The sequence below is a fragment of the Vaginisenegalia massiliensis genome (genome assembly GCF_900604935.1).
In the GTDB taxonomy this organism is placed as follows: domain Bacteria; phylum Bacillota; class Bacilli; order Lactobacillales; family Aerococcaceae; genus Vaginisenegalia; species Vaginisenegalia massiliensis.
The window spans coordinates 1-57,671 of record NZ_UWPC01000009.1 but is presented as its reverse complement, the minus strand read 5'-3'; the positions used below and the strand labels follow the sequence as shown (position 1 = coordinate 57,671).

Annotated in this window: 57 protein-coding genes (1 of these 57 running past the window's edge); 43 read left to right on the top strand and 14 right to left on the bottom strand. The window is 40.2% G+C overall.

All coding sequences use genetic code 11. The features are described from left to right. The 13 genes from EIH20_RS06875 to EIH20_RS06815 form a co-directional block, all read left to right on the top strand. Positions 1-332: the final stretch of a dihydroxyacetone kinase subunit DhaK gene (locus EIH20_RS06875; protein ID WP_124059068.1), read on the top strand. The gene continues 658 nt to the left of window position 1, outside the view; the window shows 332 of its 990 coding nt (coding positions 659-990); its start codon lies off the left edge, out of view; the stop codon is at positions 330-332. A gap of 15 nt (positions 333-347) precedes the next feature. Continuing rightward, positions 348-998, top strand: coding sequence for a dihydroxyacetone kinase subunit DhaL (gene dhaL / locus EIH20_RS06870; RefSeq protein ID WP_124059066.1), 651 nt, complete (start codon positions 348-350; stop codon positions 996-998). Between the two features lie 96 nt (positions 999-1,094). Further along, positions 1,095-2,216 (top strand): M20/M25/M40 family metallo-hydrolase, encoded by a 1,122-nt coding sequence (locus tag EIH20_RS06865; protein WP_124059064.1) that lies wholly within the window; start codon positions 1,095-1,097, stop codon positions 2,214-2,216. 171 nt (positions 2,217-2,387) lie between these two features. Next, the gene (locus EIH20_RS06860; RefSeq protein ID WP_124059062.1) at positions 2,388-3,692 is read left to right on the top strand and encodes a YjiH family protein; all 1,305 of its coding nucleotides are present in this window, start codon (positions 2,388-2,390) and stop codon (positions 3,690-3,692) included. Positions 3,693-3,906: 214 nt separating this feature from the next. Further along, positions 3,907-4,875 (top strand): S41 family peptidase, encoded by a 969-nt coding sequence (locus tag EIH20_RS06855; RefSeq protein ID WP_164470899.1) that lies wholly within the window; start codon positions 3,907-3,909, stop codon positions 4,873-4,875. 134 nt (positions 4,876-5,009) lie between these two features. Further along, on the top strand, positions 5,010-5,543 hold the full coding sequence (locus tag EIH20_RS06850; protein WP_164470898.1) for a folate family ECF transporter S component: 534 nt from the start codon (positions 5,010-5,012) through the stop codon (positions 5,541-5,543). Between the two features lie 261 nt (positions 5,544-5,804). Next, positions 5,805-6,647 carry a mechanosensitive ion channel family protein gene (locus EIH20_RS06845; protein WP_124059056.1) on the top strand — a complete coding sequence of 281 codons (843 nt, stop codon included), beginning with the start codon at positions 5,805-5,807 and terminating at the stop codon, positions 6,645-6,647. Positions 6,648-6,713: 66 nt separating this feature from the next. Then, a complete protein-coding gene (locus tag EIH20_RS06840; protein WP_124059101.1) occupies positions 6,714-7,325 on the top strand; it encodes an NADPH-dependent FMN reductase in 612 nt (203 codons plus the stop codon). A 13-nt stretch (positions 7,326-7,338) separates the two neighbouring features. Beyond that, a complete protein-coding gene (locus EIH20_RS06835) occupies positions 7,339-7,905 on the top strand; it encodes an NADPH-dependent FMN reductase (RefSeq protein ID WP_124059054.1) in 567 nt (188 codons plus the stop codon). A gap of 30 nt (positions 7,906-7,935) precedes the next feature. Further along, entirely contained in the window at positions 7,936-8,703 is a 768-nt protein-coding gene (locus EIH20_RS06830) for a copper homeostasis protein CutC (protein ID WP_124059052.1), read from the top strand. 148 nt (positions 8,704-8,851) lie between these two features. Further along, positions 8,852-9,133, top strand: coding sequence for an autorepressor SdpR family transcription factor (locus tag EIH20_RS06825; RefSeq protein WP_124059050.1), 282 nt, complete (start codon positions 8,852-8,854; stop codon positions 9,131-9,133). Then, positions 9,133-9,783 (top strand): SdpI family protein, encoded by a 651-nt coding sequence (locus EIH20_RS06820; protein ID WP_124059047.1) that lies wholly within the window; start codon positions 9,133-9,135, stop codon positions 9,781-9,783. Before EIH20_RS06825 ends, EIH20_RS06820 begins: the two co-directional genes overlap by 1 nt. 186 nt (positions 9,784-9,969) lie before the next feature. After that, entirely contained in the window at positions 9,970-12,864 is a 2,895-nt protein-coding gene (locus tag EIH20_RS06815; protein ID WP_124059045.1) for an insulinase family protein, read from the top strand. A gap of 92 nt (positions 12,865-12,956) precedes the next feature. Here the strand turns inward: EIH20_RS06815 and EIH20_RS06810 are convergent, their stop codons facing one another. Continuing rightward, positions 12,957-14,150, bottom strand: coding sequence for an LPXTG cell wall anchor domain-containing protein (locus EIH20_RS06810; RefSeq protein WP_124059043.1), 1,194 nt, complete (start codon positions 14,148-14,150; stop codon positions 12,957-12,959). Positions 14,151-14,783: 633 nt separating this feature from the next. On the opposite strand from EIH20_RS06810, the gene EIH20_RS06805 reads away from it, so the two are divergent. From EIH20_RS06805 to EIH20_RS06795, 3 genes are all read left to right on the top strand, one after another. Further along, positions 14,784-15,737: a polysaccharide deacetylase family protein gene (locus tag EIH20_RS06805; RefSeq protein WP_124059041.1), complete on the top strand. Its 954-nt coding sequence runs from the start codon at positions 14,784-14,786 to the stop codon at positions 15,735-15,737. A gap of 114 nt (positions 15,738-15,851) precedes the next feature. Then, positions 15,852-17,009 carry a M20 metallopeptidase family protein gene (locus tag EIH20_RS06800; RefSeq protein WP_124059039.1) on the top strand — a complete coding sequence of 386 codons (1,158 nt, stop codon included), beginning with the start codon at positions 15,852-15,854 and terminating at the stop codon, positions 17,007-17,009. A gap of 79 nt (positions 17,010-17,088) precedes the next feature. Next, a complete protein-coding gene (locus tag EIH20_RS06795; protein ID WP_124059037.1) occupies positions 17,089-17,391 on the top strand; it encodes a rhodanese-like domain-containing protein in 303 nt (100 codons plus the stop codon). Positions 17,392-17,457: 66 nt separating this feature from the next. Here EIH20_RS06795 and EIH20_RS06790 read toward each other — a convergent pair whose 3' ends face one another. Beyond that, complete coding sequence (locus EIH20_RS06790; RefSeq protein ID WP_124059099.1) at positions 17,458-18,624, bottom strand: NAD(P)-dependent malic enzyme; 1,167 nt, start codon at positions 18,622-18,624, stop codon at positions 17,458-17,460. 118 nt (positions 18,625-18,742) lie between these two features. Between EIH20_RS06790 and EIH20_RS06785 the strand changes: the two genes are divergently transcribed. Beyond that, positions 18,743-19,468, top strand: a complete 726-nt coding sequence (locus tag EIH20_RS06785) for a purine nucleoside phosphorylase YfiH/LACC1 family protein (protein ID WP_124059034.1) — start codon at positions 18,743-18,745, stop codon at positions 19,466-19,468. Between the two features lie 136 nt (positions 19,469-19,604). Here the strand turns inward: EIH20_RS06785 and EIH20_RS06780 are convergent, their stop codons facing one another. After that, positions 19,605-20,153 carry a cysteine hydrolase family protein gene (locus tag EIH20_RS06780; RefSeq protein WP_124059032.1) on the bottom strand — a complete coding sequence of 183 codons (549 nt, stop codon included), beginning with the start codon at positions 20,151-20,153 and terminating at the stop codon, positions 19,605-19,607. Between the two features lie 157 nt (positions 20,154-20,310). Here EIH20_RS06780 and efp point away from each other — a divergent pair, with 157 nt between their 5' ends. The 11 genes from efp (at position 20,311) to EIH20_RS06730 (ending at position 31,850) form a co-directional block, all read left to right on the top strand. Next, a complete protein-coding gene (gene efp, locus EIH20_RS06775) occupies positions 20,311-20,874 on the top strand; it encodes an elongation factor P (RefSeq protein WP_124059029.1) in 564 nt (187 codons plus the stop codon). A gap of 138 nt (positions 20,875-21,012) precedes the next feature. Beyond that, positions 21,013-21,789: a hypothetical protein gene (locus tag EIH20_RS06770; protein ID WP_124059027.1), complete on the top strand. Its 777-nt coding sequence runs from the start codon at positions 21,013-21,015 to the stop codon at positions 21,787-21,789. A gap of 285 nt (positions 21,790-22,074) precedes the next feature. Beyond that, positions 22,075-22,431, top strand: coding sequence for an HTH domain-containing protein (locus EIH20_RS06765; RefSeq protein ID WP_124059025.1), 357 nt, complete (start codon positions 22,075-22,077; stop codon positions 22,429-22,431). 63 nt (positions 22,432-22,494) lie between these two features. Continuing rightward, a complete protein-coding gene (locus tag EIH20_RS06760; protein ID WP_164470896.1) occupies positions 22,495-24,006 on the top strand; it encodes a BglG family transcription antiterminator in 1,512 nt (503 codons plus the stop codon). A gap of 2 nt (positions 24,007-24,008) precedes the next feature. Continuing rightward, on the top strand, positions 24,009-24,518 hold the full coding sequence (locus EIH20_RS08650) for a PTS fructose transporter subunit IIB (RefSeq protein ID WP_277423389.1): 510 nt from the start codon (positions 24,009-24,011) through the stop codon (positions 24,516-24,518). Between the two features lie 17 nt (positions 24,519-24,535). Then, positions 24,536-25,915: a PTS fructose transporter subunit IIABC family protein gene (locus EIH20_RS06755; protein ID WP_277423388.1), complete on the top strand. Its 1,380-nt coding sequence runs from the start codon at positions 24,536-24,538 to the stop codon at positions 25,913-25,915. A 159-nt stretch (positions 25,916-26,074) separates the two neighbouring features. Then, a complete protein-coding gene (locus tag EIH20_RS06750; protein WP_164470895.1) occupies positions 26,075-27,238 on the top strand; it encodes an MFS transporter in 1,164 nt (387 codons plus the stop codon). Positions 27,239-27,339: 101 nt separating this feature from the next. After that, positions 27,340-28,437 carry an LPXTG cell wall anchor domain-containing protein gene (locus tag EIH20_RS06745; protein ID WP_124059019.1) on the top strand — a complete coding sequence of 366 codons (1,098 nt, stop codon included), beginning with the start codon at positions 27,340-27,342 and terminating at the stop codon, positions 28,435-28,437. A gap of 222 nt (positions 28,438-28,659) precedes the next feature. Then, positions 28,660-29,346, top strand: a complete 687-nt coding sequence (locus EIH20_RS06740) for a phosphoribosylaminoimidazolesuccinocarboxamide synthase (protein ID WP_124059017.1) — start codon at positions 28,660-28,662, stop codon at positions 29,344-29,346. 109 nt (positions 29,347-29,455) lie between these two features. Next, positions 29,456-30,316 (top strand): CPBP family intramembrane glutamic endopeptidase, encoded by an 861-nt coding sequence (locus EIH20_RS06735; RefSeq protein ID WP_124059015.1) that lies wholly within the window; start codon positions 29,456-29,458, stop codon positions 30,314-30,316. Positions 30,317-30,557: 241 nt separating this feature from the next. Beyond that, positions 30,558-31,850, top strand: a complete 1,293-nt coding sequence (locus EIH20_RS06730; RefSeq protein WP_124059097.1) for a nucleobase:cation symporter-2 family protein — start codon at positions 30,558-30,560, stop codon at positions 31,848-31,850. A gap of 103 nt (positions 31,851-31,953) precedes the next feature. On the opposite strand, the gene brnQ is transcribed toward EIH20_RS06730, so the two are convergent. Then, positions 31,954-33,270: a branched-chain amino acid transport system II carrier protein gene (gene brnQ / locus EIH20_RS06725; protein WP_124059013.1), complete on the bottom strand. Its 1,317-nt coding sequence runs from the start codon at positions 33,268-33,270 to the stop codon at positions 31,954-31,956. A 236-nt stretch (positions 33,271-33,506) separates the two neighbouring features. On the opposite strand from brnQ, the gene rlmN reads away from it, so the two are divergent. The 3 genes from rlmN to EIH20_RS06710 all read left to right on the top strand — a co-directional run bounded on the left by rlmN (position 33,507) and on the right by EIH20_RS06710 (position 36,287). After that, entirely contained in the window at positions 33,507-34,592 is a 1,086-nt protein-coding gene (gene rlmN, locus EIH20_RS06720) for a dual-specificity RNA methyltransferase RlmN (protein ID WP_124059011.1), read from the top strand. Between the two features lie 156 nt (positions 34,593-34,748). Then, positions 34,749-35,945, top strand: coding sequence for a M20 metallopeptidase family protein (locus EIH20_RS06715; protein ID WP_124059009.1), 1,197 nt, complete (start codon positions 34,749-34,751; stop codon positions 35,943-35,945). Between the two features lie 30 nt (positions 35,946-35,975). Next, positions 35,976-36,287 carry a thioredoxin family protein gene (locus tag EIH20_RS06710; protein WP_124059007.1) on the top strand — a complete coding sequence of 104 codons (312 nt, stop codon included), beginning with the start codon at positions 35,976-35,978 and terminating at the stop codon, positions 36,285-36,287. Positions 36,288-36,366: 79 nt separating this feature from the next. On the opposite strand, the gene EIH20_RS06705 is transcribed toward EIH20_RS06710, so the two are convergent. The 4 genes from EIH20_RS06705 to EIH20_RS06690 are packed head-to-tail and all read right to left on the bottom strand — an operon-like array spanning position 36,367 to position 39,243. Beyond that, positions 36,367-37,020, bottom strand: a complete 654-nt coding sequence (locus tag EIH20_RS06705) for an amino acid ABC transporter permease (RefSeq protein ID WP_124059005.1) — start codon at positions 37,018-37,020, stop codon at positions 36,367-36,369. Between the two features lie 15 nt (positions 37,021-37,035). Next, on the bottom strand, positions 37,036-37,680 hold the full coding sequence (locus EIH20_RS06700) for an amino acid ABC transporter permease (RefSeq protein WP_124059003.1): 645 nt from the start codon (positions 37,678-37,680) through the stop codon (positions 37,036-37,038). Between the two features lies 1 nt (position 37,681). Next, positions 37,682-38,494 carry a transporter substrate-binding domain-containing protein gene (locus EIH20_RS06695; RefSeq protein WP_124059001.1) on the bottom strand — a complete coding sequence of 271 codons (813 nt, stop codon included), beginning with the start codon at positions 38,492-38,494 and terminating at the stop codon, positions 37,682-37,684. Positions 38,495-38,505: 11 nt separating this feature from the next. Beyond that, positions 38,506-39,243 (bottom strand): amino acid ABC transporter ATP-binding protein, encoded by a 738-nt coding sequence (locus EIH20_RS06690; protein ID WP_164470894.1) that lies wholly within the window; start codon positions 39,241-39,243, stop codon positions 38,506-38,508. A 412-nt stretch (positions 39,244-39,655) separates the two neighbouring features. Here EIH20_RS06690 and EIH20_RS06685 point away from each other — a divergent pair, with 412 nt between their 5' ends. Then, the gene (locus EIH20_RS06685; protein ID WP_124058997.1) at positions 39,656-40,264 is read left to right on the top strand and encodes a HutD/Ves family protein; all 609 of its coding nucleotides are present in this window, start codon (positions 39,656-39,658) and stop codon (positions 40,262-40,264) included. 48 nt (positions 40,265-40,312) lie between these two features. On the opposite strand, the gene EIH20_RS06680 is transcribed toward EIH20_RS06685, so the two are convergent. The 4 genes from EIH20_RS06680 to EIH20_RS06665 form a co-directional block, all read right to left on the bottom strand. Further along, complete coding sequence (locus EIH20_RS06680) at positions 40,313-41,251, bottom strand: exonuclease domain-containing protein (protein WP_164470893.1); 939 nt, start codon at positions 41,249-41,251, stop codon at positions 40,313-40,315. 75 nt (positions 41,252-41,326) lie between these two features. Then, positions 41,327-42,325 (bottom strand): 2-hydroxyacid dehydrogenase, encoded by a 999-nt coding sequence (locus EIH20_RS06675; RefSeq protein ID WP_124058993.1) that lies wholly within the window; start codon positions 42,323-42,325, stop codon positions 41,327-41,329. A gap of 18 nt (positions 42,326-42,343) precedes the next feature. Beyond that, on the bottom strand, positions 42,344-43,384 hold the full coding sequence (locus EIH20_RS06670; protein ID WP_124058991.1) for an AEC family transporter: 1,041 nt from the start codon (positions 43,382-43,384) through the stop codon (positions 42,344-42,346). Positions 43,385-43,639: 255 nt separating this feature from the next. Then, positions 43,640-44,062, bottom strand: a complete 423-nt coding sequence (locus tag EIH20_RS06665; RefSeq protein ID WP_124058990.1) for a cupin domain-containing protein — start codon at positions 44,060-44,062, stop codon at positions 43,640-43,642. A gap of 160 nt (positions 44,063-44,222) precedes the next feature. Between EIH20_RS06665 and proB the strand changes: the two genes are divergently transcribed. The 8 genes from proB (at position 44,223) to EIH20_RS06625 (ending at position 51,722) form a co-directional block, all read left to right on the top strand. Continuing rightward, complete coding sequence (gene proB / locus EIH20_RS06660) at positions 44,223-45,026, top strand: glutamate 5-kinase (protein ID WP_124058988.1); 804 nt, start codon at positions 44,223-44,225, stop codon at positions 45,024-45,026. Positions 45,027-45,035: 9 nt separating this feature from the next. Continuing rightward, entirely contained in the window at positions 45,036-46,289 is a 1,254-nt protein-coding gene (locus tag EIH20_RS06655) for a glutamate-5-semialdehyde dehydrogenase (protein WP_124058986.1), read from the top strand. Between the two features lie 63 nt (positions 46,290-46,352). Beyond that, entirely contained in the window at positions 46,353-46,817 is a 465-nt protein-coding gene (locus EIH20_RS06650) for a low molecular weight protein-tyrosine-phosphatase (RefSeq protein WP_124058984.1), read from the top strand. A 13-nt stretch (positions 46,818-46,830) separates the two neighbouring features. Further along, positions 46,831-48,222: an amino acid permease gene (locus EIH20_RS06645; RefSeq protein WP_206424115.1), complete on the top strand. Its 1,392-nt coding sequence runs from the start codon at positions 46,831-46,833 to the stop codon at positions 48,220-48,222. A gap of 56 nt (positions 48,223-48,278) precedes the next feature. Continuing rightward, positions 48,279-48,857 (top strand): chromate transporter, encoded by a 579-nt coding sequence (locus tag EIH20_RS06640; RefSeq protein WP_124058980.1) that lies wholly within the window; start codon positions 48,279-48,281, stop codon positions 48,855-48,857. Beyond that, positions 48,854-49,414 (top strand): chromate transporter, encoded by a 561-nt coding sequence (locus tag EIH20_RS06635; RefSeq protein WP_124058978.1) that lies wholly within the window; start codon positions 48,854-48,856, stop codon positions 49,412-49,414. Before EIH20_RS06640 ends, EIH20_RS06635 begins: the two co-directional genes overlap by 4 nt. Before the next feature lie 300 nt (positions 49,415-49,714). Next, complete coding sequence (locus tag EIH20_RS06630) at positions 49,715-50,776, top strand: PTS sugar transporter subunit IIC (RefSeq protein ID WP_124058976.1); 1,062 nt, start codon at positions 49,715-49,717, stop codon at positions 50,774-50,776. A gap of 22 nt (positions 50,777-50,798) precedes the next feature. Continuing rightward, the gene (locus EIH20_RS06625) at positions 50,799-51,722 is read left to right on the top strand and encodes a 2-dehydropantoate 2-reductase (protein WP_124058974.1); all 924 of its coding nucleotides are present in this window, start codon (positions 50,799-50,801) and stop codon (positions 51,720-51,722) included. Between the two features lie 53 nt (positions 51,723-51,775). On the opposite strand, the gene EIH20_RS06620 is transcribed toward EIH20_RS06625, so the two are convergent. Continuing rightward, positions 51,776-54,466, bottom strand: a complete 2,691-nt coding sequence (locus EIH20_RS06620; RefSeq protein ID WP_124058972.1) for a cation-translocating P-type ATPase — start codon at positions 54,464-54,466, stop codon at positions 51,776-51,778. 346 nt (positions 54,467-54,812) lie between these two features. Here EIH20_RS06620 and EIH20_RS06615 point away from each other — a divergent pair, with 346 nt between their 5' ends. The 3 genes from EIH20_RS06615 (at position 54,813) to EIH20_RS06605 (ending at position 57,524) form a co-directional block, all read left to right on the top strand. After that, complete coding sequence (locus tag EIH20_RS06615; RefSeq protein WP_241152404.1) at positions 54,813-55,541, top strand: class A sortase; 729 nt, start codon at positions 54,813-54,815, stop codon at positions 55,539-55,541. Between the two features lie 158 nt (positions 55,542-55,699). Next, positions 55,700-56,461: a 5'/3'-nucleotidase SurE gene (gene surE / locus EIH20_RS06610; RefSeq protein WP_164470892.1), complete on the top strand. Its 762-nt coding sequence runs from the start codon at positions 55,700-55,702 to the stop codon at positions 56,459-56,461. 100 nt (positions 56,462-56,561) lie between these two features. Continuing rightward, complete coding sequence (locus EIH20_RS06605) at positions 56,562-57,524, top strand: asparaginase (RefSeq protein WP_124058965.1); 963 nt, start codon at positions 56,562-56,564, stop codon at positions 57,522-57,524. Positions 57,525-57,574: 50 nt separating this feature from the next. On the opposite strand, the gene EIH20_RS08740 is transcribed toward EIH20_RS06605, so the two are convergent. Continuing rightward, positions 57,575-57,667 (bottom strand): IS3 family transposase, encoded by a 93-nt coding sequence (locus tag EIH20_RS08740; protein ID WP_420894250.1) that lies wholly within the window; start codon positions 57,665-57,667, stop codon positions 57,575-57,577. Positions 57,668-57,671 lie beyond the last annotated feature (4 nt).

The following is a 57,671-nucleotide window of genomic DNA, read 5'->3' as shown; positions in this document are numbered from 1 at the left end:
CAGGTATAGAAAGGAAACCGGTTGGAAAAGCGGATGAAGTCATTGATGAAATCATGCAATATATTTTATCTGATGCTCAGGCAAAAGCTGGCGAAGAATTTCATGTAATGGTAAATGGTTTAGGTGCTCTTCCGGTAATGGATTTATATGTTTGCTATCGTCGTGTTCATCAAATATTGGAAGAAAAAGGCATTAAGATCCACTGCCCATTAGTTGGAAATTATGCCACTTCTATGGATATGGTTGGAATGTCTGTGACTTTGATGCGATTAGATGATCAACGGAAAGAATTATTAGATTTTCCGGCAGATACTCCCTATTACAAAAAGTAAAAAGGAGGGATTACAGTGTCGGAACTAATATTAGATAAGGATTTTTTTGTAAAGAGTCTAAAAGATATGGGTGAATTAGCAGAAAAGAATCGTGATAATTGGACAAAATTAGATTCTGATATTGGAGACGGAGACCACGGAATAAATTTATCCATAGGTTTTCGAGAAGTTATCGCTCATATTGAAGAACTTGAAAAAGATAATGTTGATATTTCTGCTTTATTTAAAAAAGTTGGGATGATGCTTTTAAGTAAGGTTGGAGGTGCATCTGGTCCTTTATATGGAAGTTTCTTTATGAAGCTTGGAAAAGATGTTGTTGGTAAGAATGAAGTAACATTTGATGAATTCGTTAATATGCTAGAAAATGGCGTTGAAGCAATTCAGTTGCGCGGAAAAGCAGAACTTAAGGATAAAACTATGTTAGATGCTTTTCTGCCGGGTATTAATTATTTAAAGGAAAACTTGGAGTTGAACGATCCGGAATTATTGATGCAAAATTTCATTACAGAAATGAAAAAAGGATCTGATTCAACAATCCCATTAATAGCTAAAAAGGGGAGAGCCATGCGACTGGGTGAACGGGCTATTGGGCATCGGGACCCAGGTTCTGAATCTGCTTGGATGTTAATGGAAGTTTTTTATAAAAATATGTTGCAGATTATGTAGATGGAGATCCATTCTAAAAAGTCAGGAATAGCACAAGAAGAACGAATGTGTTTCTTCTTGTGCTATTATTAGTTTAAAAAATAGAGGAGGCATCGCATGAAGGAAGAACGTCTACTAACCATTTTGGAAGAACTATTGTTAATTCACTCGCCCAGTGGTCGCGAGCTAGCCGTAATTCAATATATTGAACGATTTTTAACAGGGTTAGGAGCTCAGATATATTTAGATCACAATGAAGATCAATATGGAGGTAATGCACCTGTCCTATTTGCTAAAATTAGAGGTAATCGCCCTGGTCAGCCTGTAACCTTGAATGCCCATCCCGATGTGATTGAACCAAATCAAGGGTTGAAGATAGTTAAAGAAGGTTCCATTTGGAAATCAGATGGGACTACGACTCTAGGTGGGGATGATAAAGCGGGGATTGCAGCCATTCTGGCTACGGTGGAATATCTGCTTCAATCGGACACAGCTACTTATCCCGATATCTATATTATAATTACTCCGGGAGAAGAAAATAATATGGACGGTGTTCAACATATTAACTGGGAGCAAGTCTATCAAGTGATGGATCCAGCTAAAGATATGATTGTGGTAGATAATGCGGGCAAAGCAGATAAGGTGGCTTATCAAGCGCCCACCGCTTATTCTTGGGAAATAACTATTCATGGTAAGAAAGCCCATGCGGGGATAGAACCTGAAAAAGGCATCAACGCTATCCAGGTAGCTAGCAAAATCATTAGTCAACTACCTATGTTACGTGTGGATCAGTCTACCACGGTGAATGTAGCTCGAATGATTGCTGAATCACCTAATAACGTAGTTCCTGACTTGTGTCGCTTTGCTGGCGAAATTCGGGGAAGAAATGATCATGCAGTCAAACAAATGTTAGCTACCTTCCAGGAAGTGATAAGGGATAATGTAACGAGTGAAGACGGTTATGATTTCTATTTTGAATGTGATTATCCGGCCTTAGAAAATAAAGATGACTTGGCTTTGGCTAAGCAAATGATAGCGATTTATCAGCAGTTGGGAGTCCAAGCTCAAGCACAAATCATTGGAGGTGGATCTGATGCCAATTATTTTGCTGAGGAGGGCTTTAACGCCATTATTGTTGGTGTTGGCATGCATGAAGTACACACCTGTCAAGAGTATTTGGAGATAGATCAACTTATTTTGACTACCCAGGCACTCATCCAATTCATTCAAGTACGTTAAGTTCAGCCCCTAGAGGTGTAAAACCTGCTAGGGGCTGAATTTTTTTGTGGAATGAATGAGAAAATGTTAAGAATAATAAGAAAAAATATCATTTTCAAGTGTTTTGATTAGCGAGTCACATAATAGCAATGTTATAATAATATTTGAAATAAATATAAAGGAGGTTTTTCAATGCAAGAAAGAAAAATAAGTCAGTCTAACGCCATATTCCGATTTATTTGTTATAGCTTAATTGGGATATTTATGTTTTTTATTCCAATCAAAATCGGAGAGCTTGATTCTATTCCCTTAGATCACCTAGTAGGGTGGGTTTTGAAAATTCCATCTTTTGATCGTATTTATGGAGCCATCTTGGTTGTGGCAGGCGCCATGTTACCCTTTGTAACACGGTCATGGAAGAAAAGTTCAGTATCGGCTTTTTTTGCGATTATTCAATTGTTAGCGATACCATTTTTAATCATGTATCTTTTTCAGATTGGACCAAAGCAATTACTAACTGAAGATATGATTCCCTTCATATTTAATAAAATTGTGACACCGGTCACGACGATTGTACCGATTGGGTCAGTATTTTTGGCTTTTATTGTGTCATACGGCTTAATGGAATTTATCGGGGTCTTTATGCGACCGGTAATGGTTCCTATTTTCAAAACTCCAGGTCGCTCAGCCGTCGATGCGGTAGCTTCCTTCGTGGGATCCTATTCATTAGCTCTTCTTTTAACTAACCGTGTTTATAAAGAAGGACGATATACACACAAAGAAGCCGCTATCATTGCTACTGGCTTTTCAACAGTATCGGCTACTTTTATGGTCATCGTAGCAAAAACGGTCGGACTAATGGATCGTTGGTTACTTTATTTTAATACCACCATTTTTGTTACCTTCTTGGTGACAGCCCTTGTAGCTCGTTTATATCCTTTACGATCAAAAAAAGAAAGCTACTATCAAGACCAAGAAGGGGATGTCGAGCAGGATACCAAAGGCTCCTATTTTGCTAAAGCTTGGCAAGAAGCCTTAAGTGTAGCCAGTCAGGCCCCAGGCCTTTTAAAAAATGTGGTTCTCAATTTAAAAGATGGTTTACTTATGGCGACCCGAATTGCGCCGTCTTTAATGTCAATTGGTGTATTGGCGCTGATTTTAGCTAAGTATACGCCAATATTTGACTGGCTAGGTTTGCTTTTCTATCCTGTGACCTTATTGATGCAACTCCCTGAACCATTATTAACGGCTAAGGCAGCAGGTTTGAGTATTGCTGAGATGTTCTTGCCAGCTTTAATGGTAGCTAAAGGCCCAGAAGCTAGTCGTTATGTTATTGCCATCGTTTCGATTTCGGAGATTCTCTTCTTCTCTGCTTCGATTCCTTGCATGATGGCCACCGATATTCCATTAAAATTTAAAGATTATCTTATTATTTGGTTTGAACGGGTGGTCTTATCCATTATTATCGCGACGCCTCTAGTTTACTGGTTGTTCTAAACGTGTGAATGAGGCGAAAAGCATTGGCTTATTAATAAGAATTAAGGGCGGGTTACTCTATATAGAGTAACCTGTTTTTTGCTTTGGTCAGATAATAGTTTGGAGCTTACAAATATGTAAGATAGTCACTCGAATTGTTAGGAAAAATAAAGGTTACTTCAAATGGGTTCGATTAAACTAAATAGCAGAAAGGGTGATGAAAATGAAAAAAATAATGAAAATTAGTTTAATTGCACTGGCTTGTCTCTGTTTACTTGGTTTAGGTTTGGTATGGCACTATGGTCCGGTGGTAGGCGCAATGGTGGGCCATCCCATTTATTTAGTAAAACCTTCTGCTGAAAAGTATGGGAAGGATGCTTTAGATATCATTGATGCTATGGCGCTCAACCCGTCTGGTCGTGACCTAAAGGGGGATCGTCAAAAGGCAGAGCAAGCCTTGAAGAAGTCCAAAACTTACCAAGACACTTATCCCATCATTGAAAGTTATTTAAAATTAGCCGGATCTAAAAAGCATTCGTTTCTGTTATCTCCAAAAGAAGTTAAAAATTGGCAGGATCCTCAGCAAGTGATCTATCCACAAGTAGAAATGAAGCAAGGGATTGCTTATATTAAGCTTCCAGCTTTTAGTGGCCTGCCCAAGGAAGGCCAACGCTATGCAGACACCTGTTTTAATTTTCTAAAAAATCACCAGAAAGACATTAAAGGTGTGATTCTTGACTTACAAGGCAATACCGGCGGCGATATGGGTCCGATGGTGGCTGGGCTGGCTCCACTTTTACCTGATGGAAGCTTAATGAGTTTTAAGAGCAAGTCAGGCCAATTTGAGGTTACACTCAAAGATGGCCAGCTTTCAGGCGGAGGGACACCGACCAAAATCGCTGATGGTAAACTTAAGCTTTCGGTTCCCATTGCTGTCTTAACAGATAAACAGACGGCTAGCTCAGGTGAAGCCGTTCTCATCATCTTTGCGACTCGTGATAATGTTCAAACCTTTGGTCAAGCTACTGCAGGTTATGCAAGTGGGAATTCGGTTGTGTCGATGTACGATGGAGCGCAAATGGTGATTACGATGTCGCAAAACCAAGATTCGCAAGGTCGTCTATATGGTGAGGAACCGATTAAGCCTGATGTGATAACGGAACAGGCTAAAGAAGAGGCCTTAAAGTGGCTCAAAGAACAATGATGAGTTTTTGATGATAAAACAATGATAATTGAGTTTATTTTTCATAAAAGTATCATTTTAAAGCCAAAAACACAGAAGAAAATACAGCGCTTTCATGATAAACTATAGCTAGTTTAAGAATGAGGAGTGTTCGTATGAATCAAACAGGTTTACAACAATTGAAGAATAGTCGTGTCTTAGCGACAGTCGCTTTATTAATTGCCATGGATTTGGTTTTAAATGCTTTCCGTTTAAGAATTAGTCCGACAGTTGAAATTAACTTTGCTTTTCTAGCTGTCTTGATTAATGCCTATCTATTTGGTCCAGCGGTGGCAGGTCTCTCTGCTGTATTAGGTGATATTATTGGTTTTATTATTACTCCATCAGGCATGTTCTTCCCTGGGTTTACTTTAAACGCCTTAGTGATTGCCTTAATCTTTTCTTATGGTTTATATCAGCAAAAATCTATTAGCTGGAGTCGTTTAATCAGTGTTTTCTTAGCTAAATCAGTGGTGATTTCTTTAATCTTAACGCCGCTTTGGTTAAAAATCTTGTATGGAACGGAGTTATTTGCTGTCCCTCGAATCATTCGGACCCTTATTCTCTTCCCAATCGAAGTTGGTTTAGCCATGCTTGTCCTAAAAGTCGTGGATCGTGTGATGGCTAATAAATCATTTCAATATCGTTAGTCACCTCCTTTTTGTTCAAAAGTTAATCTATGTCGATTAAGTTGCGACAGGGTTTATAAATGAAACACCCCATAATCATTCAAGTGCAATGAGTCTTACTGACAATCAAGTTTGGAAAGCGCCTGAGTGTTTAGGGGTGTTTTTTGTGTAAAGGGAGGATTAAGCCTTTCATTTACTTCAAACAGACTGGACTGTGTCCTCAATTGTCATTCGACCGGGCTTTCGGTAAAATAAGGGAGGAAATGTTTGAAGGAGGCGTCTATGAATAAATATTGGCATTTAATGACACAAAATATATGGTTGTATAAGTTAGTTTGGTCTCTATTATGGTTAATCATTATAACGGTAAGTTTACGGGCTTTAAATCGAGTGTGGCGTAGCCAAATTACCGATCCAAATAAATTTTATCGCTTTAGAAAATCAACATATTATGTGGGAACGTTACTTTACATAGTGATTATGTTTTTTGTTTGGTTTGAACTAGCAGGCTCATTAACGGTGTATTTAGGCTTCTTGTCAGCAGGTATTGCTATCTCATTAAAAGATTTCTTTGCGAATATCTTTGCTTGGTTCTTTATCGTCTTGCGCCGACCTTTTCGGGTGGGTGACCGAATCTTTATCAATGGCCAACGTGGCGATGTCATTGATATTCGCATGTTCCATTTTTCTTTGATTGAAGTGTCCGCTCCAGAGGATGGGGAGCAAAGCACGGGCTGTATGGTTGACGTGCCCAATCATTTTGTCTTTCTATATCCGATTGTTAATTTGGTTAAAGGCTTTGAATATATTTGGCATGAGCTTGAAGTCAAATTAACCTCAGATAGCGATTGGCGCCAAGCCAAGCGAGATTTTGAACAAATCGTTCTCAAACATACTAAGCAGTACATTACAGCTGCCCAAGAAGAAGTTGAGCTCGCGGCTCAAAAATACATGATTTACTACAATAATTTTACCCCTATTGTCTATACCCAAGTTACTAGTGATGGAATTTCTTTAACTTTACGGTATTTGTGTTCGCCAAAAATGAAACGTAACACCAGTAACGATATTTGGGAATCGATTCTTGATTATGTCGCTCAGCATGAGACGGTTAAGCTAAAATAAGGCAACGAAAGCAGATCCAAGCGGAAGTGGTAGCCAATAAATAAAAGAGTGAAAGGAAATAAGACTATGATTCATTTGGTCGCTATTGTCGGTAGTAATTCAAAAAAATCGACCAATCGACAGTTGCTTCAGTATATGCAGTCCCGTTATCAGTTCGAGGCTAGGATTGACTTAATGGAGATTGGTGATTTACCTTTGTTTAATAAGCCTGACCGGCAACACATCCCTGAACGGGTTAGGGAATTGGCGCATATCATCCAACAAGCTGATGGCGTCATTATTTCGGCGCCGGAATACGATCATTCGGTGCCAGCCGCTTTATCTAATGCCTTAGCCTGGTTATCTTATGGCCCTTATCCTTTGGTCAATAAACCGGTGCTGATTACCGGTGCTTCTTATGGCGCACTTGGATCCTCGCGTGCACAAGCCCATCTGCGTCAGATTTTAGATTCGCCTGAAATCAAAGCTCGGATTATGCCAAGTTCGGAATTTCTCCTGGGGCATTCGTTACAAGCCTTTGATGAAGATGGCCAATTAATCGATGCCAAACAAGTGGCTAGATTGGATCAACTATTTGCTGACTTCCAGATATTTATTCAGTTAAGTCATGACTTGATGCAAGCACAGGAAGAAGCAGGCCTACGTTTAGGTAGTGACCATCAAAGCAAAACAAATTAAGGAGGCAATTCAGATGAAGATAGTTGGACTGGTAGGCTCTAATGCGCAACCGTCCTATAATCGTCTGCTCTTACAGTATATTAAGGTACATTTTAGCGATTTGTTTGATATGGAATTGGTGGAAATAGACCAAATTCCTCTGTTTAACCAAGACGAAGATCAGACGCAAACGGAAGTTATTAGGAACATAGAGACTAAATTGAAAGCGGCAGACGGAGTCATTATTTCTACGGCTGAACATAATCATACGATTCCGCCTGTACTAAAAAGCTGTTTAGAATGGTTATCTTTTAAGATTCACCCTTTGGATCAAAAACCTGTTATGGTCATTGGAGCCTCCTATTATCAGCAAGGGTCGTCTCGAGCCCAATTGCATTTAAGGCAAATATTGGATGCGCCTGGTGTCAACGCTTTTGTTATGCCGGGTAATGAATTTCTTCTAGCGAATGCGAAAGCAGCCTTTGATGCCGAAGCTTGCCTTAAAGATCCGAAAACAATCGCTTATTTAAGTCAATGCTTAAATAAGTTTAAACGGTTTACGACTATTGTTAATCAATGGTCCGATGAAGAACATGGGTAGTTAAGTTAAGGGTAAAACTGGAGGTTAAGGATGCTGTTAGAAGTTTGTGCGGGTTCAGTTAATGATTGTGTAATAGCTCAAGCGGCAGGTGCCCATCGTATCGAATTGAATGCCGCCTTGCCATTGGGAGGCTTAAGTCCAAGTGCAGCCATTTTTCTTAAGGCTCGCCAACATGTGCAACTCCCTATTATCTGCATGGTTCGGCCTCGGCCGGGCGGTTTTTGTTATGATGAAATTGAGCAAGAAGTTATCTTTCAAGAAGCTCAGTTTTTCTTAGAAAACGGGGCAGATGGTATAGCATTTGGCTTTTTAACTCCCCGCCGAGAAGTGGATAGTGAGTTGACTCGGCAAATGATTGACCTCTGTCATCGCTACGGTAAAGAAGCGGTCTTTCACCGAGCAATTGATTGCTGTAGTCAGCTAGACCAACAGGTTGAAAGACTCTGCCAATTAGGTTGTGATCGCCTGTTGACCAGTGGAGGCCATCAGACGGCCTATCAGGGTCGGCAGGTGTTAAAACGATGGCAGCAAGACTTTGGCTCGCGAATTCAATTGTGTCTAGCAGCGGGTGTTCGCCCACATAATTTGCAAGCCTTAGTTCAAGAAACGGGCGCGACACAATTTCACGGAAGTTTTAAACAAGGGTGTTTTGACCCGACGACTATGGGATCGCATGTTAATTTTGCCTGTGATTCCCAATACGATTATGAACAAGTGGCAAGTGATCAAGTTCGATCAGTCCTTTCCATCTTAGATCACGTTGCTACGAATGATTCTGGCAAAGCTACAGGTCATTAATCCAGTACAGCGAAAGTCCATTCATCCTCAGTAAGGAGTTCTTACCGAGGATGGATGGTTTTTTTATTTAGCTTGACGGCTAAATGAAGTAGGACTATACTATGTTTAGTCAATTAGCTAAATGTCGAAATGAAAGTTAGGTGATTAAGTGAGTTTCCAGTTAGTTTTTAAAGCCCTTAGTGATCCGACCCGGCGGCAAATTTTGGATTTACTCCGACCAGGTAAGCTGACGGCTGGTGAAATTGTCGAACAGTTTGAATCGAGTGGAGCAACGATTTCCAAGCATTTGTCGATTTTGAAACAAGCCGATTTAGTGGTCGATACCAAAGAAGGTAAATATGTTTATTATGAATTGAATACCTCCGTTATGGAGTCAGCCATTCAATGGTTGTTGAGCTTTAATCAAGAGAGTAGAAAGGAAGATAAATAATGCGTACATATATTCCGCGAGGAGCACTTAAAAATTGGGTTTTATTCGCTATAGCTCTAGTTGTTGCTCTTTACTTTTATCCAAGTTTACCTAATCAAATTGCGACCCACTTTAATTTTGATGGGCAAGTGGATGAGTATGGGAGTAAAAGTTATATCTTTTTAGCTCCCGCTATTATTTTAGGAATGAATTTGCTGGGAGAAGTGATTAAGCGGATTGATCCTAAGCATAGTAATTATCAACGTTTTGAACCAACTTACTATTGGTTATTTTTCTTGATTGGTTGCCTAATGCTGATTACTCAAGTTATGACCATTTTAGTGGCAAATAATATTGATGTCGAAGTGAATAAAATTATGTTAGCATCCATTGCGATTTTGTTTATTGGCTTGGGCAATATTATGCCAAAGATTAAACATAATTTTTCAACAGGGATTAAGACTCCTTGGACCATAGCAGATGAACGGGTCTGGTATCTCACTCACCGCCTAGGTGGGAAATGTATGATTGGCGGTGGCCTAGTCTTCTTGTTGGGTTTGTTATTGCCACAAACCTGGTTAGGTTATTTATTCGCTGTTGCTATGATTATTGCTGTAGGTATTCCAACAGTGGCATCATATTTCTATTTTCAACGTTTGCAAAATAAATAAAGTAAGCTAGCTCAGGATTTATAACTTTGCTCGTTTATTAATAAAGGTATCAACCATTATCGACTGGTTGATACCTTTTAGTTTTTGGTAGGTGACCTTTATAGGTATCATTTGCCTAGCTAAATTTGCATGTCTTTACTAAAAGACTTAGAATGAGGTATAACTTTGTAAAGAGGTGAGGATACGATGACGTTTAAATTAATTGAAGAACAAGAATTAGATGATATCCAATCGCATGGATATTTATACGAGCATACCGCTACGGGGGCACAGGTGCTCTATCTAAAGAATGGCGATAGCAACAAGGCCTTCACCATTGCCTTTAAAACACCCCCATATGATGATAATGGGATTGCTCATATTATTGAACACTCTGTCTTAAATGGGTCACAGAAATTTCCCTCAAAGGAGCCCTTTGTTGAACTAGTAAAAGGCTCTTTAAATACCTTTGTCAACGCGATGACTTCTCCTGATAAGACCAGCTATCCAGTAGCGTCTACCAATGATAAAGATTTTCGCAATTTGATGGAGGTCTATCTCGATGCTGTATTTGCGCCGAATCTCTACCATGATCCGCAAATATTACAACAAGAGGGCTGGCATTATCATTTGGAAAATGCTGACGATCCTTTGATTTATAAAGGGGTGGTCTATAACGAAATGAAAGGGGCCATGGCTTCAGCTGAAACTCAATTATATTGGCAATTAGGTAAAGCCCTTTACCCGAATAGTGTTTACCAACACGAATCGGGTGGTCTGCCATCAGCTATTCCAACTCTTACACAAGAAAAATTCGTTGCTTTTCATCAAGAGTATTATCACCCATCAAATTCGTTGACTATTCTGTATGGTGATATTCAAGAGCAAGAAACGTTCGATTTATTAGCGGAATACTTTGATCGTTATCAGCGTCAGGACAAGACTGTTGATCTTCGCTTTGAGGTTCAGGAACCTGCAACAAAAGCCATTCACGAAAGTTATTCGATTACGCAAGGGGATGATCCACAGGATAAGGATTATTTAGCCCTAGCATGGCATGTAGGAACAGTCGAAGATAGTCTGGATAATTTAGCGATGAAGATTTTAGGCGAAGTCTTACTGGGAACCAACCAAGCCCCCCTCAAAAAGGCTTTGTTGGATGCTGAAATTGGCGGGTATATTTCCGGTTCAAGTGATGAATGGGGCTTTACCAATGTTTTTGATATTATGGCTAAATATTCATCTAGTGACAAGATGCCTCAATTTAAAGAAGTCGTTGAAACAACCCTTCAACAATTGGTTAAAGACAAAATTCCTCGTGACTTGATTCAAGCCGCTATCAATAAAGTTTTATTTGGTTTGAAGGAAATGGTCATTTCGGAATCCAACCCGCGTGGTGTCATCTACGCGATGACAGCTTTGTCAACTTGGTTATACGGAGAGTCTCCTTTTGAAGCGCTGTCTTTCTCAGCTTTAATTGAACAAGTTAACCAAAAAATGGATCAAGATTATTTTGAAAACTTAATTCAAGAAAAATTATTAAACAATCCCGTTCGCGTAGAAATTTGTTTAGAAGCGGAGCCTGGTAAGAGTGACCGTCAGGAAGCCCAATTGATGGCAGATCTTCAGGCTTATAAAGCAAGCTTGTCAGAAGATCAATTAGCGGATTTAATCCAAACAACTCAAGCTTTAATTGAGCGCCAAGAAAGTGGTGATCGGCCAGAGGATTTGGCTAAAATTCCAACCCTGACCAAGGCTGATTTGACCACTGACACGGAAGACTTGCCGCTAATCGTGACGCCGCTTGCGGATATGGGTCAATTTTTCTTTGCCCCTCAATTTACTTCAGGAATTGATTATTTACACTTTATGTTTGATTTAAGTGATTTGGCCATGGATGATTTTCTTCATCTTAGCCTCGTGGCTAAATTATTAGGTAAACTACCGACAGACCATTATTCTGTGGCTGATTTGCAAACGGCCATTGATTTGCACACGGGAGGGATTTCAGCAGGCATTAGTTTGTACGAATCACAAAGCGGTCAAATCAAACCATACTTTATCATCAGAACCAAGGCATTAGAAAACCAAACTCACCATCTCTTGGATTTGGTCAAGGAAATTCTCCTCTACACTCAATGGCAAGACGACAAGGAAATTCTTAAAGTTGTTCAAAATGCGCTTTCTAATTTTGAACAAGCGGTGGACTATCGTGCACATTCTATAGCCGCTAACCGCGTTGTCAGTCAGATGAGTCCAAATGGAAAACTAGCGGAGCTCATTTCAGGAATTGATCAATATTTCGAACTTAAACACAAGAAAGATCAATTGCAGACTGGACATGGAGACGAGGTTAAGCAGGTATGTGCTCGTTTGATGGATCGAGTGATCGTTCGGCCAAGATTAAGTGTCTTGTATGTGGGTCAAGAAAGTCGCCTGCAAACCATTACGGATCTGGTTAATGAGTTAGGATCAGCCCTAAAACCAGGAACGATGGGACCAGCTACCGTCTTTACGGCAGGTGTTAAACAGAACGAAGCCTTTATTGCTTCGCAGGATGTAAACTATGTGGCCCAAGGGACGGATGTTCATGATATTTTACCTTATACGGGTCAAGTGAACGTGTTGGCAACTATTCTGCGCTACGATTATCTTTGGAATAACATTCGTGTTAAGGGTGGGGCTTATGGTGCAAGTTATAACTTAAACCGCCAAGGACACCTAACCTTAGCCTCCTATCGGGATCCTAACTTAGGTCAGACTTTAACTACTTATCAAGGTCTAGCTTCCTATATCGATCAGGTTGAATTATCAGATGAGGCTCTATTGAAATATATGATTGGAACCATGTCAGCTTTAGATCGCCCGCTCGCAGCGATTGATAAAGGATTAAAGGCCTTAAATCTCTATTTATCTGATTTAACTGTTGCCGACCTTATTCGCCAGAAAGAAGAAGTCTTAGCGACTAGCCAAGCGGATATTCGAGCGTTTGCTCCAACTTTTGCCAAGGCTGTTGAAGCATTTACTACGGTTGTTATCGGTAACAAAGTTCAGATTGAACAAGAACAAGATCGTTTTGATCAAATTAAAGAATTATGTTAATCGTCTGGCAGATAGCCTGACGGAAATAAGGACAAAATAAAACAGACAGGCTCATTTACTTAGGAGCCTGTCTGTTTTATTTTAGGAATAGTTTATTTTTTGCGATTCTTCATGACTAAGATGATACCGCCAATGATTAATAGAATAGCACCGATCATAACGATTGGGGTTGCTTTTTCACCCGTACTTGGTAAAGCTTTGACAGGTTTCTTGTGAAGGGCTTTATTAGCTGTTTGGGTAGTAGTTGTTTTTTCAACAGATTTTTTAGCAGCTTGAGTGGTTGTTTCACTTGTCACGGGTGTTTGGCCTTGTTTGCCAGCGCGTTGATAGCTTAATGCACCATCACTTAATTGATCATTTTTGGCATTATAAGTGAAGATGAATGGTTGTGGGTGGAAGTCGTTTGGATTTGGTTTGTATTGTTTAAGATAGTCGGCTTCATCCCAATTAATGGTGTAAGTGATTTGACCATTTTGATCTTTTGTCTCATTGAATTGAGTAATTAAGTAGGTTTTTCCGCCATAAGTGAGGCTTGAACCGTTGATTTTAATGGTGTTTTTGCCATCTTTAGTTACCCAAGCCCCATTTAAAACTTGCGGTAAGTTTACATGTTTAACAGGAGCAGTCGTTGTAGTCGTGCTTTCTTTAGCAGTTGTTGTTGTTTCTTTGGCGGTAGTGCTTTCCACTTGAGTGGTTGTCTCTTTCACCGTCGTTGTTTCTTGGCTAGTTGTCGCTTCTACAGTGGTTGTTGGTTCACTTGTTTCAACAATTGTGGTCACTTCTTGACTTGTTGTTTCCACTTGAGTCGTTGGGGCTTCTTGAGTGGTTGTCACACTAGTGGTTGCTTCGGTTGTAGTTGTTGGGGCGATATTAGGATTGGTATAGGTATATTGACTATCTGAAAGTTGGCCAGTTGAAGCATCGAACTCTAACACGATGGCTTGAGGACCTTCTACAGCCATATCGGGATAAGCGGCTTTAAAAGCATTGACATCCCAAGAGATAGTATATTTAGTTTTGTTAGTTGCAGTTGAGCTGGAAGTTACGTCTGTAATGACGTAATCATGTCCTCCCATGGTTAAGGTACTGCCATCAATAATAAGGGTATGGGCTTGATCTGCCGTATGCCAAGTTCCATTTAAGTTAGTAGGTAAGCTTGATTGGGCAAAAGCTTGGTTCATTTGGAAGGGGTTAGTGTTTGCTAAAGAAGGAGTTGAAATAATTGCAGTAGATAAATTTGATATTAATAAAATTGAAGTAGCTGATAACCAGAATTTAGTTTTCATGTTAAGGTCTCCCTTTCGTTTATTTGTCTATATCATATCATGTTACATTCATGTTACAATAGCTAAACGAATAATATCATGATTAAGTCTAGGTTTCGCAACAATTATGAATAAAGTGTGAATAAGTGGTTGCTATAGTAGCCTTTTCAACGGTTTTTATTAAAAGCTCATCATCTGAATGATTAATCTCAAAGGGCACGTTATTTTGTAACATAAATGTAATCTTGAGTGGATGTGGAAGAAAATACAAAAAAGGGGCAGACTATCATTACGTTTGGTAGTCATGCTGTTAATGCCATTACCGATTAAGTTGCTATTGTGACGTCAGCTTTTGGCTCGAACCACCCTCAAGCTTTTGTGTCAGCGGATCTGCTAGCTAAATTTTAGCTAATCACCCAGATAGTCTTGAATTTGGAAATTAGTCGGTTAATAATGAGGCAGGTGCATTACTTGATTATAATTAATATTATTGATCCAACTTTGGATCAAAATGATTAAAAAGAATCAGCAAAGAATGGTGTAAGATGCCTACTTTGTGAAAAAATTAAGAATTTTTTCTGTATATTTGAATTTTGATTGACTCTCTAAGGCCACTTTGCTACATTTGGGGGTAGAAATGTAGGAGGTGGGAGAATGTCTGAAGAAGGTATGAAAGAAGTTCAACCAAAAGCAAAGAAAAAGAACCATTTAAAATTAGTGGCTATTGTCGTTATGATTGTGCTTGCCGGTGTGGGCTTTTACTATGCAGCTAATGTATATTTTGAACAACGTTCACAACAAGTCTCTCCTACAGAACAAACGAGCCAAGAGCAGACAACTCAAACAACAACAGAAACTACTACAACAAGTCAAGATCCGACAGCTTTAATGCCAGGGACAAATCATAATCTTCAAGCTAAAGACTACGCCTTTCCAACAGCAAAAATAAGAGCGTATATGGATGGAGAAGAAACTAATCCCGACAACCATAGAACCTGTTTTTTAACCTTCGATGATGGGGTGACGCGTGAAGAAACTTCTCAAATACTCGATATTCTTAAACAAATGGATGTCCATGCAACTTTCTTCCTCGTAGGTAAGTCAATAAAAGAAGAAAACAAAGATTTAGTAGAACGAATTATTCGAGAAGGTCATGCGATTGGGCTTCATTCATTTAATCACCAATACGATAAGTTATATCCTGGTGGGCATGCTGATGGTCGAAAGATTGGTCAAGAGAATGTTGAAAGTCAAAAAGCTTTGCAAACTATACTAGGTCCTGACTTTGTCACCCATGTTTGGCGTTATCCTGGCGGGCATATGTCCTGGAAAGATGTCGAGAAGTCTGATAACGTCATGCGCTCGTACGATTTAGAATGGATCGATTGGAATGCCGCCGTAGGGGACGCAGAACCGAAAGGAGTACGGCCAACCACTGTCTCTGAGGTGGTTGATTATCATCAGGATTCCATTACACGTTTTGCCGATACGGGAGTCCGGGTGGTATTAATGCATGATTCACCGGATCATCAAGTGACGGTTCAGGCTTTACCGGAAATTATTCGCTTTTATCAAGCTAAAGGCTTTCAATTTGGAATCCTAGAATAAACCTATTAAATTATACCTGAAAAAACGGAAGCTCATGCTTCCGTTTTTTATTGTTGAGGCCTTCCAAACCTGATCGAGGGTGCTATAATAGAGGCATTGAAAGGGGTCTTATTAATGAATTGGGATATAAATTGGCAGAACTATTTACCGGAATTAGAAGGGTTACGACATGAATTGCATGCTCATCCTGAATTATCGGGCGAAGAAGTTGAGACTCGGAAACGATTGATCCGTTTTATTCAAGAACATGCTGAAAATACAGTCACGATTCATGATCTAGGGTCTTGGTTTTATGTTTATCAACCGGGTGAGGGAGCGACGGAAACCATTGCTATCCGGGCTGATCATGATGCGATTTTAGGTGAGGATGGACAGGCCTTTCACGGGTGTGGACACGATGGTCATTCGACGATCTTGGCAGGATTAGTTTGGTTGATGAGTCAACGAACAAGTAAAGTCAATATCGTATATGTCTTTCAGCACGCTGAAGAAAATGGTCAAGGTGCGGCAGAGATTGTTGATCATTTGGTAGCTTTGGGTGTCAATCATATCTATGGCCTACATAATTTCCCGGGTCAACCCCTTAACCATGTCTTTACTCGACCTGGAACGATCATGTGTGCTTCTCGGGGCATGAGCCTAAACTTTAAAGGGCACCAAACGCATGCGGCTCAGCCAGAGAAAGGATTAAATCCAGCTTATGCGATTGCTGAACTGGTTAAACAGTTGGAAGAACTTGTTCATTTTTCAGGTTACCAAGGTAAGGAATGGCGGGGTATCCATTTTGCTGACATGGTTTTAGTCACGATCGTGAGTATGGCCGTTGGGGAACCTGATCATTTTGGCGTATCGCCGGCGCATGGCCAAGTCCAATTAACCTTGCGAGCTGCCAAATTAGATGATTTAGACCGCTTGGCTCAAAAAATTGAATCCTTAGCTCAAGATAGTTTAACTAAGTGGCCTTTGGATTTAGAAATAGAGTATACGGATGCCTTTCCTGATACAGATAATAATCCGGATGAGGTTCAATTTATTGCTGAGACTTTAAAAAATAGTGCTCATCCACTAGGACATTTAGAGGAACCATTTAGACCCTCAGAAGATTTTGGCTGGTATTTAAAACAGATCTCTGGCTGTTTCATTGGCCTTGGATCTGGTGAGCAACATCCCGACCTCCATTTAGCAACATATGATTTTCCTGATGCCATTATCCCTACTGGAATTGAAGTGTTTGGACGCATTATTTGCGCACATGAAAAAGAGGCCAATTAAGGCCTCTTTTTTCTTGACAGATGGAGTCTCTTTCTTTTAATATACCCCTATGGGTATATAAGAAAAAGGGGGTTTTTCTATGTTAAGTAGTATATCAATGGCAGAATTTTATCAAAAGCAAAACAAGCAGCCGCTTAAAGTGGTTGATGTTCGTGAAAAACATGAATTTAATCAGGGTCATATTGATCAAGCGATTAATTTACCTCTGACTCACTTAGCTCAGGCTAAGAAACAGCTATCTAAACAAGAGACTTACTATGTTATTTGTCATTCGGGCGGCCGGTCAATGTTAGCATGTCAGTTATTGAGTGGAGCTGGATATCAAGTTGTGAATGTGATGGGCGGCATGTCAGCTTGGCCCAGTCAAATTGTTCAAGATTAAAAATTAACGGACTAAGCTACCTAGTTTGGGGTGACTTAGTCCGTTTTTTAATTAGTTGATTCTGTTTTATTTTTCTACGGCTTGCATGACTGCTTTAGCGACAACTTGGGCAATTCCATCTTCGAATGCACCTGGAATAATATAATCAGGAGCTAACTTCTCAGCTGGAATCAAGGAAGCAATCCCTTGAGCGGCAGCGATTTTCATCGAAGTTGTTATGCTAGTTGCACGGGCATCCAAAGCGCCACGGAAAATGCCTGGGAAAGCCAAGACGTTGTTAATTTGATTTGGAAAATCACTGCGTCCGGTTCCGACTATATAAGCTCCGGCAGTGAGGGCTTCATCCGGATAGATTTCTGGGGTTGGATTGGCCATAGCAAAGATAATCGGTTTTTCATTCATGTTGGCAATCCATTCAGGTTTAAGGGCACCTGGTGCTGAGACACCGACAAAGACATCCGCACCAATCAGGGCATCAGCCAATTGACCTTCTTGCTGTTCGAGATTGGTTACTTTAGCTATTTCTGCGTGATGAGCTTGGAGTTGTTCACTTTGTGAGGCAGAGATAATGCCAAAACGATCGACCACTTTAATATGTTGGAAGCCGGCAGCTAGGAATAAGCGGCAGATTGATAAGCCGGCTGATCCACCGCCGTTGATGACGATTTTGACTTGGTCTTCGGTTTTGTTAATTAATTTGATCGCGTTATAAAGAGCGGCCAAGACCACGATGGCGGTTCCGTGTTGATCGTCGTGAAAAACAGGAATCGAGCATTCTTCGATTAAACGGCGTTCAATTTCAAAACAACGGGGAGCACTGATGTCTTCTAAGTTAATGCCACCAAAAGTTGGGGCAATGGCTTTAACGGTGGCGATAATAGCTTCCGTATCTTGTGTGTCAAGGACAATCGGAATTGAATCGATATCAGCAAAACGTTTGAAGAGGGCTGCTTTCCCTTCCATAACGGGCATCGCTGCTTCAGGACCGATATTACCTAGTCCAAGGACAGCAGAACCGTCTGAAATGACCGCAACCGTATTTTTTTTAGTGGTTAATTCATAAGCAAGCTCAGGTTTCTCGGCAATGGCACTTGAAACAGCGGCTACGCCTGGTGTATAAGCCACACTGAGTTCGTGGGCATTATTAATTTCTACTTTGGGTACCACAGAGAGTTTGCCACCATATTCTTTTGCTTGTTCTAAAGCAAGCGTTTTCAAATCTTTTGACATAATAGCCTCCATCTAAACTTTGATGTTACTAGCTTAGCATATTTTGCTTAAATTGAGTACCAGTCTAGGGATGATTTTATATCCATGTTATACTAGAAGAAATGAGGAGGGAGAATCGTTTATGCAATCAAGCTTATTGACCAATTTAGGCCTAGTCCATTTTGTAGCGGGGGCTGATTATAACTTTCGCGTCCAAACCATGGGTCCTCAAGTAGCCGGAGAAATTCAACGGGCCATGAGCCAACTTGACTGTCCGATTGATCAACTTTATTCAGGTCAACAAACCCATTCTGCTAATCTTGCTTATTGTGATGGGAAAGAGGGTCCAGATTACTACCTGGGTAAACAATTCGAAGATACGGATGGTCTAATTACTGATCAACCAGGGGTGGGCTTGCTGATTAAGTATGCGGATTGTACGCCCATCTTATTTTACGATCCCATTAAGAAGGTCCAAGCCAGCGTTCACTCGGGTTGGCGTGGGACAGTAAAACAGATAGGATTACGGACAATTGAACGGTTAGAAGCAGATTTTGCCTGCAAGCGGGAAGATATCCGGGTATACATTGGCCCTTGTATTGATCAAGACCACTATCAAGTCGGCCCAGAAGTTTATGAAGCTTTTGCGGGGCTAGCAGGGCGAGATGAATTTTTCCGCGAAGACGGAGATCGTTACCGCCTTAGTATGGCTGGGGCTAATGAATGGATGATGCTAGCCAATGGTATTAAAGGAGAGAACTTACAAGTCTGCCCCTATTCTACCTTTACAGATTTACGCTTGAATTCGGCACGTCGCCAAGGACCTGATTATCGCTTAAATGCGTTGATTTCTGTCATTCCTAAATAAAATGCTGTTTGATCAAGAAGAATCCGCTAGTCTGGAAAATCAGTTAAAAGAGTCGACTGATTCAGAATAGCGGATTTTTTATTAATCATGCGGGTTATGGATTTAAGCGAATAGCCGTTAAAGAGGGAGCGAAATATTAGCGGATTTCTGCGCCTAAGGTATGTTTGAAATGATCTAAAGCCCATTGATGGCCAACTGGATTGAAGGAAGCAACAGCATTTTGATGAATAACGAGTTTATAACCTAAATTATAAGCCTCTACGGCTGTGTGAAGGACACAAATATCGGTACAAACCCCAATTAAATGTAGCTCCTCGATCTTTCTAGAACGCAATTGAAGATCTAAGTCCGTACCAGCAAAGGCTGAATAGCGTGTTTTGTCGGTATAATAGACATGATCTTGATCTTTTATTTGTTGATAAAAAGCTTCAAGTTGACCGAAAAGTTGACGTCCTGAACTTCCTTTAATGTTATGAGGAGGGAAGAGGGCTGTTTCCGGATGCAGAGGGTCATTGAGTTGATGACAATCGATGGTAAAAGCAATAAAGTCTTTAGCATGATGAAATTCTTTTGTGATGCGCAAAATTTCATCATGGATGGTTTGGCCGGGTTGACCACACGTGAGGGCACCGTTTTCGGCAACAAAATCATTTGTATAATCGATATGGATAAGGGCACGTTTCATTATTGGGACTCCTTACTTTTTTATTTGATATGAATACTGTATCCAACTTCTGCTTTGAAGACAAGTAGAGAAGGCTTTATAGGGTGTAGCATGGACGCTGTTTTTTTGCTATAATAAAAAAGTGAGAACTATTTTATAATAAAAGGAGAATCTATTTATGATTGCAGCTAGTGATTTACGTGCCGGTATGACTTTCTTAAACGGCGATAAATTAATCAAGGTTATCGATGCAAGTCACCACAAACCAGGTAAAGGGAATACGATCATGCGTATGAAACTTTACGATGTACGTTCTGGTGCTACATACGATGATACTTACCGCCCAGATGAAAAATTCGAGAAAGCTCATTTAGAAACTAAACCTGTTCAATATTTATATACTATGGATGGCATGGCTTTCTTTATGGACTTAGATACTTACGATCAATATGAAATTCCAGTTGAAACTGTTGAACACGAAATGAAATTCTTATTGGAAAACATGGAGTGTAAAATCCAATTCTTCGGAACAGAAGTGATTGGGGTTTCTTTACCAACAACGGTTGTCTTAAAAGTTGTTGAAACTCAACCTTCTATTAAGGGAGCTACAGTAACAGGTTCTGGTAAACCAGCTGTTTTAGAAACTGGCTTAACAGTAAACGTTCCTGACTTCATTGAAGAAGGAGAGTACTTAGAAATCAATACTGACAACGGTACTTACCAAAAACGAGCAACAAAATAATGATGATTGAGACTGGAGTTATTCCAGTCTTTTTTGTTGGCAAAAATTTTCAATGAATTTGGGGAGAATCTTTAGGAAGCTAGAATGTATTTGTGGTAAACTGAATGGGTAAAGTTAACCTATGGCTAGGAGGTTATTATGAAACAATTCATGCGAGGATTAACGTTTCTTTTAGTGTTAATCATGATTGGTTTACCCATACAGGTCCACGCTCAAAATAGTCAAATTGGTGATCAACGGGAAGCCGTACTCCAACTTATGCTTGAAGAGCAGGCTGATACTAAATTGTCTTATGACGAAGCCAATGCTATTTTGATGGGGATTGAAAATGCTGTGCTTGAAGGTAAAGAAGTGGTGACTCCGGATGCACATCTAAGCGATGCGGTCAAAGTTAAGCAATTGAATCATCTGTCTGTCGCTCTTGAAAGTCGCTTAATTCAGTATATTGAACAGTTTCAGGGCTTAGAATCAGATGTTCGTCTTAAACAAGACCAACAAAATTCTTACCCTTATCAAGTGAAGACCGAAAAAATGAAAGTCCCAACCCTATTTAGCTTAGAGGGAGCTAATATCCCGACAGCAATAAAAATCGATGTCGACCGTAAAGAAGTGACTTTCCTTGATCAAGCGACAGGGAAGACCTATGCTACCTATCAAGTAACCATAGAAAATCATCCTTACAAGACAATCAGGCTTTTTTCCCATGATGGTTCAGCTAAGCGCCCAATCTTGGCTAATACCGTGGTTCGCTTAGGTAAACAAATAGAAGGAACTAAGCAAGCTTTTCAAGAAGCTGGCCCCTTATATCTCTTCTATAATAAGTTCGGTAGTATTTCGCTTGCCACGCCAAATTATGCGGGGAATGTTGATCGAGCAGATCAAGATACCATGCTAGAGTATTTGGAACAAGAATAATTGTTTGCTTCAGAATGGTCAGGTCGAATGACTTAAACAATACAATTCATACCTATATCTGCTTTATCAGTCGATAGGGCAGATTTTTTTCGTTAAACTTCAAGTTCTTGTCCAGTCTATGTGGACAAATTTAACGCGGTAGGGTGTCTTTTTGTTTGGTATAATAAATTCATGAATATTCAGCATTAAGGCACGCGTGCAAATAGACTTGTTAAGGTAGCATAAAGCTGTAGGTGAGGAACGATAATTGAATGGTTAAAGGATTTTTAAGAGGAGGATTAGCTAATGAGAATCGAGCATTATCTATTAGACTTATTAGCTATTTTAATTGAGCACCCTCTGAGTCAGTATTCTTATTTAGCAGAACGTTTGGGTGTTTCAACTAAGACCGTTCAACGTTACGTAGTAGATTTACAAGAAATTTTGGCTGATGTAGCTAAAGATATCAGTCTTCAAACGATAGCGGGAAAAGGAATTGAATTACAAGGAGACTATGAGCAACTGAAGCTTGTTCTCCAAGGCTTAAAATCATTTGAAGTGAATGAGAAGGCTGATAGATTCCATTATATTTTAATGCAATTATTAAATGCAGAAGCCCCCATTACGATTCAGCAATTTATTGATTCCATGCATTTAAGTTGATCAACAATCGAAAAAAGCTTGAGCGAGATAAAAGCTTATTTGGGTAAAGAGGAGATCCAATTGGTGTCGACCAATCAAGGATTGAGTCTTCCAGTAAGTGAGCGAACCAAGCGCCGTCTGATGGCTAAATTATTAAAAGAACTTTGGCACGGAGTGGTTGCCACTCAAAATGAGCGTCAACATAACTATTCATTAAATATTATGTTGAACAATCGCACCCAATCGATGATAGATATCGGATTGTTGGATCAAATCCAAGAGGTTCTTCATTCTTTCTTGAAAGAAGAAGCCATTAATCCAACAGAATACCAGTATCAAACAATGATGATTCATTTAACCATTGCTCTTGATCGGATTCAGCAAGGTTATTATGTCAGCCATGCTGATATGGATAAGCACTTGTCAATTCTACCTATCACCCAACGCTTAGTTGCATTATTAGAAGCTAAATTTGCTATCATGATTCCGGAACTAGAGGTTTACTATATTGATATTTATCTGCAAACTATGGATCAAGCCAATCCAACATTGCTTCCTGAGAAGTTAGAAAAATTAGAATATGGAAGGGAAATAAAGCAGGTACTCAGCGAGACCTTAACTTATTTAGAGCCTGATGAGTTACTCATAACGCAATTAACCTACCATCTTAATACGGCAGTTAAGCGCCTTAAATTAAATGTCAGTATTAAAAATCCCTACCTTGATCAGATACGGACGGATTACCGCCAGGCGTTTAATAGTTCGATTGAAGTCGCTTTTGCTATGGCTAATCAGTTTGATATCCGCTTTACATCAGATGAAATTGCTTATATTTGTGTACATATTCAATCCTTCTTTGAACGTAGACAAAAGATGCAATTACCTGTTATTTTGGTTTGTGCGAGTGGAATGGGAACGGCCAGATTGTTAGAACAGAGGTTGTCCCAACGCTATGGCGACTATCTTCATGTGCGACAAATCGTGGGTCTAACCCAACTTAATCAATTAGATATTCGTGATGAACTCATTATTAGTACGATTCCGATTAAAGAATTTCAAACGCAAACGTTGTGCGTGAGTCCATTGTTGACGCCAGCTGATTGTCGCAATATTGAGGCTTTCCTGGCTAAACAATCTCAAGCGGTCTATCGACATCTTTTTATTCGATTACTCGATCGCAATTTGATTTTCTTCAGTCAAGGTGACCAAGAAAATTATCAAACGGTTCTGCAGACAATGACAGCGCAGCTTATTTACCAAGGATATGGCGAGGTTGGCATCTTAGAAAGTGCTTATGAGCGTGAACGTTTAGCTTCAACAGCTATGGGTGATTTTGCCATGCCACATAGTGATGTCCAATATGTTAAGCGTTCTTGTATCAGTCTCTATTTGAATCCTAAAGGGATTCAGTGGGGTAAACAGCGAGTAAGAATCGTCTTCTTTATGGCCTTGAACCCCCAAGAAATCGAGGATATAAGCTTAATCTATAAATACTTTAACCAATTGGTTTCAGATAAAGCCTTGCTTGAACGCTTGCTTCAAGCCAATGAGGCAGACCAATTAATTAATGAATTAATTGAAAGAAAGGAAGAATAAATTTGACTAAGAAAATTTTAGCTATTACGGCTTGCCCAACAGGGATTGCTCATACTTATATGGCAGCTGAAAATTTAGAAAAAGCAGCACGTGAATTAGGGGTCGATATTAAAGTTGAAACTCACGGATCCATCGGTGTTGAGAATGTCTTTACCGACCAAGAAATTAAAGAGGCTGAAGGTTTGATTATCGCTGCCGATACCGACATTGATAAATCACGCTTCAATGGTATCCAAATTATCGAAACAGGTGTGCAAAAAGGGATTCATGAACCAAAACAATTAATTACTAAAGTCTTAAATAATGAAGGTAAAGTCTATCAAGGACAAGTGACACGTTCTGAAGAAGAGCGCAAAGCAGCTGGGAATGTGATGTTCCGTGCCTTGATGAACGGGGTATCCTTTATGATTCCGTTCGTAGTTACCGGAGGGCTATTGCTTTATCTGTTGGCGGTAACCCAACTCCGACTGGTTTCGTTGTTCCTGAAGGAACTTTCTGGGATTCAGTCTTAAAAATTGGTGGAGCAGCTATGGGCTTCATGGTTCCTATCTTAGCGGGTTATATTGCTTATGCAATTGCTGATCGACCTGGTTTAGTTCCAGGGATGGTTGGTGGATTCATTGCGGTAAATGGATCATTCTATGGTAGTGAAGCCAATACCGGTTTTATTGGTGGGATTATTGCTGGTTTTATCGCTGGTTATGTGGCACTCTTTATCAAAAAAATCAAAGTGCCTAAAGCCATGGAAGCCGTTATGCCAATTATCTTTATTCCGGTTATTTCTTCTGTCATTGTTGGTTTAGCTTTTATCTATTTGGTAGGTGCTCCAGTTGCCGGCTTGTTTGCTAGTTTAACGGCTTGGTTAGCTTCGATGAAAGGCGCTTCTTCAATTCTGTTAGCGGCTATCTTAGGTGCTATGATTGCCGTGGATATGGGAGGTCCATTCAACAAGACAGCCTTCCTCTTTGCTTTTGGATTAATTACTGAAGGTCAATATCATGTAATGGGGGCTGTGGCAGTAGCTATCTGTATTCCACCAATTGCTATGGGACTTGCTTCACACTTATTGAAATCTCGTTTCAGCCAAGCAGATCGTCAAGCGGGTACAGCGGCCTTAACCATGGGCTTGTTTGGTATCACTGAAGGAGCGATTCCATTCGCTGCTAAAGATCCACTACGTGTTATTCCGTCAATCGTGGGTGGTTCAATGGTAGGTTCAGTTATTGCTATGTTAAGTGGTGTCGGCGACCACGTTGCTCACGGTGGACCGATTGTCGCGGTTCTTGGGGCAGTTGATAATGTCTTTATGTTTTTCGTAGCTGTTTTGGCTGGTGTGGCTGTTACCATTTTACTTCTTTTCTTCTTGAAACCACGTTTGGAAGTTGAAGCAGTAACTGAGGAATCAAAACAAGAAACGATCGATTTGGCACCTCAAACAGAATCAAGCCAAGAACTTAGTTTAGCTGATTTAACGAAACCAAGTCGCATTTTGATGGATATGTCAGCAACCAGCAAGGAAGAAGCTTTCTTAGAATTCTTAAACTTGTCAGGTGCTCAAGAAGTTATCACTGATCATGATGAAGTCTTAGCAGCTTTAAATAAGCGCGAAGCAGAAGGTACGACAGGAATGGGTGATGGTATCGCAATCCCTCATGCTAAGTCAGCTTCGATTAAAGAGGCAGCTCTCTTAGTGGGTAAATCTGCTCAAGGGATTGAATGGGCTAGCTTGGATGGTCAACCAGCTCATTTGGCCTTCCTCATCTTAGTACCAGAGCAACAACAAGGTGATTTACACTTGAAAATCTTACAATTGTTAGCTCGTAAACTAATGGATGATGATTTTAAACAACGCTTATTAAATGCTCCAGATCAAGAAAGCTTACACGCGATTCTAGCTGAAGTTAAGTAACGTTTAGAATAGATCAAACAATTTTAATCCGTTAAGTTTCATTTCTTCTCAATTTTATGAGAATAGAAATGTTACTTAACGGTATTTTTATGGGTATATTTTGATTATGGCCTGTGGTAAACTCGTTAGGAATGAATGTGCAGAGGTGAGGAATCAGATATGGAACGGAATAAACGGCTTAGGGCTAGTTTGACATTGTTCATTTTGATGTTTAGTGTGGCTTTTGTCGAAAATATTAAAGGTGTGATTATTCCACAAATTAAAGCTAGCTATCATTTAAACGCGACGAACATCTCTTTTATGCTCACGTTAAGTGCGTTAGCTTATGTTGGAGCAACTTATTTAGCAGGAGAAATTATTGAAAGTTTTGGTCGTAAATGGACGGAGGCCCTTGGCATAGGTTTGGCAGCCTTGGGCTGCGCCATTATGGGATTTAGTCCGTCCTTTAGTATTTTTATCTTAGGTATGATTATCTTGAATATCGGTTTTGGTTTTAACGGAGTTATAATTAATGTTGTCATGCCAGCCATGTTTGTGACCTATCAATCGATAGCTGTGAACGGGGTCCATTTTATGTATGGTTTTGGCGCTACTGTTGGACAACGGCTAGCGGGCTATTTGATTGGTCAAGGATGGACTTTTTCGATGATGTATCGCTATTTGATGGGAATTATGGCTGTCTTGGCTCTTCTAGCGTGTTTTATCTATTATCCTAAAGTTAATTCAGATGAAGCTAAGGAATCTTCAGCGCCGCCCCTTAATCCTTATCGCCAACCTTATTTTTGGCTCTTTGTCTCAGCGATGTCACTCTATGTTTTTGCAGAGACGGGTTTAGGAAATTGGTTGGTTGATTATCTCAAAGTGACACAAAAAATGGGTGAAAATCAAGGAAGTCAATACATTGCAACTTTCTTTATGCTCTTGGCCCTTGGCCGCTTAATGGGCGGATGGGTCGTCGACCGACTTGGAAAATTGCGTTCCATTATTGGTGGCAGTATCATCGGTTCAGTCTTAATTGTTGTAGGGATTTTGCTGAAAGGGCCAGGCTATTATTGCGTTTCTTTGGCGGGGTTATTTTATTCGATTGTCTTTCCCACTTCTGTTTTGATGATTTCGCAAGTTTTCAAACATCGGGTGTCTTATATGACCAGTAAAATTCTTACTTTAACTTTTGCGGGTTCAATGATTTTGAATCAGTTAGTTGGTTGGGTGACGGATCAGCTTGGCTTTAACTGGTCAATTTACATGATGCCGGTTGCTGGTTTGACAGCGGCTGTGATTTATCTTGTGATTCAAGCTCGCTTGCAAGCGACTAAATATTGATGAGGTATGAATAAAATATGAATTCTTTTGAATAAACTTGCTATTGGAACTATAAAAGCATTATGCTATAGGATAGAAGATTAAGAATTGGAGATGTATATATGAAATCATATAAACTCATTTTAACTAGCTTGGCTTCATTGTGGCTGTTGGGCCAGGTGCCGGTATGGGCTCAAGAAGATACTACAGTTGATCAAGTTCAAGTAGAAAGCAGCGCTAGCCAAAGTGAAGCTGATTCAATTGAATCAGGCATGTCAATGGATGAAAGTTCGACAACTGAGGTGACTGAAGTCAGTATGACCTTGGATCAACTTTATCAAAAATTAATTGATGAAAGTCCGATGACTCCAGAACAATGGAATCTCATTCCTCAGGAAAAATGGCAAACCTACTTGGATCAAAAAGGGATGGACTTTAAAGCGGTATTGCATCTAGCTATGACAGAGAATCCAGATGTTTTTTCTCCATTAGCCTTACAAGTTAAGACAGCCTTAGTTGAAGAACAAGGCTTATCCAAGAACTTAGTGACAGGCGTTACGGATGAGGCTGTATTATGGGCTTATTTCCATTGTGCAAATGATACTAAGGCCTTAGCTTCTCAATTGCAAGATGGTGTAAGTTACGAAAAAGCTTCTTATCGGGGTTATATGTCGACACCGTATTCACCAAGTCATGCTGAAGAAGTGGTTAACGAGGCTATGCTAACGCAAGTTCATGATCTTTTTGTCAACAGCTTTGGTTATACAGAAGCTACCTTAGCTAAGCTACCGCAAGATGGTATGAAGAAAGTCTTGATTGATTTCTTAACCACACAGCCTAAAAGTGCGGATGGCATGGGTTTCCAAGATTCTATGGTTAAGTTGTACCCTGATGTAGCTAAAGAAAACCCTCAAGCTAAAGAAGTTTATAATCAACCTGTAGCTGTTTCGTTAGCTGATAGTCAAACGGGTGAAGCAAGCTTGATGGTGGCAGCCGTGGATCCAAGCTCAACGACAACTTTTGTGGTTGAAACGACGACCAGTCAATCGACTACGGAAGCAAGCACCCAAGCTGTAACGACCGCGACGACGACTGAAGTGGCTAAAAAGAATAAATCATTCTTGCCTAATACAGGAGAAAAGGCGCTACCTGTTATTGGTATCGCTGCTGTTCTCTTAATAATCGGTGGCTTTATTGTGGCCAAAAATCGTAAAAAATAATTTCAATCTTAGCTAGGCTTGTGAGCCTAGCTATTTTGTTTAGTTGATAGGGGTTTTCGTTTGTTAAAGGTATAAGTTTAGCCTCAAGTAACTATAATGAATCCTTATGCTATTTTTCGAACATTTAATTGACGGTTTGGGTGATTTAGGAGTAATATTGGTCTTGTAAAGAACTTTGTTTATTATTTTTATTTTAATGTTCGTATTTTTGGAGGGACAATTATGAAAAAACTTTATCAAGGAAAGACCAAGGATGTTTTTGAATTAGATCAAGACCATGTTCGTTTATTATTTAAAGATGATATGACGGGTAAAGATGGGGTGTTTGATCCAGGTGAAAATCAAATTGGCTTAACCGTTGAAGGATCAGGCCGTAAAGGTTTAGCTTTGACTCAACATTTCTTTGCTATTTTAGAAGAAAAAGGGGTAAAAACCCACTTTGTAGGAGCAGATTTGGACGCTTGTACCATGGATGTGAAAAAAGCGACGATTTTTGGTAAGGGTCTTGAAGTTGTTTGCCGCTATCGGGCAGTAGGGTCATTCTTACGTCGTTATGGTGCGTATTGTCAAGAGGGCCAAGTCTTAGACTCCTTTGTTGAAGTAACATTGAAAGATGATGGTCGCCAAGATCCACCGATTACTAAAGATGCATTAGTCGAATTAGATATTTTAACTGCGGAAGAATATGAAACAATCAAACAAATGACCAAAGATATCTGTCAAATTATCAAGGACGAATTAGCTAAACAAGGTATTGAATTGTACGATATTAAACTTGAGTTTGGTCGCCAAGCAGGCACTCAAGAAATTCTTCTAATTGACGAGATTTCAGGCGGCAATATGCGGGCTTACGAAAATGGCCAATACTTAGATCCATTTGCCTTAACTGCTAAGGTATTAGGTGAATAATTTACTTTTCCCCACAAGTCTGTGGGGATTTTTTTTTGCACGAAGGTCGAGCTTAGCTTTGTGTTTATGTCCGTAAAGGATTACAATTGAGGTATTGAGGAGGGGTTTAATGAAAAAAGTTTCGCAAACGCTGTTAATTTTATTAAAAGCAATTGGTTGGTATTTTGTGACAACAATGTTGGCAATGATTCCTATTACAGTGATTTTTATGACAATTAATAATGGAAATATGGCAGCCTTACAATCGGATACATATACGCTCTGTTCTTTACTGGCTACGGGTGTGTTGATTTTGGTTCTTTATTTCTTTTATCGCAAACGTCAACCTGGTTTAATTGCATTTGAACCCCAGAATATGATTAGTAAATATGGCCATGGTTTGCTAATGGGTTTTTGCCTGATGCTTGTCGTTTGGCTCTTGGCTCTAGGTCTTGGTGGTATGACGACTCAATTGCATGTCCAATTTAGTCGGGTTTGGCTGATTATCTTGTTTTTCTTTGCCTTTTTGATTCAAGGTATGAGTGAAGAAGTCTTAATTCGCGGATATGTGTTGGGCCAATTAGGCCAATTTTTAAGTCCTATCTGGTCCATTGTTCTTTCGGCATCCTTATTTGCCATTATGCATGCCATGAATCCAGGTGTGATGTGGGTGGCTATCTTAAATATTTTATTATTTGGAATTTTAATGGGTATGATTAAACATTTTTCACGTTCCCTTTGGTATGTAGGGGGTCTTCATTCCATGTGGAATTTTACTCAAGGTAATCTGTTAGGTGTTCAGGTCTCAGGTTTAACCACTAAAGCGTCAGTCTTTCAAAGCCAAGCTATTGCCGGCCACGACTGGGTAAGCGGTAGTCAATTCGGTTTAGAAGCTAGTGTGACGACGACATTGGTTCTAGCGGCGATGATTGGAATTGTCTATTGGCGTGCTGAACAGAAACAGCCAGGTTGGTTAAAGACTCATCATTGATAAATGCAATTAAATTAAACCTACTTTGGGGTCACTATGTGGTGGCCCAAAGTAGGTTTTTTTATGAAAAATTAGTTACTTGGTGTCCAATTTAGATAAAAACAAAAACACGAACATTCACTAAAAACTATCCTTAGTTCGTTCGAAATTTATTGAATTGTGAGGGGAATCACGATACAATTTATCTAGAAAAGAAGAAGGAGTGACTATTTTGACAGAAATTAAGGCAGAAAACCCAACAATGGGCCAAGATACATTAATATATGGGATTGAAGATCAACCACCTTTAGGAATATCTTTTATTTTAGCTTTCCAACATATCCTAGCGGCCTTTGCGGGAATTGTAGCTGTTCCGCTTGTCGTTTGTTCAGCTTTAGGCCTAAGTGTAGAGCAAACTTCGATGATGGTTTCGGCAACTATTTTTGCTTCGGGTATTACCACCGTCTTGCAATCGAAGGGATTAGGTCCGATTGGATCACGTGTTTCAGGGATGATGGGAACCGACTTTACTTTTGTGAATCCTTCCATTAGCGTAGGGGCTAAGTTTGGGGTTGCCGGTATCGTGACGGCTACCATTACGGCATCTTTTGCCGAAATCATCTTAAGTCGTTTTATTAAACCTTTAATGCGTTTTTTCCCACCTCTTATTACGGGAACAGTTGTTTCGCTAATCGGAATTACGCTATTACCTGTTTCAATCGATTGGGCTGCCGGCGGATTCGGCGCACCTGATTATGGTTCAACTAAGAACTTAACCGTTGCCTTCATTATTATGGCCTTTACCTTAGCTTTAAGTCATTTTGGTAAGGGCATGTTCTCGACGGCTTCCGTCTTTATCGGGATGATCTTCGGTTACTTAGTGTGTATTCCTTTGGGCATGGTAGACTTAGCATCCGTCGCTAATGCTCCTTGGATTGCTATTCCCAACGTTTTACATTATGGTTTGAAATTCGATTTGGCTTCGACCTTAGCTTTTGTACCGGCATATGTTGTTTCCACTATTGGGACAGTGGGAATTATGATGGCCATTGGTGAAGCTTCGCATGAGAAAATTTCAAGTGAACGGGCGGCTGCCGGTGTCCTATGCGATGGGGTCGGCTCAATGATTTCTGGATTATTTGGTGGGGGTCCAAATACAGCTTTCTCACAAAACGTTGGCCTGATTACTTTAACGAAAGTAGCGAGTCGTAAAGTTATGATCTTGGCTGGTATCTTATTAACTTTATTAGGCGTTTTCCCTAAGTTAAGTGCCTTGATTGCGGTGATGCCTCAACCAGTATTAGGTGGTGTGGGTGTTATTATGTTTGGTCTTGTTGCGGCTCAAGGACTTAAGACTCTTTCTCAAGTTCACTTAGGTGATCGTGAACTCTTAATTATTTCTGTGGCTTTTGCCTTAGGTATTGGCGTGACGGTGCGGCCGGAAGTCTTGAAAGGTTTACCAACAGCCTTACAGATGATCCTTTCTTCAGGTATTTCAACTGGAACTTTGGCGGCCCTCATTCTGAATGTATTATTAGTGGAGCGCCGTAAGTAAAAAATAAAAAATAGCCTAGATTTCATTCAATTTGCCCCCCATACTAGGGTAGACATTGAGTGAGATCTAGGCATTCTTTTGCTTATATTCGGGGTCATATCTATTAGTCATTGAAGGAAATGACTTCTTGGTTGTAACCAAGGCCATAGCCAACTATATAGCCGATGACTAATACAGGAAGCCATTCTAATTGGCTTTCATACAAAGGCAGCTGTTTTAGCCAGGCAAAGTCGATAATGGAAAACCGCTGTAGGACGGTAAAAAGGCTGAGTAAGCTGACCAAAGCTAAAGGAACTTGGAGACTTAAACGAGAAGTTGGCCAAAGGCTGGCTACAATGATTAAAACAATGACGGAAATTGAAATGGGATAAAGGATGGAAAGAATCGGTACACTGGTTTTAATCACTTGATCAAGTCCTTGGTTAGCAAGAACAAGTGAAAGTAGGGTGAAGATGACAGCATAGGCTTCATAAGAGAGACGTGGAAAGAGTGAATGAAAATATTCAGACACGGCAGCAATTAAACCAGTTGAAGTCGTCAAACAAGCTAGAAAAACGATGGTACCTAATAAAGCGATGCCTAATTTACCAAAGCCTTGATGGGAAATAAAAATTAAGAGAAAAGTACCCAGATTTTGCTTGCCAGCTTGGGCACCAGCTAAATCGACGTGATTGCCTGCCCAGCCTAGTGCAGCATAGATTAGGACTAGTAAGGCCGCTGCGATGAAGGAAGATTTGATCGTGCCTAGCATTAAGTCACGCCGATTCTCAATGCCTAAAGCCTGTATGGAATTTAAGACGACAATTGAAAAAGCAATGGCAGCCAGGGTATCCATAGTTAAATAGCCCTCGGTAAAGCCACTGGCTAATGGATGTTGGAGCCATTCTTTATTGACAATTTCTTGAGCAGGATGATTATGATATAAGTGGATGGCTTGAATAATCAAGGCTAAAATAGTCAGTAACAAAGCTGGGGTAAGAAATTTGCCGATAGCGTTTGAAAGCTGATTCGGTTTAACGGCGATCAGAAAAGTCACCAAGAAGAAGAAGCCAGTGTAGACCAACAAACTGAAGCCGGATGGATGGTCGAGAAAAGGAACCAGACCAATTTCGTAGGCCGTAGTAGCAGTCCGAGGTATGGCAAAGAAGGGACCAATGGTTAAATAGATAGCCGAAAGGAAGAGGAATGAAAAAACAGGGTGAATTTTATAGATAGCTTGACGATATCCCCCTTGGGAAATGGAACCCACGATCATGCCAATTAGTGGTAAGCCGACGCCGGTGAGAATAAAACCGCAAATTGCCGGGATAAAGTGCTGTCCTGCATTAAAACCTAAGGCTGTGGGAAAAATTAAATTCCCCGCCCCGAAGAACATGGCAAATAGCATAAAGCCGACAATAAAGAGCTGTTTGGTTTTCATATGGCATTCCCCCGAGTTAATTATGCGATTTATTATAAAATATTTCATTAAATTAGTAAATGATTAAAAATAATTAAAACGCTTTCTTTATGCCGGAAAAAGACTTTTCTTAAATAAAGGCAAATTTTGCCTTAAATAAGGTCCAAATTTTGCCAAACTTATGGTATGATCGTTTAGCATCTAGAATGATTGAGTTCAGAGAAACTCAGTAGTGTTATTGAGAAAGGAATTTAATAATGACCCAAGAATCAATTTATGGATTAACACGTGATAATTTAACCGAATGGCTTCTTTCAGTCGGTGAAAAACGGTTCCGTGCCGATCAAATTTGGAAATGGCTTTATGATCAACGGGTGGATACATTCGCTGAAATGAATAATCTGCCTCAAAGCCTAATTGATCGCTTGAACGAACACTTTAGTTTCAGTCCCTTAGAAATTAAAATCGTGCAAAAAGCGGAAGATAAGACTACTAAGTTCTTATTCCAATTAAGTGATCAAACGATGATTGAGACGGTTCTTATGTACCATTCCTATGGAACCAGTGTCTGTGTTACGACCCAAATCGGTTGCAATATCGGTTGCAAATTCTGTGCCAGTGGCTTAATTCCTAAGCAACGAGACCTATCAGCAGGTGAAATTGTGGCTCAAATTATGTTTATTCAGAAGTATTTGGATCGGGAAGAACCTGGAACCAAAGTTTCCCATATTGTGGTAATGGGTATTGGTGAGCCGTTTGATAATTATGATAATGTGATGACTTTCTTACGGGTCGTGAATGATGATAAAGGTTTGGCTATTGGGGCTCGTCATATCACCGTTTCTACTTCAGGTTTAGCACCAAAAATTAAAGAATTTGCTCGCGAAGGTATTCAAGTGAACTTAGCGGTTTCGCTTCATGCTTCCAATAATGAAGTCCGCTCATCTATGATGCGGATTAATAATAAATATCCGATGGATGAACTGTTTGAAGCCATTTATGAGTATACAAGTTTAACCAATCGGCGGGTAACTTTCGAACACATTTTAATTGATGGGGTCAATGATAAGCCTGAGCATGCTCAAGAATTGGCTGATTTATTAAAACCGATGCGCAAGCTAGCTTATGTTAATTTAATTCCTTATAATCCAGTTGTAGAGAATCCTTATGAACGAAGCAAGCCTGAAAATATTGCTAAATTCTTTGATATTTTAATGCAAAATAAGATCAATTGTGTTGTGCGAAAAGAGCACGGTACGGACATTGAAGCGGCTTGTGGTCAATTGCGGAGTCAATATTTACGTAAACAACGTCGCAAACGCGCTGAAGCGTCAGAAAAATAATCTTAATTGGGTCCAAGCTAAATGATCCTTAGCTTGGGCTTTTTTGATGCTAAGGAAGGCTACTTGACTAGCAAGAATATCATCGCTAGAATTTAGGTGCAAACAAGGAAGAAACGCATTTGTAAGCGGTATCGTGATGAAAAGAGGAGAACTTTTATGGATATAAAGTTAGCTAGTCAAGCTGTTTTGACGGATATGATTCAATGGCGACGTGATCTACACCAGATACCAGAGTTAGGCAACGAATTGCCACAAACCGTGGCTTATGTCTGTCACGTTCTAGAAGAATTAGGTATTGACTATGATTCGTCTTATGTGGAGGGTAATGGCATTGTTGCTTTGATTGACGGCCAAGGCCCTAAGTCTGAAACTAGCCAACGTGTATTAGCTATGCGAGCTGATATGGATGGACTACCGATTCAGGAAGCGACAGGTTTGGTTTTTAGTTCTTTAAACCAAAATATGCATGCTTGCGGTCATGATGGACATACGGCTATTTTACTTGGAGCAGCGAAAATACTGCAAGCTAACCGTCATCTATTCTCCGGGACCATTAAATTGATTTTTCAGCCGGGTGAGGAATATCCTGGTGGCGCTCGGCCTATGATTGAAGAGGGAGCTTTGGACAATCCGCGAGTGACCCGGATTGTTGGCATCCACGAAGGGCAGTTGGATCCCAACGCACCCAGTGGGACCATCGCCTATAAAGCTGGAGCCTTAATGGCCTCTATGGATCGTTTTCTAATCGAGATAGTAGGTAAAGGCTGGCATGGAGCCTACCCAGAACAGGCCCACGATCCTATCGTGGCGGCTGGACAATTAATCACCGCTCTACAAACCATCAAAAGTCGAAATATTAAGGCGAGTCAAGCTCATGTTATCTCGATTACTCGTGTTGAGGGTGGCTATAACCAAAATATTATTCCGGATTGCGTTGAATTAGAAGGAACGGTGAGAACCTTTGATGATGAATTGCGGCGCTTTATTCATCAGAAAATAGACCAAATAGCGCAAGGGATTAGCCAGGCAATGGGGGTTACGTGTCGAGTGACCTATGATTATAAATATCCGGCTGTCCTCAATGATGCTCAAGTAGTCGAGGAGTCCGTGGCGGCTTTAAGCCGGCAATTTGGCCCTGACCGCTTATTTGCATGTCAGGAAGCCTTAATGGGTGGCGAAGACTTTGCTTTTTATTTAAAAGAGGTTCCAGGTGCGTATTTCTTTTTGACTAATCCGGGAATGATTGAAGGGGCTTTTCATGGTCATCATCATCCGAAATTTGATGTGGATGAAAGTTATTTTGCCTTAGGGGCAGCGACTTTTGTCAGCTTGGCTTTGGATTATTTAGCCTAGTTTTGTTGAATCAAAAGGGAGATAGAACCCATGCAAGTAATTGACGATTTAGCTCTCATCGAGGAAGCTAAACGGACCCAATCGCTTTTTGTCATTCTAGTGACGCAAGATTCCTGTGGCGTTTGTCATGCCATAGAAGGTCCGTTATCGGCTATCTTGGCTGATAAGGAAATTCCAGCTTTTCAGATTAAAGCTAATAATTTGCCGCAAGTCGCGTCTTATTTAGAAGTATTGACCGTTCCAGTCGTCTTAATCTTTCAGTATGACAGGGAGATTCATCGCCAAGCTCGTTTTATTGATTTAATGCGAATAGAACGATTGTTGACCCAAGTCGCGCAATAAGTAACTAAAAACCCCCTAATTTAGACTAGGAGTAAGAACTCGATGTCTAGATTAGGGGGATCTGTTTTATCTTCTCTTTCTAGTAGCGATATCTTTTTTGAAGATAGCGAGCGAAGAGGGAGAGGGAGTAACAAATGATGAAATAATACAAGGCCAAGAGCATAAACATAGGGATAACATAATTATTATTTTGTCCATAGACAATTTGAGCACTGTGCATTAATTCAGGTAAAGTGATGACGGTTGCTAAGGAAGTATCTTTGATTAAAGCAATCAGTTGGCTGACAACTGAAGGCAAAGTCTGGCGAACCGCTTGAGGGAGTAAGATGTAGCGTAAGGTTTCATTTGGCGTGAAGGCAGAGGCTAGACCGGCTTCGGTTTGTCCAAGAGGAATGGCTTGCAAGCCGCCGCGGATGATCTCAGATACCATACAGGATTCAAAGACCGTCATGGCCACAATAGTGGACCAGAAGGGATTGAAGTGAACTCCCAAACGAGGCAAGGCAAAATATGTGAAGAAAATGATTAACAAGAGGGGAAGGTTGCGAATGGTATCAATGACTAAGCCTAATAGCTGTGAAAAACCAGGAATTTTCAAATAACGAAGAATCCCCAATAAGTTACCAAGAAGAATACTAAAGGTAATGGTTAAAGCAGCTACTTCCAAAGTTACTATCAAGCCCTTAAGAAGAAAGCGTAGATTAATCCATTGATAGGCATCGGTAAAATTCATATGTCATTCCTCCTTTTAAGATAGGGCTAAGCGGCGTTCCAAATGCTTCATTAAGAAGGTTAATGGAACGGTGATGCATAAGTAGAATAGGCCAATTAATATATAGGTTTCAAAGGTGTTGAAGGTTTCTTGGGAGATTAAATCGCCGTAGTACATCAAGTCAAGACCGGCCACCATGGCTAGAGTCGATGAGTTTTTGACTAAGTTAATAAATTGATTGCCTAGAGCAGGGATAATGATGCGAACGGCTTGAGGTAAAATAATATAGCGCATGGTTTGTTGACGAGTAAAACCTTGGCTTAAGCCAGCTTCATGCTGACCGACACTAATTGATTGGATACCAGCACGAACATTATCAGCAATGAAGGAAGATGTATAGAGAGTTAAGCCAATAACCCCTGCTGCAAAGCCATCAATTGGGAAGACATACATCGGGATCACGATATAAAAGAACATGACGATGACCAAAAGGGGAATATTACGGAAGAATTCAACGTAGCAAGTTGCTAGACGACGGGTAAGACCTGAGGGTGAAACTTGGAGTACCCCCATCAAACCACCTAGGAGGCACGAACCGATTAAAGCGATGCAACTCGCTAATAAAGTGTGAAGGAAGCCCTCAACTAACTGAGGACCATATTGGTTTAAGAGTGCAGACATATTATTTGGCCTCCTTTGGGGGTAAAGTTCCGAACCATTTAAGGTAGAGTTTATCGTAGGTACCATTTTGGTGAAGAGTTTCTAAGGCACGATTGATTTCGTTGAGTAAAGGTTTTTGCCCCTTATTCACAGCGATGCCATAAGGATCTTCAGTAAAGTTGCCTCCAACGAGTTTATATCCTTTATTTTGTTTCATTAGACCTAAAAGAATGGAATTGTCAGTTGACATAGCTTGTCCTTGACCGGAAGCTAAGGCAGTAAAGGCTTCGTTGTAGGTATCTAATTCTAAGATGCCAGTTTGAGGAGCTAATTCTTTAATATGTTTAGCGGCTGTCGTCCCTTTAACAACAAGTACTTTATCTTTGCTGGTCAAGTCTTTAACACTCTGGATAGGAGAGTTATTGGGAACGAGGAGTGATTGCCCTGCATCAAAATAAGAACTTGAGAAATCAACGATTTTTTGTCGTTCAGGGGTAATAGTCATGGTGGCAATAATCACATCGATATTCCCATTCTTTAATAGAGGAACCCGGGTTTTACCTGTGACTTCGGTGAAGACGGCTTTGCCCTTACCTTGCGTCATTTCAGCCGTTAAGGCTTTAGCGATGTCAATATCAAATCCTTGCAATTCAGCGGCTTCGATATTATAGATGCCAAATAGGTTGGTATCGGCTTTGACGCCCCAGGTAATGACATGTTGATCTTGTTTTTGAATCCGACTGAGAATATCTTGTTGGCTAGCTTTATTGCTACAAGCTGATAAGCAAAAGAAGCAAATCATTAATAAGGGGATTAAAAAGCGTTTCTGTTTCATAAGAGCCCTCCTTAATGTGAAATGACTTTGTTTAAGAAGTGGATAGTTGCTTCGTGTTCTGGATGAGCAAAGAAATTCTGACTTGGACGATCTTCAAGGATAGATCCATCTTTCATAAAGATGGTGCGATCGGATACTTCGCGAGCAAAGCCCATTTCATGAGTCACGACAATCATCGTCATGTTATGCTCTTGAGCCAGTTTTTTCATAACGTCGAGTACATCTCCGATTGTCTCAGGGTCTAAAGCAGAGGTTGGTTCATCAAATAGCAAGGCTTTAGGATTCATGGCTAAGCCGCGTGCGATGGCTACCCGTTGTTTTTGCCCACCAGAAATTTGGCGTGGATAGTGATCTTTTTTATCCCACATATTAACTTTAGTGAGGAATTTTTCTGCACGTGCCACGGCTTCTTCCTTGCTTAAACCAAGGACCTTCATCGGAGCTAAAGTGATATTTTCTAATACAGTCATGTGAGGATAGAGCTCAAAATGTTGGAATACCATCCCGACTTGTTGACGGATGGTGCGGATGTCTGTTTCAGGAGCACCGATTTCTTGACCCAATACGGTCAAACGACCTGAATCAAATTGCTCTAGTCCATTAATACAACGAATGAGAGTTGATTTACCTGATCCAGATGGACCTAGGATAGTAACGACTTCACCTTCGTTAATGGTAAGATTAATATCACGTAAGGCATGGTAGTCACCATAGTATTTGTTGAAGTCTTTGAATTCGATCATATTCATTCCTACTTTCTTTTAGATTGTTAAAACCAGAGCAATAAATTAGTTTTTAATGAGAAACTACAGTGAATACTGTAATATAAATGCATATATAATGTCAAGGCTATATTTATATAAAGTTAGAATTATAACAAACTTGTCTGTAAGTTGCGAAAATGAGCAAGAAAACCGGAACGTTAAAACGCTTTCATGAACATATTTGACCAGAGTTTTATTTGTGAATACTGAACAAGGACTTGCGTTTGTAAGCGTTTGCCTTGATTTGCACAAGATTTTTTCGGAAAAATTTGATTTGGACCTATTTTGTTTATTATTTTTGGGGTCTCTGCTTTATGAATATGCAAGGAGATGCTATACTAATTTATGGTAAGGCTTTCAGGTTGGATGGGTTTGGCAAAGAAGGAGAGGTTTAATCATGTATAAAATTTTAACGAACGATGATTATCGAATGTCGACATGGAGTGGTGGAACGACGACGGAAATCTTGTTAGATCCGCCACAAGGAAATTACCAAGAACGTGATTTTAATTTTCGTATTTCAACGGCAACTGTTGACTTGCCTGAATCGGAATTTTCACCTCTAGAAGGTTTTAAGCGGATTATCATGCCACTTGAAGGTCAAATGACCCTCACGCATACGAGTCAAAATGACCAAGCAGAAGTGGTTGAGCTTGCGACCTTTGAAACAGATTATTTTGAAGGCGGCGATTTAACTCACAGCGTGGGTAAATGCACTGATTTTAATCTCATATATAAACCTCATTATTCTGGAACAATGAATGCTTTAGAGGGAGGAGAAGAGCGCTCTTTATTTGCTGGAGAAACTTATATCTTTTATGCCCTTCAAGATGTAGAACTTAATTTGATGCCAGAATGGGATCAAGATAGTCAAGGGGAAACTCTTCACCTTGAAAAAGGACAGTCCTTATATGTAACGGATCTAGAAGATACCTATCTCTTAAGCTTACAAGGCCAAGAGAACCAAGTAGTTACCATAGAAGTCTGTGTGTATTTAAATGATTAAACTAAAAAATAGAACCTACTTAAGTTTCCTTAAGTAGGTTCTATTTATTTAGTCTCGCGGTATGGGGTAGTTTTCAATAACTTTTAGAAGGTCTGTTTCGTTTAAAATATGAATGGGGGTCTTAGCTACAATAAGTTCTAAGGCTTTTTTAGTCTTGGTAGATACCCCTTTTGGATTCCGTTTTATATTCTGTTGGCCGCAAAGGAGATAGTGGGTATGCTGGGTAGGTTGATTTTGGATAATGGCCCCTGATTTAATTAAATAGGTCAGTAATTGTTGTCGATGCGCACACTTAAAAGAACCGGTAATGACAAGATTCTGTTGGTAGAAGGGATGATTAGGGTCTAGATTCAGTTGGTCTAGCGGAGTGAGTTTATAAGAGGGGCTGGTCTGTTTGGGAGATCGACTAGCGCGCTTATTAAAACCGTGTTGGCCTAAGCAGCCTAAACGAGGATATCCTAATAAAGAGGCCAATTCACTTGGTTCTTGGAGTTCGTAATTCTTTAGTAAAGCGTTGAGTATTTGACCACAAATTAAGGCATCACTAAGAGCGTTATGGTGATCTAACGGAAGTTGGTAGTAATTGGCTAAGGTATTTAATCGATGATTTGGGACGTCCTTTATGACTTGTTTGGTAAGAGCAACCGTACATAAATATGAAAGAGGCGGGATTGGAAGTTGATATTTGCTCATGACGCCACTAAGAGCCGCCATATCGAAAGGGGCATTATGGGCGACAATAGGGTAATCGGCAATAAAAGATAAGACATCCTCATGGATTTGGGGCCAAGTAGGTTGTTGATGGACATCATCCGGGGTAATATGATGAATTTGCATATTATGCCAAGAAAAATTTTCTTGGGGATTGATTAGTTGATAATACTGATCAACAATTTGTCCGTGCGTGAACTTGACCAGACCGATTGAGCAAATACTAGCTGTGTTTTGATTAGCTGTCTCTACATCTAATGCTATGAAGCTTGACATTGTTTTTGCCCCTTTCATAATGTTGGGCTAATTATAACAAAAAAACTCGCCGTAGCGAGTTTTTGAGTATAAATATTAGAAAAGTAGGTTTGGACATTCTTCGTTGTTAAGGACTTGATGGAAATTATCGTAAGAAAATTCAACCATATTGCTGACTGCCTCTTCGGTGTTGGAACCAATGTGTGGCGTCATTAAGACGCGTGGATAAAGTTCAACTAGTTCCTTGATAGTCGAATCAGGGATTGGGTTCTCTTGATCAAATTCTTTAAAGAAAATAGTTGATTCATTTGCTAAGACGTCGGTTGCAAAACCGGCTAATTTATTAGCTTTTAAGGCCTTTAAGATGGCTTCGTTGTCTTGTAATTCGCCACGAGCGGTGTTCACTAAGATAGCATCATGGCGCATTTTATTAATGAATTCTTCATTTACCATCTTATCGTTTTGACCAGGGATATAGGCTGGATGAAGACTGACAATGTCACTCATGGCTAATAAATCATCTAATTCAACAAATTCAATCATTTCTTTGGCTTCATCAGATTGGTAGATATCGTAGCCAATGACACGGGCTCCTAAGCCCTTGTATAGTTTGGCTTCAGTTAAACCAATTTTACCGGTACCAATAATGCCGACCGTTGATTTGCGGATTTCGCGTGAGAACATCTGTGGGCTGACCTTGAAATTACCATGAGAAGTCCGATCTGCGGTGTATTGGACATTGCGTAACAGAGACAAAGCCATGGTCAAGGCTAACTCAGCAATGGCATTAGGTGAGTAACCTGGAACACGGGCTACTATTTGGCCAAGTTCTTGAGCAGCTTTAAGATCGATATGATTATAACCGACTGTACGAGTGAACACGTATTTGATGCCATAGTCTTTTAGTTGACTTAAATTTTGACGGTCAGCGACACAATTCGCACGCAATAAGACAGCGTCGTGATCTTTAGCCGTTTCAATATTATCGTGAGTCAGTAAGTCCGGAATTAAAGTTAATTGGTAGTGATATTTATTCAATGAATGGAATATATCCACTTCATTGGGACGAACACCATAACAAGCAATTTTAAACATAGAGGACTCCTTTCAGATTTAGAATAAGCCAGCTGTTGATAGGACTTGTAAAATAACAATCCAGATTGGAATGGCGATGACAGCAGCTAATGTAGATAGAAGTGAAGCGTTAGACGTTAATAAAGCATCGCGATCAAAACCGATTGCATAGGCTGCCGCAACCGTTGCTGTTGGAGTGGCCATCATAATAGCCGTAGCTGCAATCGCAATAAATTGTAAGTCTAAAATGCCAAGAGCGTTAAGGATAAGAATACCCACCAAGTTAATTAACGGAACCATCACAACTTTGATAAAGCTATAGTACCAAGCAATTTTGTTGCTGGCTGCTTTTTTGAAATCGACTTCGCCTAATTGAGCCCCGATTGACAACCAAGCAAGAGGAGATGCTAAACTACTCAAGTATTTCATCGGATCGAATAACCATGGAGCTGTTGTATCGATACGTAAGAAAGCGACTTTTTCACCTGCTACTGTAACCTGAGGAAGAGAGCCTTGGAAAACCCAAATGAATAAACCAAGGAAAGTCGCGATGACAATTAAATTACCGAAGATTTGTTTGAGGTTCTTCTTTTCGAATTTTAAACCAGACATTGTCACATATGCCCAAGTATATAAGAAAATACGATAACCAATGTTAAATATATTCGCATAAATGGTTCCCTCATCACCATAAATAGCGGCAATCATAGGGATTCCGAAGAAAGTGGTTGAACCAAAGACACTCAGTACAGATAAAGTCGTTTGACGATCTTTAGGAAATTTCATATAGAATAATGGCGTTAAGAAAATCAAGATAATATATAGAGCAATACCCCAAATAAGAACGCCCATACTTTGACTTAATTGGCTTGGATTAATGGGTTTCATAAAAGCTGTGAAAGCTAATGCTGGTAAGGCTACTTTTAGGACTAAATTGGATAATACTTTGGCCACATTCTCACCAAAAATCCCTTTGCGGCGGCAATAAAAACCAACTAAGATGATGAGAACGGTAGAGGCAATCGCACTCAATACTTCAGGGTTTGAAAAAGTTCCTGCAATAACTTGTGAAATATTCATAATATTTCCCCTTTCAAAAATAATTTTTTGCTACATAAGTATATACAATTTTTCACAATATAACAAGAAAATATTTTTCATAAAAAGGGCTATATATAAGCTTTTGTAAATGATTACGTTTTCAGATATTCATAATTAAGTGGTTTACGTCACAAAGGTAAGTAAATATATTGCATGTTAAGGAACAAAATAATAACAAAAAAACACACCACATGTTAAATAAATAACAAGTGGTGTGTTTTATTTAGACATTTATTAATGTTCGTTAGGATCATTTTCTGCATCTTGATGCGTTGGGTGGATTGTGCCAGGCACATGATCAGGGCCAGCATAAATTGTATAAAGTTTTAAAGGTTGATCACCTGTATTTTCAACGTTATGCCACATATCCGCTGGAACGAAGATAGCATCATCATCGCTAACTTCTTGTTGGAAGTTCAAATTATCTTTGCTAGGACCCATTTTGCAGAGGCCTTGACCTTTTTCGATTCGGAGGAATTGATCAATACCTTCATGAACTTCTAGGCCGATATCATCTCCAGGTTGAATGGTCATAACGGTTAATTGAAGCTTTTCACCCGTCCATAGGGTGGCACGGAAATTCTCATTATCGACGGTTGCTTTCTCGATGTCTAACACATAAGGTTCTTTACCATGATCTTTGTAATCCATTGTCATCTTTTTCACTCCGTTTCTACTAATAATGATTATAATTAAAGTCTAACACTGATTGTTTTTAAGTCAAATAAAACGAATATACCCGACTAACCTTTGCAAGTTAACGGATTATCACTATAATAGAAATAATAAATTAGTGTATATGATTGAGGAGTAGTCTATGAGTCGTGAGAAGTTAAAATCATTAAAACGAATTGTCATTAAAATTGGAACCAATTCGATTATGCGCCCGGGTCAACAAGTTGACTTCCGTAAGCTTGATCGGATAGCGTTTGTGTGTTCATCATTACAACAAGAGGGTTATGAAGTTATTTTGGTTTCTTCTGGAGCTGTAGGAGTAGGTGCGGCTATGTTGAAGGTCAGTGATTATCCCAAAGAAATTTCTGAGCAACAAGCGCTCGCTTCCGTTGGGCAAGGAGCCTTAATGAACTTATATAGTCGCTTTTTCCGAGCCTATCAACAATTCGTGGGTCAAATTCTTATTACACGTGACGTGGTGGACTTTCCTTCTTCAAAATATAATTGTCAAACAGCAATTAATACCCTATTAAAGAAGGGTATTATTCCGATTATTAATGAAAATGATGCGATATCCGTTGACGAAATGAATCATCAGACCAAATTTGGTGACAATGATACCTTATCGGCTATTGTTGCCCGTTTAATCGAGGCTGACCTCTTGGTGATTATGAGCGATGTGGACGGACTCTATGATAAAAATCCAAAACTCCATTCTGATGCGGAACTCCTCGACCACATTAGTGCCATTACGCCAGAGGTTTTGGCTATGGCTGGCGGATCGGGTTCAACTTTTGCGACGGGTGGCATGGAGACAAAATTACGGGCGGCTGAATTAATTTTGGCCAATCAACAAGCTATGATTATCACGTCGGCAGCGGATCCGACTGTTTTATTCGATATTGTTGCTGGAGAAAAAGTGGGCACCTTATTTTCGCAAGTCTAGGAGGAAACCATGAAAGATTTAGTATTAATGGAGATGGGAAAGACGGCTCAAGCGACTGCGCGTCGTTTACGTCAAGTTAGTGTCAAAGAAAAGAATGAAGCTCTAGAGAAAATGGCTCAAGCGCTTGAAGAACACCAAGAGGCTATTTTACAAGCTAACCAAGAAGATTGCCGGTTGGCCCAAAATAATGGATTGAGTTCAGCAATGATTGAACGGTTGAGTTTAAATCCAGAGCGAGTAGTCGCTATGGCACAAGGTTTACGATTTATTGCTACTTTGGCTGATCCGACTCAAATGAGTGACCGGCAGTGGGTGAATGAGGATGGCCTTCTAATTAGCCGCCGTCGCGTGCCAATTGGCGTGATTGGAATTATCTACGAATCGCGGCCGAACGTGACAGTTGATGCGACAGGCCTTTGCTTAAAAGCGGGGAATGCGGTAATTTTACGTGGAGGTAAAGAAGCCTTAAATAGTAATCGAGCGATTGTCCAAGCCATGCAAACTGGCTTGAAACAGACTGTCGTTCCTGCAAGTGCGGTTCAATTGATTGAGGATCCTTCTCGTGAATTAGCGACCGCTTTAATGCAATTTAATGAATGTATTGATTGCCTCATTCCTCGCGGGGGAGCAGGGCTCATTTCATCTGTGGTTAAGAATGCTACGGTTCCGGTTATAGAAACAGGGACGGGCAACTGTCATCTCTATTGTCATGAAGCGGCTGATTTAGCTATGGCTCGAGATATCTTGTTAAATGGAAAAGTTCAACGGCCGTCGGTTTGCAATGCCTTAGAGACCGTCTTAGTGGATCGATCGATTGCAGCTCATGCCGTTCCTTACTTGGCCCAAGCCTTGCTAGATCAAGGAGTGGAAATTCGGGGTGACGAGGCAACTTGTCACTTGGTACCACAAGCTGTCTCGGCTAAGAAGATAGATTACCAGATGGAATTTCTGGATTATGTGATTGCCTTTAAGGTTGTCGATAATTACCAAGAAGCGATCGATCATATTGAACAATACTCAACCGGTCACTCCGAAGTTATTATCACTCAGAATTATCAAGTCGCTCAAGATTTCGTTAATGATATCGATTCTGCTGCCGTTTATGTTAATGCCTCGACTCGGTTTACCGATGGAGCCATGTTTGGTTTTGGTGGTGAAATTGGTATTTCCACGCAAAAATTACACGCTCGTGGACCAATGGGATTGGAAGCTTTGACTTCCTACAAGTATATTGTTTTAGGTAGTGGTCAAGTTCGAGCATAATGCTTTAAGCCAGACAATGAGGTGTCTGGCTTGTCTTATACATTTTTTAAAGGAGGGACTATCTTGATTAAAGTAGTATTTATCTGTTTAGGCAATATTTGTCGTTCACCCATGGCTCAAGTCGTTTTTCAAGATGAGGTAGCCAAAGCGGGTTTAAGTCATGTAATCGAGATAGATTCTGCTGCTACAAGCTCTTGGGAGGAAGGAAACCCTACTCATCCGGGAACACGCCAGAAATTAGCGCAAGTAGGGTTAAGCTGTGACGGTTTGGTTTCGCGCCCCTTGCATTTGAATGATGGGCAAGCGGATTACCTGATAGGGATGGATCAGACAAATATCACTGATATTAAGCAACAATTGGGTCCGCATATTAAAGGACAAGTCAAGCGATTGTTGGACTACACGGACCAAGCCCGTGATATAGCAGATCCGTGGTATACGGGTGATTTTGAACAAACTTACCAAGATGTTCGGTTGGGCTGTCAGGCTTTACTTGCTTACCTCATCGAACAAGAAAAATTGTCATAACAAGAAGGAGTGAATCACTATTAAAACAGAACAAATTGAGGGACGCGAGGTTTCCAATTTAAATTTATTTGATGTATTTTCACTAGGATTTGGTGGTGCTGTGGGAGCCGGAATTTTTGTATTGACAGGGTTAGCCATCCAAGCAACAGGGCGTTCGGTGATTTTAGCGGTCGTTTGTGCGGTTATTTTTATGGTTTTAGCTAACTTCTTCTCAATCTTATTAGCCTCGATGTTTAAGTTGACGGGCGGAGACTATAGCCAGAAAGCACTCTTGTTCAATCCGCTGATGACAGGCTTAACGGGCTACCTTAATTTTATTTTTGCTTGTTCAATTGCCATGTATGCTATTGCTATAGTTCAATATGGGTCTATGATTTTTCCACAAATTAAGGTCTATGATAAATGGATTGAAATTGCGATTATTTCTTTTTTCTTTTTAACGACCATTCGAGGCTCCAAGTTTATGTCGCAAGTTAATAATGTGATGACAATCATCTTGATGGGAGCTCTGGGATTATTTATTTGCTTCGGCTTGCCGGAGATTGATTATAGTCATTATTTTACAAATGAGCCTTTTTTCAAACATGGCTTTACGGGTTTTATTAGTGCGGTTGCTTTAATGTCGTTTGCCTGTCAGGGTATTACTCAAGGTCCTATTTCGGTGGCTACGGTGACTCGGGACTCTTTGCGAACGATTCCTAAAGCCATGGGTTTAGTTGCTTTAGCCTTGGCATTCTTCTATGGTTTTATTACCTTAGTGGCTTCAGGCGTCTTGCCAACTCACGATGTTGCAGGTAAGAATCTTAGTTTAGTTGCTCAAGCTATCTTTCCTCATTGGGTGTTTGTGGCTTTTGTTCTAGCAGGAGCAGTGTTTGCCATTGCGACGTCCTTAATGAGTATGATTACCATGGTTCGCTATCCTATTTTAAAAGTGGCCCAAGATGGTTGGTTACCGGGGGTTTTTAGTAAAACCACGCAGGAGGGCTATCCATATGTCATCTATGGTGTCTATTATTTGATTGCTATCTGTCCAATATTATTCAATTTATCGCTCGATGTACTTGTTTCAGCCATTATGATTCCGTTAATGCTGATGAATGTATATTTGAACATTGCATGCCTAAAAATGATTAAAGATTACCCTCGCCGTTGGCAGCAATCGATTCTTCATATGCCCAAACCGTGTATCTATCTGATTTCGGCTTTGGCGACGGCAGCTTCGGCTGTTGTCTGCTATCAACTGTTTGTGGGCTTAACCTCTTTCCAGAAAATCTTGATGGTTGTTGTTTCTTTAGCCTTGTATATCTTTGCCTATGTGCGGATTAAGGCAGGTCATGTTGATTTGTCTAAGCTTGAAGCGGAACGGCAAGAAATTTTAATCGATTTGGATGAAACAATAGGATAACTTTTGGTGACTGGCTTAAAATTTGTTAAACTGATGAGGCAAGAAGAGGTGAACAAATGGATAAGCAAAAATTAAAAACCCTATTTTGGTCCACATTTACTTTGAGTGCCTTTACCTTTGGTGGGGGCTACGTCATTATTTCTCTCATGCGGTCTAAATTCGTCAATCAACTTCATTGGCTTGAGGAAGAGGAGATGCTCGACTTAATCGCCATTGCTCAATCCTCGCCGGGTGTTATAGCTGTCAATGGGGCGATTGGTGTGGGATATAAGGTAGCCGGTCTGATGGGCGTGTTAGTAGCCGTCTTGGGTACTGTCTTACCCCCTTTTACAATCATCACAGTTATTTCTTTCTTTTATGAGGCGTTAGCGCAAAATCCGCTCTTTGATCAACTCTTAGATGGAATGCAAGCGGGTGTCGCTGCAGTCATCTGTTTAGTTGTGTGGGACTTGTTAGTGAAGTTAAATGAAAAGGCAACTTGGCTAGAATACGTGATTTTATCCTTGGCTTTTATAGCAAGCTTTGTCTATCATTTGAATGTGGTCTATATCATTTTGGCTTGTATTGCTTTAGGCATAGGCTTAACTTTTTGGCGCAAATCCACTTCAGATAGTGAAGGGGAGGTCGCGTCATGATTCTTTGGGAACTCTTTATTGCTTTTTTGCAGATTGGTGCGTTCAGTTTTGGTGGGGGCTATGCAGCCTTACCTTTATTACAAAATCAAGTTGTAACTATTCATGGTTGGCTGAGTGTGGAAGAGTTTAATCATTTAGTTACTATTTCGCAGATGACACCTGGACCAATTGCCATCAATTCGGCAACGTTCATTGGTATTCGCGTAGCGGGTCCACTAGGAGCGGTTGTGGCTACCACTGCGAGTGTTTTACCTTCTTGTATTTTGGTCACGCTGATTACTTTCCTTTATGTTAAGTATAAAGATATTAGTCTTCTGCAATCGGTCTTATCTGTTTTACGGCCGGCGGTTATTGCCTTGATTGCTGGGGCTGGCCTATCTATTTTGTTAACCTCTATCTTTGGCGTATCGGCGCAAATTAATTTGGCTCATTTCAATTGGGCAATGGCTGCGATATTCTTACTATGCTTGGTTTTATTAAAGAAAGGCTACAATGCTATCGGCATAATGTTTTTAGCTGGAATTTTAAACATGATTCAAGCCAATTTGTTCCAATGAAATTATAACAGAATAACAAATTCATAATATTACAGTTGTGAATGCGCTTTTATTTGTGAAAATAAGGGCGTGTTTTTTTGTTTTGCTTTCTGGATGGTTTAATTGAATTTTGGGGTCGGATACCATTTAGAAGTTGCCAATTAATTTTAGACAATGTGAATTTTTAGCAAAGAACGTAGCTGTCTATTGAAAAACATTGATAGTAAAGAGGTTGTGAATGTGAATCATTTAACTAATTACTTGTGTATTTAATCTGTTTTATTTATAATGGACCTAACTTAGAAGAGAGGTCGTGTCGATATGACATCAGAAGAAAGAGAAACAGTCACGTCGTTTATTAACAAAGTTCTAAACGGAACTGCTATTGCCATTGTCGTGGCTCTTATTCCTAATGCAATTTTAGCTACAGTTTTAAAACCATTTGTTGCTAATTCTGCTTTAGCGATGGATTTTTATCATATTGTTGTTGTATTCCAATTTCTAACGCCAATTATGGCCGGGGTTCTTATTGGTCAACAGTTTAAATTGACTCCAATGCAAATGTTGGCTGTAGGTGGCGCTGCTTTTATTGGATCTGGCGCTTGGGTCTTTAATCCTGAAATTGTAACCGCGGTGGGTAAAGGCGCTTTTCAATTAAAGGGAATCGGTGACTTAATCAATATGATGCTAACAGCATCGTTAGCTGTCTTAGCTATTAAAGCAGTTGGCCATAAGTTTGGATCCCTGAATATCATTTTATTACCTATTTTAATCGGGACGGGTGTTGGTTTTGTAGGTTGGAAATTATTGCCTATTGTTTCCTCGATTACGACCTTAATTGGCCAAGGTATCAATAGCTTCACGACTCTTCAACCTTTATTGATGACTATCTTGATTGCTATGTCCTTTGCCATTATTATTGTGAGCCCCATTTCAACCGTTGCGATTGGTTTAGCTATTGGCTTAGACGGATTGGCTTCTGGAGCAGCATCGATGGGGATTGCTGCGACCACGGCTGTCCTAGTATGGGGAACCTTAAAACGTAATAAAACGGGGGTTCCTGTTGCGATTGGTTTAGGTGCTATGAAGATGATGATGCCAAATTTCTTAAAACATCCGATTATGGCCGTGCCCTTATTAATTAATGCGGCTCTCTGTGGAGCAATGGTGCCTATGTTTAATTTGGTAGGGACACCCGCTACTTCTGGCTTTGGTTTAGTAGGTTTAGTGGGTCCGATTGCTTCCTTGCAAGGAGGATGCGGCGTGGCTATCATGATTTTGGCATGGATCGTCATTCCTTTTGTGGGTGGTTTTATCGCTAATAAAGTTTGTCAAGATATGTTGAAATTATATACCGATGACATCTTTGTTTTTGAAGGTTAAGTAAAATAAGGAGGATATTTGTATGTTAATTTATATTGCTGGATCCGGGGCTATGGGATGTCGTTTTGGTTATCAATTAAGTAAAACAAATCATGAAGTGATTTTATTGGATAATTGGGCCGACCACATTAAGGCAGTGAACGAACAAGGTTTGCGGGTGACTGGAGATATCGAAGAAACAGTTCAAATTCCAATGATGTTGCCTAGCCAAGCGACCCGGCAAGCTGATTTAATTATCTTATTTACCAAAGCCATGCAGTTAACAACTATGTTAAGTGATATCCAATCCTTAATTGGTTCAGACACTAAGGTGCTTTGTTTATTAAATGGTTTAGGGCATCAAGAAGTGATTAGCCAATATGTTCCTTTGAAAAATATCTTGATGGGGGTAACGGTTTGGACAGCGGGTCTTCCAGAACCAGGTCATGTGAATCTTAAAGGGGTCGGTACGGTTAATTTACAAAGTATTGACCCAGCAGAAAAGGAGGCTGGTCAAGCTGTCGCTCAAGTTCTGAATGAAGCTGGTTTGAATGCGACTTATGACGAAGATGTGGTTCCATCAATCTGGCGCAAAGCCTGTGTCAATGGTAGTATGAATTCAACCTGTGCTCTAGTAGATTGCACGATTGGTCAATTTTTTGCCAGCCAAGAAGGGAAAGACTTAGTCAAAGCCATTATTCATGAATTCGTGATCGTGGCCAAAGCTGAAGGTGTGGTACTAAATGAAGACGAAATGGTTCAATATGTGATGGATACATCGATTAAAGCGGCTCATCACTATCCTTCTATGCATCAAGACCTCGTTCAAAATAAACGCTTAACGGAGATTGATTATCTGAATGGTGCAGTGAATCAAATGGGGCAAAAACACGGAATTGATACGCCAGTATGTCGTACAATCACCCAATTGATTCATGCCAAAGAAAGCTTGTTCCAGAATAAATAAGCTAATTAAAAGGCCCGCTTTCGCGGGCCTTTTTGTATGGAATTAAGAATCAACTATTCGATAATTCCATTTTCATATTTAGCAGCAACTCCAGTTGCTCGTAAGATATATTTGATGATTTCGACAATAACAATGATGCTGAATGAAGCAAACACCACAATCTCAATATGTTGGAAATCTGGTACAGTAACTGAGAAGAATTGGTTGATACCAGGCGTTAAGATAACGCCTAATAAGAGAATACCCGAACCAATTGAAGCAATGTTTAAGTATTTGTTATTGAATGGATTTGAGCTTAGGAGTGATTGGAAGACTGATTTCACGTTATAGGCGTGGAATAGTTGGATCAAACCTAAGGTTGCAAAAGCCATCGTTTCTCCTTCATTTATTGATAGTTTTTGTTGGTAAACAGTGAACCAATAAACAAAGAGGGTAATACCTCCTTCAAGGATACCTTGGTAAATAATGGAAGGTAAGACACCGTTCGATAAGAAGTTAGATTGTTTAGTCCGTGGAGGACGTTTCATTGAGTTCTTCTCGGCTTTTTCCATACCTAAGGCAATTGCTGGGAAAACATCCGTTACAAGGTTAATCCAAAGGATATGAACCGGTTCAAGGATGGTCCAACCCATCAAGGTGGCAATGAATAAGGTTAAGACTTCCCCTAAGTTAGCTGATAATAGATATTGGATGGCTTTTTGAATGTTAGCGAAGACTTTACGACCTTCTTCAACAGCCACAACAATAGTTTCGAAGTTGTCGTCGGCTAGAACCATATCAGAAGCTCCTTTAGAAACTTCGGTACCGGTAATTCCCATACCAACCCCGATATCGGCTTGTTTAAGGGATGGAGCATCGTTCACGCCATCACCTGTCATGGAAACAGTCTTATCGTTAGCTTGCCAAGCTTTAATGATGCGAACTTTATGCTCAGGCGAAACACGGGCATAAACAGAGAAATCATTGACTTTCTTAATGAGTTCTTCGTCAGAAATAGTATCTAATTCTGCTCCGGTAATAACGTGACTAGCATTATCTTCGCCGGCGTTAAGAATGGTTAAGCGTTCGGCGATGGCTTGAGCGGTTTCAGCATGGTCACCTGTAATCATGACAACCCGCATACCGGCTTCTCGAGCTACTTTGATAGCCTCAGCAGCTTCTTTGCGCTCAGGGTCAATCATACCGACTAAACCAGCAAAGATTAAGTTCTGTTCAACTGTGTCAGTGTCAATTTTGCTTGGTAATTGGTCAACGATTTGATAGGCCCCAGCCAAGACCCGTAACGCTTCATGAGCCATAGCTGAGTTGTTTTTAAGGATTTCTTGACGTTGGACATCATCTAGAGGCTGAATTTGACCATTGATATCAATTGACTGACAACGATTTAATAATTGATCGGGAGCCCCTTTAACTGCCACTAAGTAGCGACCATCTTCAAGTTTGTGAATGGTTGACATTAATTTACGAGTGGAATCAAAAGGAACTTCTTCAATCCGTGGTGTTTGGGCTAAGCGTTCTTTTAAGTTATATTGATGATCGAGAGCGAACTTGATCATAGCTGTCTCGGTTGGGTCACCGATTAATTCGCCATTGGCATCAATCTTAGTGTCGTTAGCGAAGACAATCGAACGAAGTAAAGGTGATTCTAAATCAAGACCGTCTTTTGCATCACGTAATTCGTTATTTGAATACGTCTTTTCAATGGTCATTTTGTTGAGGGTTAAGGTTCCTGTTTTATCTGAACAGATAATTTGGGTACCACCTAAAGTTTCCACCGCAGGTAGAGTCCGAACCAAGGCTTTACGTTCAGCCATAGTCCGTGTACCTAAAGAAAGGATAATGGTAGAAATAGCAGGTAAACCTTCGGGAATCGCTGCAACAGCTAAAGAGATAGCAATTAAGAGCATTTCATACCACGGACGACCATTCATCAAACCAACGATAAAGGTGACAGCCGCGATCACTAAAATCATAATGGTTAAGAACTTACCTAATTTATCTTGGTCACGTTGGAGTGGTGTTTTTTGTTTCTCGGTCGCGTTTAACATATTAGCAATATGGCCCACTTCGGTGTTCATGGCTGTGTTGGTTACGACGGCTAAACCACGACCATAGGTCACGTTGGTTGTAGAGAAGACCATGTTAGACCGATCACCAATCCCAACTTCTTCTCCTTCGATATTAGCGATTGATTTTTCTACGGGAACCGACTCACCTGTTAAAGCTGCTTCTTCGACTTTAAGGGAGTTAGCTTCAATTAAACGCATATCAGCTGGAACAACGTCACCGGCTTCTAATAGAACGATGTCGCCCGGCACAAGATCAAGACTCTTGATGGTAGAAGTGTGGCCATCGCGGCGCACACGAGCATCCGGTGAAGCCATCTTACGTAAAGCATCAATGGATTCTTCGGCTTTAGCTTCTTGGAAGACACCCATGATTGCATTTAAGAAGACTACTAAAAGAATAATAATAGCATCAGCTGGATCTTCACCATGTTGAATTCCCATAAAGAATGAGATAGCGGCAGCAGCCAGCAAGACAATAATCATGAAGTCTTTGAATTGCTCGATAAATTTCTGTAGGAGCGTTGTTTTTTCTTCGGCTTGCAATTCATTTTTACCGAATTGCTCCAAGCGTTTTTGAGCCTCTTGGCTGGATAACCCTTTGGCAGTATCTGTCTCAAGTTGAGAGACAATGGATTCAACCGTATCTTTGTACGGAACAAAATCATTTTTGACCATATTTTCCTCCTATTATTTGGCACAATCAAGGGATGACAAATTAAAAGAGACTTACGCACAGTCCAAAAGTTTTCTTCGGCTGGCATAAGTCTCACTAATTAAGTACAGTACCAGCAGCCGGTGGCTACTTATCGTTGTTGATACTGACGAGGCAGAGCCTCTAGTTACTCCCTTATGAACACTAATTTATCTAAAGTATAATAAAATTTGAAAGTCAATGCAAATGAAAGACAAGCTAAGAAAGTAAATTATTCATAAATGATTCGTGACAAGTTCATAACTTACAGGTAGAATGATAAGCAAATAAACAGGCGATAAACGCGGAGGGAAATAAACCATGTCTAGAATGGATAAATACAAAAAAACGAAACGCAAAGGAAATAGCTTACTTACTTTTGTTGGCGTTCTACTAATTTTAGCGGCGTTAGCTTTGTTAGCTATCAACCCAATCAAAGACTATTTGATCGATCAAGGAACGAAAGAAAACGCCATTGCCAATATGACGCGTAATCAAATCGAATCCAACCAACAAAAGGACGTAACCTTTGATTTCGATGATGTCAGCAACCTTAATGCTTATGATGTGATTAAGAATAATGTCAATCCAAAAGATTTACCAACGATTGGGGCGATTGCTATTCCAAATGTTAAGATGAATCTTCCAATCTATAAGGGTGTCTCCGATGCAGGGATGTATCTAGGGGCAGGGACTTTAAGACCCGATGTTAAGATGGGCAACGACAATTATGCGATTGCTAGCCATCATACCTTGAAAAAAGGCTACCTTTTTGAACCGCTCCTAAGGGTGAAAAATGGCGATTTAATTTACTTAACGGATTTAGATAGCGTCTATGTATACAAAGTCTTCTATAAAGAAGTTTTGGATCCAACTCGGGTAGATGTAATTGACCCAACAAGTGATCCTATCGTTACATTAGTTACTTGTGCGACCGGAGAAAATAACTTCCAACGCTTAGTCGTTCAAGGAAGCTTAGTCGAGAAAGTAGCTATCAAAGACGCGAACAAGGATATGATTAAAGCCTTTGACTTAAAACAAAATAATGTTGCCAATTAGTTCAAGCACCTTTGCCGGCCAACAATAGCTGATTTTAGCTTTTGTTGGTCTTTTTTTGCATACAAACCAGATTAGTAAATTTTTAACTTCTTTAACTTGGTTAGGAGACAAGCCTTGGGTATAATAGAAAATGGAATGAAAATGAAAGGATGAACGGCATGCGATTTTTAGTGACCAACGATGATGGTATTTATGCTCCAGGTTTAAAAACATTAGTTTCAGTCTTAAAAGAATTTGGGCAGGTGACAGTCGTGTGTCCAGACGGTCAACGTTCAGGTTATGGACACTCCATTAGTGTCTCTCATCCACTATCGGTCGAAGAGGTCCATCTTCTACCAGATGTAGAGGCTTATCATGTCAATGGTACGCCAGCCGATTGTGTAAAGTTAGCTCTTGAAAAACTCTGCCATCACCGACCAGACTGGCTCATTTCAGGGATGAATGCTGGGGCTAATGTCGGTCAGGATGTCTTCTATTCGGGGACCATTGGGGCTGCGCGCGAAGGGGCTTTGAATGGGGTGGCTTCCTTAGCTGTCTCGTTAGCACGCAATGAAGAAGGCGACTTGAATTTTGACCAATCTATGCCGATTCTTCATCATAGTCTAGCAAAACTACTAACCTTAAAGATTCCTACGGCGACCTTTTTAAACTTAAATATTCCGGCTTGCCCGGCTGCTCAAGTTCAAGGTTATCGTTTTGCTCCTTTAGGATTAGATGAAATGAAGTTTAGTTTTAAGAGCTACCATGATCCTAAGGGACGGCCTGTCTATTGGTTACGCAATCTCTATCAACAATTGGATTCAGATCAAGAAACCGATTATGGTCTCTTGCACCAAGGCTTTGTAACCGTGTCAGCTGTTCAAGTGGACACTAATCATGAGACACTCAATCATGAATTTCAACGTGTATTTGAACCATAAATAAGACTTTTCTCGCCGTTTCTTCCCTAAGAACGGTTGAGACTAGCGGATGAAACCGTTATACTTTAGCGGTGCAGATTAATGTTCGGGGAGTGGTAATATGAAAAAAGTCTTATTGATTAATACAGGTGGAACGATTGCCATGTCTGAGGATCAAACGACCGGGAAGGTGTCGCCATCTTCGGAAAATCCAATTCATACCCAAAGTGCCTTTTTTAATAAGTTTGCTGAGTTAACAGTGGTTGATCTTTTTAATATGCCGTCTCCTCACATGACCGAGGAACGCATGTTAGAGCTAAGCCATTATGTGCAAAGTCGGGCAGCAGAATTTGATGGCATGGTGATTACGCATGGAACGGATACATTAGAAGAAACAGCTTATTTCTTGGAATTAACCTTAGACTTACCTATTCCTGTTGTCCTAACGGGTGCCATGCGGTCCAGTAATGAAATTGGCTCAGATGGGCTAGCTAATTTACGGTCGTCCATTTTTGTAGCAGCGGCCGATGCTTCTCAAGGTAAAGGAGTCTTAGTCGTGATGAACGAAGAAATTCATACAGCTACCTATGTGACCAAGACCCATACAACCAATTTAGCTACTTTCCAAACGCCAACCTTTGGGCCAATCGGTCTAATTTCCAAAAACCAGGTCCTTTATTTCCAAAATTTACTTCGACAAGAGTATTATCCACTCACCAAAGTCGATCAGCGGGTAGCCTTACTCAAAGCCTATGCTGGTATGGATGGAGATATCGTGCAAGCTATCAGCCAAGCGGGTTATCAAGGATTGGTCATTGAAGGCTTGGGTGCAGGTAACTTGCCACCTAAAACCTTGACAGCGCTCGATGGTTTGTTGGCACAAGGAATTCCAGTGGTCATGGTTTCACGAGCCTTTAATGGGGTAACAGAAGATGTTTATGATTATGTGGGTGGCGGTAAGCAACTGCGTCAAGCAGGAGTGATTTTTGCCCAAGGTTTAAGCGGCGTCAAAGCCCGTTTGAAACTGATGGCCCTTTTAAATACCGATGCGCCAGTCAACATTCAAGAAGCCTTTCACTTATAAAAGTTAAAAAGCCCCGATTCTGTAGTGGACCCAAAAAGTTGAACTTTTTATTAAGCCACTGTCATTAAAGCAAGATTTCTGTATTCTACAGGAGTCTTGCTTTTTAATTTTCTCTTCTTCCTAACTAAATTATAATATTCTATATAG

Bases quoted from the DNA above. Each gene is read 5' to 3' on its own strand.
- EIH20_RS06730 (WP_124059097.1), top strand. From the start codon at position 30,558: ATGGGCCAAGATACATTAATATATGGGATTGAAGATCAACCACCTTTA.
- EIH20_RS06845 (WP_124059056.1), top strand. From the start codon at position 5,805: ATGAATAAATATTGGCATTTAATGACACAAAATATATGGTTGTATAAG.
- EIH20_RS06635 (WP_124058978.1), top strand. From the start codon at position 48,854: ATGATTCTTTGGGAACTCTTTATTGCTTTTTTGCAGATTGGTGCGTTC.
- EIH20_RS06770 (WP_124059027.1), top strand. From the start codon at position 21,013: ATGAAACAATTCATGCGAGGATTAACGTTTCTTTTAGTGTTAATCATG.
- EIH20_RS06735 (WP_124059015.1), top strand. From the start codon at position 29,456: ATGAAAAAAGTTTCGCAAACGCTGTTAATTTTATTAAAAGCAATTGGT.
- EIH20_RS06840 (WP_124059101.1), top strand. From the start codon at position 6,714: ATGATTCATTTGGTCGCTATTGTCGGTAGTAATTCAAAAAAATCGACC.
- EIH20_RS06745 (WP_124059019.1), top strand. From the start codon at position 27,340: ATGAAATCATATAAACTCATTTTAACTAGCTTGGCTTCATTGTGGCTG.
- EIH20_RS06740 (WP_124059017.1), top strand. From the start codon at position 28,660: ATGAAAAAACTTTATCAAGGAAAGACCAAGGATGTTTTTGAATTAGAT.
- EIH20_RS06715 (WP_124059009.1), top strand. From the start codon at position 34,749: ATGGATATAAAGTTAGCTAGTCAAGCTGTTTTGACGGATATGATTCAA.
- EIH20_RS06755 (WP_277423388.1), top strand. From the start codon at position 24,536: ATGGGCTTCATGGTTCCTATCTTAGCGGGTTATATTGCTTATGCAATT.
- EIH20_RS06675 (WP_124058993.1), bottom strand. From the start codon at position 42,325: ATGTTTAAAATTGCTTGTTATGGTGTTCGTCCCAATGAAGTGGATATA.
- EIH20_RS06865 (WP_124059064.1), top strand. From the start codon at position 1,095: ATGAAGGAAGAACGTCTACTAACCATTTTGGAAGAACTATTGTTAATT.
- EIH20_RS06855 (WP_164470899.1), top strand. From the start codon at position 3,907: ATGAAAATTAGTTTAATTGCACTGGCTTGTCTCTGTTTACTTGGTTTA.
- EIH20_RS06680 (WP_164470893.1), bottom strand. From the start codon at position 41,251: ATGTCAAGCTTCATAGCATTAGATGTAGAGACAGCTAATCAAAACACA.
- EIH20_RS06700 (WP_124059003.1), bottom strand. From the start codon at position 37,680: ATGTCTGCACTCTTAAACCAATATGGTCCTCAGTTAGTTGAGGGCTTC.
- EIH20_RS06695 (WP_124059001.1), bottom strand. From the start codon at position 38,494: ATGAAACAGAAACGCTTTTTAATCCCCTTATTAATGATTTGCTTCTTT.
- surE (WP_164470892.1), top strand. From the start codon at position 55,700: ATGCGATTTTTAGTGACCAACGATGATGGTATTTATGCTCCAGGTTTA.
- EIH20_RS06655 (WP_124058986.1), top strand. From the start codon at position 45,036: ATGAAAGATTTAGTATTAATGGAGATGGGAAAGACGGCTCAAGCGACT.
- EIH20_RS06615 (WP_241152404.1), top strand. From the start codon at position 54,813: ATGGATAAATACAAAAAAACGAAACGCAAAGGAAATAGCTTACTTACT.
- EIH20_RS06820 (WP_124059047.1), top strand. From the start codon at position 9,133: ATGCGTACATATATTCCGCGAGGAGCACTTAAAAATTGGGTTTTATTC.
- EIH20_RS06690 (WP_164470894.1), bottom strand. From the start codon at position 39,243: ATGAATATGATCGAATTCAAAGACTTCAACAAATACTATGGTGACTAC.
- EIH20_RS06860 (WP_124059062.1), top strand. From the start codon at position 2,388: ATGCAAGAAAGAAAAATAAGTCAGTCTAACGCCATATTCCGATTTATT.
- brnQ (WP_124059013.1), bottom strand. From the start codon at position 33,270: ATGAAAACCAAACAGCTCTTTATTGTCGGCTTTATGCTATTTGCCATG.
- EIH20_RS06630 (WP_124058976.1), top strand. From the start codon at position 49,715: ATGACATCAGAAGAAAGAGAAACAGTCACGTCGTTTATTAACAAAGTT.
- EIH20_RS06605 (WP_124058965.1), top strand. From the start codon at position 56,562: ATGAAAAAAGTCTTATTGATTAATACAGGTGGAACGATTGCCATGTCT.
- EIH20_RS06765 (WP_124059025.1), top strand. From the start codon at position 22,075: ATGAGAATCGAGCATTATCTATTAGACTTATTAGCTATTTTAATTGAG.
- EIH20_RS06800 (WP_124059039.1), top strand. From the start codon at position 15,852: ATGAATTGGGATATAAATTGGCAGAACTATTTACCGGAATTAGAAGGG.
- EIH20_RS06625 (WP_124058974.1), top strand. From the start codon at position 50,799: ATGTTAATTTATATTGCTGGATCCGGGGCTATGGGATGTCGTTTTGGT.
- EIH20_RS06805 (WP_124059041.1), top strand. From the start codon at position 14,784: ATGTCTGAAGAAGGTATGAAAGAAGTTCAACCAAAAGCAAAGAAAAAG.
- EIH20_RS06705 (WP_124059005.1), bottom strand. From the start codon at position 37,020: ATGAATTTTACCGATGCCTATCAATGGATTAATCTACGCTTTCTTCTT.
- EIH20_RS06785 (WP_124059034.1), top strand. From the start codon at position 18,743: ATGCAATCAAGCTTATTGACCAATTTAGGCCTAGTCCATTTTGTAGCG.
- EIH20_RS06780 (WP_124059032.1), bottom strand. From the start codon at position 20,153: ATGAAACGTGCCCTTATCCATATCGATTATACAAATGATTTTGTTGCC.
- EIH20_RS06835 (WP_124059054.1), top strand. From the start codon at position 7,339: ATGAAGATAGTTGGACTGGTAGGCTCTAATGCGCAACCGTCCTATAAT.
- rlmN (WP_124059011.1), top strand. From the start codon at position 33,507: ATGACCCAAGAATCAATTTATGGATTAACACGTGATAATTTAACCGAA.
- EIH20_RS06810 (WP_124059043.1), bottom strand. From the start codon at position 14,150: ATGAAAACTAAATTCTGGTTATCAGCTACTTCAATTTTATTAATATCA.
- EIH20_RS06830 (WP_124059052.1), top strand. From the start codon at position 7,936: ATGCTGTTAGAAGTTTGTGCGGGTTCAGTTAATGATTGTGTAATAGCT.
- EIH20_RS06710 (WP_124059007.1), top strand. From the start codon at position 35,976: ATGCAAGTAATTGACGATTTAGCTCTCATCGAGGAAGCTAAACGGACC.
- EIH20_RS06670 (WP_124058991.1), bottom strand. From the start codon at position 43,384: ATGAATATTTCACAAGTTATTGCAGGAACTTTTTCAAACCCTGAAGTA.
- EIH20_RS06850 (WP_164470898.1), top strand. From the start codon at position 5,010: ATGAATCAAACAGGTTTACAACAATTGAAGAATAGTCGTGTCTTAGCG.
- EIH20_RS06750 (WP_164470895.1), top strand. From the start codon at position 26,075: ATGGAACGGAATAAACGGCTTAGGGCTAGTTTGACATTGTTCATTTTG.
- efp (WP_124059029.1), top strand. From the start codon at position 20,311: ATGATTGCAGCTAGTGATTTACGTGCCGGTATGACTTTCTTAAACGGC.
- EIH20_RS06665 (WP_124058990.1), bottom strand. From the start codon at position 44,062: ATGACAATGGATTACAAAGATCATGGTAAAGAACCTTATGTGTTAGAC.
- EIH20_RS06620 (WP_124058972.1), bottom strand. From the start codon at position 54,466: ATGGTCAAAAATGATTTTGTTCCGTACAAAGATACGGTTGAATCCATT.
- EIH20_RS06640 (WP_124058980.1), top strand. From the start codon at position 48,279: ATGGATAAGCAAAAATTAAAAACCCTATTTTGGTCCACATTTACTTTG.
- proB (WP_124058988.1), top strand. From the start codon at position 44,223: ATGAGTCGTGAGAAGTTAAAATCATTAAAACGAATTGTCATTAAAATT.
- EIH20_RS06795 (WP_124059037.1), top strand. From the start codon at position 17,089: ATGTTAAGTAGTATATCAATGGCAGAATTTTATCAAAAGCAAAACAAG.
- EIH20_RS06685 (WP_124058997.1), top strand. From the start codon at position 39,656: ATGTATAAAATTTTAACGAACGATGATTATCGAATGTCGACATGGAGT.
- EIH20_RS06815 (WP_124059045.1), top strand. From the start codon at position 9,970: ATGACGTTTAAATTAATTGAAGAACAAGAATTAGATGATATCCAATCG.